Here is a 57,671-nt window from a genome sequence, read left to right on the forward strand (position 1 = left end):
ATCTCGATCTGGCTTTTGAGATATGCCGTGCCGAAGGTCTTGTCGATACCCATGACCTCGCCGGTCGATCTCATCTCCGGCCCCAGGATCGCGTCGACTCCCGGAAACCGGTTAAAGGGAAAGACCGCTTCTTTGACAGAAAAATGTTTGACCTCAACTTCGCTCGCTTTCTGTGCTTTGAGCGATTTGCCAAGCATAACCTTGGTCGCGACTTTGGCCCAGGGGACACCGGTCGCTTTGCTGACAAAGGGGACAGTCCGGGAGGCGCGGGGGTTAACTTCTAAAACGTAAACCTTCCCCCCCTTGATCGCGAACTGGGTGTTCATCAGGCCAATAACTTTAAGTTCTTTGGCCATGGCATAGGTGTTTTTCCTGATCGTTTCAACCACGCTCTTGCTCAAGGAATACGGCGGAATGGAGCAGGCCGAATCCCCCGAATGGATCCCCGCTTCTTCAATATGCTCCATAATGCCGCAGATCATCGTCTGCTTGCCGTCGGACACGCAGTCAACATCAACTTCAATGGCATCATCCAGGAACTTGTCGACCAGGATTGGATGTTCAGGCGAAACCTTCACCGCGTTCTGCATAAAGTCTTCCAGTTCGTCTTCGCCGTAGACCAGCCGCATCGCCCGTCCGCCCAGAACATAGCTTGGCCGGACCAGAACCGGGTAGCCGATCCGGTTGGCGATCTTTTTTGCTTCTACTTTTGACGTGGCAGTCCCGTTCGGCGGTTGATTGAGCTTGAGCTTGCGGAGCATCGCCGCGAAACGTTTGCGGTCTTCCGCCCTGTCGATCGAAGCTGGCGATGTCCCGATGATCGGCACCCCCGCCTTCTCCAGCGCCAGAGCGATATTGAGCGGGGTCTGTCCGCCAAACTGGACTATCACCCCGTCCGGATGCTCTTTGTCAACAATATTCAGCACGTCTTCGACCGTCACCGGCTCAAAATAGAGGCGGTCGGAGGTGTCATAATCGGTCGAGACCGTTTCCGGGTTGGAATTGACCATGATCGATTCAAGACCTTCTTCGCGGATCGCGAAGGAGGCGTGGACACAGCAGTAATCGAACTCGATCCCCTGCCCGATCCGGTTCGGCCCGCCCCCCAGGATCATGATCTTTTTCTTTTGGGAACTTCTGACCTCGCACTCGGTCTCGTAAGTCGAATAATAATACGGGGTATAGGCCTCAAATTCCGCGGCGCAGGTGTCGACCAGCTTATAGACCGCCGCCACTCCAAGCTCTTTTCGCTTTTTTCTGACCTCTTCGGGCGTCTCCCCGGTCAAATAAGCGAGTTGTTTATCGGAAAAACCGTATTGTTTGGCACGAAACAGCGCCTCTTTGTCTTTTAATATTTTCTGACTTGATGCCTTGATCCCTTTCTCCTCATCAATGATCTCCTTCATATTCCGCAGGAACCAGCGGTCGATCCTGGAAAGTTCAAAGACCTCATCCATGGTCATCCCGGACTGAAGGGCATGCTTCACGTAAAATATCCGGTCGGGGTTCGGGATAGTCAGTTTGTTGTTCAATAACTCTGGGTTGACCTCATCTTTACCATCAGCACCAAGACCGGCCCGGCCGATCTCAAGGGAACGGAGCCCTTTTTGCAGCGCTTCTTTAAAGGTCCGGCCAATCGCCATCGTCTCGCCGACCGACTTCATCGAAGTCCCAATGATCGGCTCGGCATCGGGGAATTTTTCAAACGTAAAGCGCGGGATCTTAATAACACAGTAATCGATCGACGGTTCAAAGGAGGCCGGGGTCTCTTTGGTAATGTCGTTGGGGATCTCGTCCAATGTATAACCAACCGCCAACTTGGCGGCAAACTTGGCGATCGGGAAGCCGGTCGCCTTGGAGGCCAGGGCAGAGGAGCGAGAAACACGCGGGTTCATTTCAATGATCACCACCCGTCCGGTATCAGGATGGACCGCGAATTGAATATTGGAGCCCCCCGTTTCGACCCCGATCGCCCGAATGACCGCGATCGACTGGTCCCGCAGGTTTTGATATTCCCGGTCGGTCAGGGTCTGCGCCGGCGCGACGGTGATCGAATCGCCGGTGTGGACCCCCATTGGGTCAAAGTTCTCGATCGAACAGATAATGACGACGTTATCTTTCTTGTCGCGCATTACTTCCAGCTCGTACTCTTTCCAGCCGGTCAAATTCTCTTCGATCAGGATCTCGCTGGTCGGCGAAAGCTCCAGGCCCAGCTTGGCGATCTTCTCAAATTCGTCAATGTTGTAGGCGATCCCGGAACCGGTCCCCCCCAGGGTAAAGCTCGGCCGGATAATGACCGGCAAGCCGACCTTTTCCATCGTCACCCTTGCCTCTTCCATGTTGTGGGCAAAGCCAGATTTAGGGACATCAAGCCCCGCTTTTTCCATCGCCTGCTTAAAGAGGTCCCTTTCTTCCGCCATTTTGATCGACGCGATATTCGCCCCGATCACTTCAACTTTGAATTTATCCAGTACTCCCATTTCCGCCAGTTTTACCGCGGTGTTGAGGGCGGTCTGCCCGCCAAGCGTCGGCAGCAGCGCGTCGGGACGTTCTTTTTCAATTATCTTGGCGCACATTTCCGGCGTTATCGGCTCAACATAGGTCCGGTGAGCGAGCTCCGGGTCGGTCATAATTGTCGCCGGGTTGGAGTTGATCAGAATTACTTCGTACCCCTCTTCTTTCAGCGCTTTGCACGCCTGCGAACCGGAGTAATCAAACTCGCACGCCTGGCCGATAACGATCGGCCCGGCCCCGATGATCATGATCTTTTTAATGTCAGTGCGTTTAGGCATTCAGTCTATCCTTTTCGGGAAGCCAGTCCCGATCGGATCGGGACGGTTTCCATCCATTCATTTGTCATTTGTTGTACCCTTCAATTCGCATCAACTCATCCTGTTCTCCCAACCCCAAATAATTTTCTTTGGACACAACCTTTTTACCGCTTCGCTTCTCCAGGTCTTCCCTTGCTCTTCCCGCCACCGCGCCGCCTGCCCGTGCTGTTTTTTTGTTTTCATTAAAACCCTTGGGGTTTTTATTGCGAGTAATTTCGGTAGTGGCCGCCTCACCAAGTATAGAGAAAATCAGCTCCAAATCGGTCATATGGTCGCGCAAATTCTCTCTGTTCAGGCCTTTGTGTTTTTTGTATTCACTCAGCGTCATGCCAAAAGCCGCATTAGCTATCTCTGCGGTCAAAATCGCGTATTCCTTTTGCTCCTTTATTCCCCTTTTTTGCCATTCATCGGTCAGTTCTTCCCTGATCGCGATACCGCGCATCCGTTTCTCTACCCAAGCCTCCGGGTATCCTTTTGCTTTATATAAAGCGCGAGTTCTTTTAGTCGCCAGTTCAGGATCTTCGATCTCCTGGATCCGTTCGTATCCAACCTTTGCCAACCAGCGCTTAAATGGCTCGGCTTTGATTGAAGGAATTGACTGTATTATACGAAAAACACCTTCAGTATTAGCGCAATTAGTTTCTCTAATTTTCCCATCAGGGGCGCTTAATTCAAGTGGGGTACAAATTGTACCCCACTTGCCATCCAGCTCATTATCTCTCTGCCTCATTTTTTTAATGTATTGGCGCGGGTCGGAACTATCTGTCAATACCTCCACCACATCAGCGACAGAAAACCACCATTCGTCGTTATGGATGGTTTTTCTGATCTCTTTCCCACGGAAAATCGCTATTTGCTTTTCCGGCTTATTTGTCATTTCTTACTCTCCTCAATCATCCCAATAAACTTATCAAATAAATAGTGCGCGTCGCGCGGTCCCGGTCCCGCTTCCGGGTGGTACTGGACCGAAAAGACCGGCAGTTTGGTATGCCGGAACCCTTCGACCGTTTCGTCATTTAAATTGATATGGGTCACTTCCATCTCTTTGGTAAAAGTTTTGGGATCAACGGCAAACCCGTGGTTTTGCGAGGTAATGTCAACTTTCCTGGTATTAAGATCCATCGTTGGCTGGTTCCCGCCATGATGGCCAAATTTTAGCTTGTAGGTCTTGGCCCCCATCGCCAACCCGATGAGCTGGTGGCCAAGGCAAATGCCAAAGATCGGCTTTTTACCGATCAATTGTTTGATGTTTTCAATCGCGTAAGTAACCGCCGCCGGATCGGCCGGACCGTTTGAGAGAAAAATACCGTCAGGATTCATGGCCAAAACTTCGGCTGCCGGAGTAGTCGCCGGAACAACCGTTATCCTACAGCCAAGCCGCTGAAAATTGCGCAAAATATTGAACTTAATCCCAAAATCATAAGCGACAATATGATATTTACATTCATTTGTCATTTGACATTGGTCATTTGACATTTTAGCGTAGCTAGTTTCATTCCAAACGTAAGGCTTCTTACAGGTAACGACCTTAACCAGGTCGACCCCTTCAACCCCAGACGATTCTTTTGCCTTTTTTACCAATGCTTGAGTATCGTTTTCTGTGGTAGAAATGATCCCTTTTAGTGATCCTTGCAGACGAAGCCGCCTGGTCAGCATCCGGGTATCGATCCCCTCGATCCCGATGATCCCGTGCTTTTTTAGATAGTCGTCAAGTTTGCCGGTGGAGCGGAAATTGGAGGCGATTTGAGAGTTTTCTCGGACCACAAACCCTTCGCAGTGGGGAATAGCCGATTCCAGGTCTTCTTCGTTGATCCCGTAGTTGCCGATCAGCGGATAAGTCATGCAGACGATCTGTCCCTTATATGAAGGATCGGTCAGTATTTCCTGGTAGCCGGTCAGCGAGGTATTGAAAACAACTTCACCGCATCTTTCCCCTACCGCGCCGAAAGATCTTCCTGCAAATATTGTTCCATCTTCTAGTGCGAGTATTGCTTTCATTTGGTCAAAAAAAAGCCCCGAGTCGTGGATCGGGGCGTTCCCTTTATTGCTTTTATTCTAACACTTGCCCCAAAACTGTGTCAAATGTTTTATATAAAAAAACGGTCCGGGTTTTACCCCGGACCGTTTGACTTTTTCAGGAAAGATCCCGGTTAGAACCGGTTGAAATCCCTGCGTCCGCCGCGATCTCCGCCGCGACCGCCCTCGGTCTTCGGCCGGGCTTCGTTAACGGTGATTTCCCGATCGCCCCACTTATAACCGGTCATCCCGGCAATAGCTTTTTCGGCATCGGCATCTTCCATGTCAACAAAACCAAATCCCCGGGACTTGCCCGAGAACTTATCGCTGACTACCCGGGCCGAAATTACGTTGCCGAATTCAGCGAATTTCGCTTGAAGATCAGCATCGGCAACGGACCATGGCAGGTTACCAACAAATATACTTTTCATAGTATTTTCTCCTAAATGTGAATTCTTCTGCGATTAATGGCGTGAGGTCGCTGGGACCACTGAAGACCGGGGCAGAAACTTTGGTATTCATTTGTAACTTCATACATCTGCTCATTAACTTCGACTCTTACGTGTTTAATAGTAACACGGCTCTTATTTCTTGTCAATCCTTTTTTTTATCGACTCATGGGGACCGGCCTTGTTGCCGTCCCATCTAAATAGTTATCGGTCACCAAGGCAATTAATTTCACTCTATTATGGATACTCCGGCGGCTCAATGATCCCCTCTGCCGTCAGGCCAAGCTGTTCATAGATCTGACCGCTGGCTCCGGCCGTTTCCACATTTAAAGCCAAATATCCCGACTGGTCACCCGGTCTCAAAAAGAAAGGGGGTTCGGCTAAACGCTTGCAAAACAAAGCGGTACCGGTATTAAGGATCTGCCAGCCTTCGAGCCTCCCTTGATCTTCCTTGCTCCCCAGTAAAAAGGAAAGTTCCGGGGATTGCCGGCTCATCTCCGCCAGCCGATAACCGGTCCAACCGAGCTCCCAACGGGCATCTTTGAAGTGAAGAAACATTTTAACATGCGCTAATTGATAAGCCGCGCCAAAAGAGGCAAAAGCGGTCTCCTGCCCCCTGAACGTCTCTTTCTTTGGCGGAAAAAGTACTCTGCCCGGCCAGATCGCGTCAAAAGAGCGGATGATCCCGGCCGCTACCTTGATCGCTGCAGCATCCGGAGAAGAAACATTCAGCTTCGCGCCTCGCCCGGCAGGGAGGACCGGGGATCCCAACGCCTCTTCGAGCAGAGCGATCGGTATTTCACGGCGAAAATAGCCATTGCTTGACTGATAAGGACCGAATTTGACGATCCGGCTTCCATCGGCTAAAACTTCTCCAACGCAATATTTCCCTTTTAACGGTTCTTCCCGCTCCAGGACCCCGGGCCCAATCCTGGCCATTAGTTTGATCCCGGCAATGCGCCGATCAATGTCATCTGCCTTCATTTTCAAACGAAACCTGGCGATGGTCCTGTTGCTCGGCAATTGAGCCATTATTTTTGACAGCATTACGGAAGCGCCCCATTCACCTGAGCGTGAAAATCAATATGGGCATGAAAGATCTCCGCTTCCTTGACCGTTGGAAAAATAAAGAGATCTCCGCTCCTGGTGTAACCGGCCGCGGAGTGGAACCTTTCATCGGCCCTTAGCTCCGCCAGATTGTAGAATTGAGCGCTCAATCCTGGCAAAAGATGTCCGCCAACGGCAATGTAGCCGCAAAGAAACAGATAATCGACCGGTTTTCCTTCATTGTTATATTTGGCCCAAAATTCCAGGGTCGGGGAAAAAGCCTCAGCGACCAGGGTCCTGGTCGGGAAATCAGCCAATGCCTTTAACGGCTGCAGCATCTCAATGCTCCTGAATTGCTTTTGTAAAAGCGAGCTGTCAAACGGCAGCAAGGTAAAGTCCAACAGCCCCCGCCCGATCGTTCGAGCGGCAGTGATCAAAGGAAGCGGCGCGTTATGGGACTCCGTTTCAAGCGATTCTCCGGTCGTGGCCAGGACCGATATCCGCCCTTTTAGGTTCGAGAGGTCAAGATCGATCGACCCATCGGGGAACGCCTGGCAGTCTGCCCGCATAACCCGGACCGCTTTATGGCGGATCCGCTGGTATGCGGCGACAGCTTTGTTGGAACGAAATAATATCCCGTTATTAGCGACTAATAGCATCAATATTATCTCGGATATTAACCAAAATAATTTCAACCTGTGCTTCCGCCTTTATTTATGGTATATTGCGCGGACATGACCATTGAGTTGCTGCGATTCCTTATTTTAGCTTTCGGCTGGCCTTCATTAATTTCGGGGAGCTTGTATTTCCTCTTTTCTTCATACCGGTTTAACCGAAATGTCCATGGCGCGATCTTCGGCAAATTGGTTTTAATCATGACCTTTGGCTGGCTACTGACTATGTATTGTCTCGGGATAGTCGCTACCCTGGCGATGTTCCTCGATGTCCGGATCGGGGTCCAATACGTTTTCCCGGTCTTTGTGGTCTGGGCCGCTTCCATGCTGATGATCTACGCCAGCATCAGGCGATGGACCAAAGAAGCGGCGACGATCAACGAGTTTTACCAGGATATCGAACGAAAATACCAGTCGATCTTTGAGATCTCTCCGGAAGCGATATTGTTGACCGATACCAACGGGATAGTCCTTTCCGCCAACGACCGCCTGCAAGAGTGGCTGGGCTACAAGACGGAAGAGATCATCGGCAAGAACCTGATCATTCTCCCTTTCCTGACCGAAGAGAGCAAGGCGATCATTATGAAGAACTTTTCACGGCGCTTGCAGGGAAAGGCCGCGCCTGCGTATGAAATCACCTTTTTTAACAGCAAGAACCAAGTGATGTGCGGCCGGGTGGTTGACACTATAATGAAAGACGAAAAAGGAGCTCCGGTCAGGAGCCTGACCATGATCAGCGACGTAACGGAGCGGATGCAGCTGGAAAAGCTCCGCGAAGACCTGACCCACATGATCATCCATGATCTCAAGAACCCGCTGACCGGGATCCAGGGGGCAGTCGACCTCCTTCTCAAGGAGCGGGTCGGCCCGATCAATGAAGAGCAAAAAAAGCTGGCCGGTATCGCCGCCTCCAGCACCAAGAAGCTTTTTAATTTGATCATGGACCTGCTCGATATCAAAAAGATAGAAGAAAACCAGCTTGTCCTCTCCAGAACAACCTTTTCCGCCCGGGAACTGGCGAACAACCTGGCCTGGGTCGTCAGTTACGGCCAGCAGCAGGGGAAAGTGGTCATTCTCAATAAATTGATCGACATCAATATTACCGCCGACCTGAACCTGCTGACCAGGGTGTTGGAAAACCTGCTTTCGAACGCGCTCAAACATACTCCTGACGGCGGCACAATAGAGCTGCGGATCAGGGAAGAAAAAGATCATCTGGTTTTTGAGGTCGCTGACAACGGCGAAGGGATCCCCCGGGAATGTTTAGCCCGGGTCTTTGATAAATTCTTCAAGGTCGAGGACCAGAAGATGAAGACCAAGATCGACACCGGCCTGGGACTTACCTTTTGCAAGCTGGCGGTCGAAGCTCACGGCGGCAAGATCGGAGTTGAAAGCACCGTTGGCCAGGGTTCCCGATTCTACTTTACCCTACCAGCCACCTCCACCACCTCCCCCGCCTCCACCGCCTCCTCCTCCGCTCCCGCCGCCGCTTGACGAGGGGCTGCTGCTTAGAGATGAGGACATCTCCGTTACCATCCCATGAAAACTCCCTGACATCTCCCCCACCGAAAAGCTCCGGCCCGCACCGCCACCACCGCTTTTTCCGCCACCAAAACCTCCGATTGAACTGGCGTGGAAAGTCTGACCGCTGCCGTCAGTAAAAGTTGAATGATACCAAGGCGGAGCCGCCAGCGACTGGTCGGCCAGATTATTTATCCAGGCCGTCTCTACGCCAAAAGCGACCGCGTAAGGAAGATATTGCTCAAAGCTCTTGGGATCACCTTTCACTTTTTTTAAATAATTGCGAAAAGCGAGCCATTCTTCTTTCGCTTTAGAGCCGGCCAGCGTTTTCCTGGGCATTAGCGGGGCAAACAGCGCGACAATGATCCCGGAAAACAAAAGTCCCTGCCCAAGAGGCACCAGCAAGATCGAGGTGGAATTATTAAACAGCTGAGTGAACGGGCCGAGCAGCACTAAAGCCGCGATAAAAAACGGCAGCAATAATACAAGCTGAGCCAGCTGTCTCCCTTTAACCGCCTGAACAAAGAAAAGCCCTGGCAGAAAAAAGAAAGCCGCTACCATCACGTTTATGAACGCCACTTCAATATCCCCCAAAGCGGAGATGACCATCCCAAGGATAAAGACCCCAAGCGCGATAAAGTAGTACCTGGTCTTTACGGCGCGCGGATCCATCTCAAAGTAACCGCGACGGACCGTTTGTTTGAAGATCAGGTCAATGATCCCCTCAACGTTCGTATAGAACTTTTCGCGCAGTGAGGAAAGTTTTACTTTATCCCCGACCCTGGGAAGGCCAAATACTCCCTGGATGATCTTATCTTCATAATCGCTTAATCCAACCGGCGCCGCCTTAAGCTGGTATTCAAAATCACGGATGGTGAAGATCCAGGCCTTGTTGACAATTTCGGTGATCTCGATAAAACCGCGCCTGGATAGGTCAAGGATCGTGGCAATGATCTCTTTCATCCCCGCCTCTTCGTCAATAATTGTTCCCGCCAGAGCGGGCGACAGGTCGCTTGGCGGTTTGGACAGGACTTTTTCCGCTCCTTTAACTTCGTAATCGCGGCCGAGCCTGATATAAAGCGCCATCATCCAGAAAAAGGCCAAACCGGCAACCGCCCACGGAAGATATGGGGAAACCCGGGTCTTGAACATTTTTTTCAGGGAAAAAACCTTGGCGACGATCCCTGGCGGAAAATCAACTTTGATCTCGAACTTTTCGCCGGGCGGAAGGTTCTCTCCGCGAAAAACTATCGTTCGCGGGTCGATGATCTGCCAGGTCCCCCCGGAAACACCGGTATAAAGCATTCCCTTCAGGTTGGTCGGTCCCACTGGAGCGGGAAAACGAACAAAAACCCTGGCTTTTCTAACCTCGCCATCCCGTTCTTCAAAGATCGCCTTCCAATAGAGCTCGTCAAAGTTCTTCTGATGGTCGATCAACCCTTTAACCTTATATTTAATGGTAAAGGTTTTCGGGGTTTGGTCATATTCCGGCTCGGTAATATCTCGCGAACGCCACTTGATCCGACGGGCACCATTCTCATTGCTGACTGTGTAATGGTATTTATCAAGGCTTCCTTCTTGGTACTTTATATCATCCTCATAAAGTTCAATATCAGAAAGCGCATCAAACCCCTTGAGCTTGATGTCCCGATAGCCGCCATTATAAGCTCCGGTAAAAACATAAGTCTGGGTTTCAACAATATCAACGGTTGAGTCGCGGTTTATGGTGAGGTCAACGGCAATTTGGTCCCAATAAAGCGACCTGGCGCCGGCCGCTGACAAAGAAACCAGCAAAAACGCGGCTATCAGAACGTATCGGTTAAAAAGGTTTTTTTTCGCCACTTGCTTTTTTCTTGGCTTTTTTCCCCGTCTCATTCAGGCTCTTTCTCTTCAGCGCGTTAACGTCCGCTTTGGCTTTGCGCTCTTTTTTCCTTGCCTCCATTTTTTGGGCCCCTTCGGAAACCCTGGCTTCATTGTCAGCTTTTTTCTTTTTAAGAGCCTCCCTCTTCGCCTTTCGCTCCTGCTTGATCTTTTGCTTTTCTGCCTTTGTCAGTTTGACCTTGAGCTTGCTTGCCAAAGGCCCCCAGGCTTTAATTCTCGCTTTTTCGTCCGATGGCCCAGGCTTGGCAACGGCAAACCCGGCGCTTGCGACCATCACCAACATAATAAAAACAACAAAATATTTCTTCATAATAATCCCCTCCAGAGCCAGATTATAAACCAGAATATGTTTTTTAGCTACCTGTCACTATTAATTATGATAAAACACCAAAATGAAGCTGCCCGGAAAAATGGAAATATTTGACCCCAATTTGAGCAAGATCGTCAAGACTGCTGCTGAATGGAAAAGATCTTGTCCAGGCCGGCACAAAATATGAGTCTGGAACCGGCTGGCCCAGCTGTTACCCGGATCGTGCCGGCCATTAAAGTTTGGCATGGGGTTCGTTCTCTACCCCGGCCTCGACCGTTTCGACGAAAAAAGTTCGGGGGTAGGCGTGTCGTATTTTAGTGGCGGTCAGCCGGCCAAGGTTGGGCTCGCGGACCAGGCCAAAAACGCTCGGCCCGCTCCCGGACATTTGGGCCCATTCACAGCCGGATTCGATCAATTTGCTGATAACTTCCTGAATGACCGGATACTGCCTGACCACCACAGGCTGAAGATCGTTGCGATGTCCATCAATCAGCAGTGGTTCGCTAGCCGCTATCCGGTCAAATTCCTGGTAAGCCCAGGGAGTTGAAACTTCAACTTGAGGAACAACCAATATATAACTATTCTTTTCGATCGGCCTGGCAGACAACCTGTCTCCGCGGCCTGTCGCCAAACAGCAGCCCCCTTTCAGGCAAAAAGGAACATCAGAACCCAATCGAGCCCCAAGCTCGCTGAGCTCAATTTCAGTAAATGGTTTATTAGCCAGTTTATTTAAACCATAAAGAACCGCCGCCGCATCCGCGGATCCGCCTGCCAGCCCGGCCGCTAAAGGGATATTCTTCTCTAATTTAACGGCAACCCCTTCCCCTTCAAAGCCCTTTTTCGCCGATTCAGAAAAAAACAGCTCCGCCGCTTTATAAGCCAAATTAGTCTTGTCAGCTGAAAGTTGCTGGTTGTTGGTAGTAAGTCTGATCCCGGAAGAAAGAGGTGCTAATGAGATGTAGTCACATAAAGAAACCGACTGCATTATTGATTCAAGGTCGTGGTAACCATCGGGCCGCCTGGCCAGGATCTTGAGGGTTAAATTAACCTTGGCAAAGGCTTTGAGCCGCACTATTTTGCTTTGTTTAGAGCAAGCATCAAACGGGACTTCATCCGGGCCGCTTTCGTCCGGTAGATAAGCTTCCGTTCGGCCGCTTTATCAATTATCGAAACCGCTGTCTGAACTAAATTACCCATTTCAGCTGTTTTTTTAACGATCGCGGTTCGCGCGCTTTTTATGGCCAGTTTCAGTTTTTTCTTCTCGATCAAATTGCGGGCTGTCCTGATCTTCGCCTTGCGAATGTTCTTGACCCCGCGTCGTAAAATATTTTTCTTTTTCTTAACTGCTTCTGCCATTATACCCTCCGTGTGATTTGGTCATCCCTCTGGTCCCTGGTTGACAATATACCATAAAATACGCTAACATGGCAAGCACTTTGAGCATCCACGACTGGTTTAACCGAAAACAACAACAAAAAGAGATCGCCCGCGAAAGATTAGATATCCCAGGAAATGTTTGGGTAAAATGCTTTAAATGCGGCCAGGCGATCTACACCAAGGACTTGGAAGAGAACTTAAAAGTTTGCCCCAAGTGCCGGTATCATTTCAAATTAACCTCAACCGAGCGCGTTCGCCAGTTGACCGATTCTTTTGATGAGATCAACCCTTCCCTGACCTCTAAAAACTTTTTGAATTTTACCGATTCAAAGTCTTATACCTCAAGGATCGAAGATTCTATCCTTAAATCAGGGCTCAAGGACGCGATCGTTACCGGCCACGCCAAGATCAGCGGCTACAACGTTGCTCTCGGAATAATGGATTTTTCTTTCATGGGTGGAAGCATGGGCTCCGTGGTCGGCGAAAAGATCGCCCGGCTGGTCGAAGAAGCGATCGAAAAAAAATCTCCGGTGATCATTTTTTCAACTTCGGGCGGAGCCAGGATGCAGGAAAGCATCATGTCGCTCATGCAAATGGCCAAAACTTCCGCGGTCCTGGGCCGCCTCCGCGAAACCGGGCTCCCCTATATTTCTGTTTTGACCGACCCCACAACCGGCGGGGTCTCCGCCAGTTTCGCGATGCTGGGAGATGTCAACATTGCCGAGCCAAACGCCCTGATCTGTTTTGCCGGCCCACGGGTCATTGAGCAAACCATCAGGCAGAAATTGCCGCCAGGCTTCCAGCGGTCCGAATACCTGCTCGCCCACGGCATGCTTGATATTGTTGCCGACCGAAGAGCGCTTAAGGAGACCTTGACTAAACTGTTAAAGTTTTTCAAGAATTAAATATGGCAGAAAAAAAAGTTAACCGTCAGATCCTGGAATTTGAAAAACCGCTGATCGAGCTCTACGATAAACTGGAAAAGCTCAAAGCAATGAGCGAATCTGGTAAATTTGACATGACTGAAGAGGTCAAACTGATGGAAAAACGGATCGACACGGTCCGCCAGCAGATCTTTGCCAACCTAAACCCCAGCCAGATCGTCCAGGTTGCCCGCTTTATCCAGCGGCCAACCGCGCTTGACTACTTTGGAAGCATCTTTGATGATTTTATCGAACTGCACGGCGACCGTAATTTTGGCGACGACCCGGCGATCGTAGGCGGGATAGCGACCCTGGACGGCCGCTCCGTAGTCGTTATGGGCCACCAAAAAGGGCACTCGACCAAAGAAAACATTGCCCGTAATTTTGGCACCGCTCATCCTGAAGGGTATCGAAAAGCCTTGCGTCTCATGAGACTGGCTGAGCGTTACAATAAACCGGTCATTTCTCTTATCGACACTCCAGGCGCTTATCCCGGCGTAGGCGCCGAAGAGCGGGGCCAGGCGGAAGCGATCGCAAAAAACCTGCGGGAAATGACCGAGCTGAACGTCCCGTTTGTCGCGGTCATTACCGGTGAAGGGGGTTCGGGTGGAGCTCTGGGGATCGCCATGGGGAACCGGGTCCTGATGCTGGAGTTCGCCATCTACTCGGTCATCAGCCCGGAAGGGTGCGCCTCGATCCTTTTCCGCGATGCCAAACGGGCCAACGAAGCGGCGATCGCCATGAAAATCACTTCCAAGGATATGATCGAGCTTGGTATAATTGACGAGATCATCAAGGAACCCCCCGGCGGCGCCCACCAGGACCCAAAGCTTGCCGCAAAAAATCTGAAATCTGCTATAATAAAGAACCTGAATCCACTGCTTTCCCTCTCCGCGAGGGAACTGATCGCGGATCGTTACAATAAATACCGTAAAATGGGGATCTTTAACGACTGATTTGTGCCGCTGTGGTGGAACTGGCAGACGCGCCTGACTCAAAATCAGGTGGGGTTAACCCCCGTGTCGGTTCGATTCCGACCAGCGGCATTTTATAAATAAAAATTGGTTATGACCAGGTGGCGGAACTGGCAGACGCACCAGCTTCAGGTGCTGGCGAGGTCACACTCGTGGAGGTTCAAATCCTCTCCTGGGCATTCCAATTTTTTATTGACAAAACAAAAGGAGTATTGTATAATAAGTTTTGTTGAGAGGCCTCTTCTTTTTTGAGTCCTAACAATTTTTCTATGTATTTCCAATTTCTCAATAAACAAACCAGCACCACAATATATCTCAAGGAGGATAATAATGGATATTGTTGAATTAGAAGGTAAGACCCTGCCCCAGCTTTACGAAATTGCCAAAGGACTTGATCTCCCAAATTACCGCCAATTAAAAAAACACGATCTGGTTTTCAAAATTCTAGAAGCGCAAACCCAAAAGAACGGGTTTATGTTCGCTAAGGGAGTCCTGGAGATCCTGCCGGAGAACTATGGCTTCCTGCGAACCGGAGGCTACCTCCCCAGCCGAGAAGATGTCTACGTTTCCCAGACCCAGATTCGCCGTTTTGACATGATGAACGGCGATTACGTCACCGGTCAGGTCCGGCCTCCCAAGGAAGGGGAAAAATATTACAGCCTGCTGAAGATCGAAGCGATCAACGGGGTTAACCCGGAAACGGCCCGCGACCGGGTCCCGTTCGAACACCTCACCCCGATCTTCCCGAACGAGCGTTTCACCCTGGAGCATCCCGACGCTTCGATCACTTCCCGCCTGATCGACATGATCGCCCCAATTGGCATGGGACAACGCGCGCTAATCGTTTCTCCCCCCAAGGCTGGTAAAACAACCGTGCTGAAAAACATCGCCAACAGTATTACCGCGAATTTTCCGGAAGCCTTGATCAAGGTCTTGCTGGTCGACGAGCGGCCGGAAGAAGTAACCGACATGCAGCGCTCGGTCAAAGGAGAAGTTGTCGCTTCAACCTTTGACGAACCGCCGGAGGATCACATCCGGATCGCCGAGCTTCTGCTGGAATCATGCAAACGTCAGGTTGAAGAAGGGAAAAATGTGGTGATCCTGCTGGATTCGATCACCCGTTTAGCCCGCGCCTATAACCTGGTCACCCCGCCATCGGGCCGCACCCTTTCCGGCGGCCTTGATCCGACCTGCCTCCACAGGCCAAAGCGATTTTTCGGCGCCGCCCGCAATATTGAAGAAGGAGGCTCTCTGACGATCATCGCCACTGCCCTGGTTGATACCGGCTCCAGAATGGACGATATCATTTACGAAGAATTTAAGGGGACCGGCAACATGGAGCTCCACCTCAACAGAAAGCTCGCTGAACGAAGAATTTTCCCGGCAATTGACGTCCGGCTCTCGGGAACCCGCCGCGAAGAGCTCTTGATGGAAGAAAAAGACCTTAAGAAAATGTGGCTCCTGCGCAAGGTTATGGACAGCTACGAGACCGTTGAAGCTACCGAGCAGCTGATCGAAAGGCTGAAGGAATTTAAGACCAACAAACAGTTCTACGATTCTGCCGACGTCAAGAAGTAGCTTGACCCTGTTTGGGGCGTGGGCTACTATTGACCTATGTTCACGATCGAAGAGATCATTAAGCTCGTTCCCGACTCGCGGATCGAAGGTCCGGTCGCGCGCGGCTTCACCTCCATATCCACTGATTCTCGAAAGACAGGTCCGGGCCAGCTTTTTATCCCCATCAAAGGGGTAAAATATGACGGCTATAAATTTATTCCGGAAGCCCTAAAACGCGGAGCGTCCGCCCTCTTTGTCAACAACGGCTTAAAGGCGCTGCAAATCCTGGCCACCTATCACCGCGACAAATTCAAGATCCCGTTCGTCGGCGTAACCGGTTCATCCGGTAAAACAACGACTAAAGACATGCTCGCCTCGATCCTGGCCCAGGAAAAGCAGGTCCTCAAGAACGAAGGGAATTTCAACAATGAGATCGGGGTCCCCCTCACCCTTTTGAACCTGACCAATAAACACCAGGTCGCGGTCATTGAAATGGGGATGCGGGGTTTTGGCGAGATCCGGGAACTGGCAGAGATGGTCAGGCCAAAGATCGCGATCGTCACCAACATTGGCGAATCGCACCTGGCCCATCTCAAGACCAAAAAGAACATCGCCAGAGCAAAAGCGGAGATCTTTGACTTTCTGCGGCGGACCGATTACGCCGTCATCAACCAGGACGACGAATACTTTGAGCATTTAAAAGAACGAGCGCGAACGAGCGGAGCAAAGGTCATCACATTCGGCGTCCTGGAAAGATCAGATGTCGGGACAAAAGAGCTCCTGGGGATCGATCTCCCCGTACCGGGCGAGCACAACATTTACAATGCCCTGGCGGCGATCGCCGCCGCCAGGATCCTGAAGATCAAACGCTCGTCGATCGTCAAAGGACTTTCTACCGTTCCTCTTTCGAGCCGCCGGATGCACGTTTTCAATTACCCGGACCGGACCAAAATAATTGACGACACCTATAACGCCAATCCTCAGTCAATGGCGGCGGCGCTCAAGACGATCGGCGGCATGTCCGGCCGCAAGATCGCCGTGCTGGGAAGCATGCTCGAACTTGGGCGCCGGACAAACACGGCGCATCGTCAGGCGCTTGCTCTGGCACGAAAACAAAAAGTTGACCACATTTTTACGTTTGGCGACTATTGGCCCAAATCTGCCAATCATTATAATGATAAGACTAAGCTAATAAAAATGCTAAAGAAATTAATCAAGCCGCGTGATATAATTTTAATCAAGGGTTCGCGCGGCATGAAGATGGAAGATGTCGTGGAAGCCCTGAACTGATGGTGCCTGGGTGGTGGAATTGGCATACACGTACGCTTGAGGTGCGTATGTCGAAAGACTTAAGGGTTCGACTCCCTTCCCAGGCATTTTCTTATGTTGACTTACGCAAGCTTTTTGCTTATGATTACGACAAATGTTTGGGGAGGAGCGATGACTATCCAATTATCTCAAATAGACGGCGCAGAAACCGCGACGCTAAATACCCCCTCAACTAACCAGCCAAGCAGCGATAATACTTTTGAAGAAAAACTCAAGAAAGAAAAAGACCGGCTCGGGCTTCTCTATTCCCCATTTGCCCAGATCCCCAATATGTTCGGCTATCTGCCGGCCGGTGAAACAAATTTCATGGGAAACGAACATCTTTTAGATCGTTCTTCCAGGACCGAGGAAACAGCTTCTTCTTATCGCTCAACTAACGGATCCTTTCAATCATCGCCAGCAAATCAACCTCTGAGGGGGGAATTTATCGACCCGACCCAAACTCCCCGCCAGCAAACAATCAATTCCCTGCAGGAGTTGCTGACAAAAACAGACTGGCTGGTCCCCAATCTTGAAGCCAGCCAGCAATTTTACCAGGCTTTTCTGGCGGGAAAGCTTCAGCCGAACTTTGACCTTCAATCGCTGGTCGACCAGATCGCCGACCAGCTTGCCGTTGTTAAAACCAAAGGGAAAACCGAACTGTCACTGACCCTCAAACCGCCTGAGCTGGGGAACATTCTTCTTACCCTCTCCTATCATCAAGGGGTGCTTTCGGTCCAGATCATGGCCCAGGCGGAAACCAAACGACTGATCGATGAAAGCCGGGACGACCTTGAAGCCGCCTTAAAAAAGGCGCACATCGAATTTGACCGGATTGAAATCAAGGAGGTAGAACAACATGGGCGGAATGTTTGATATTATCACTTCTGCTAAGGGAGCGATCGGCTCCTATAATGAAGCGCTTAGGATCCACTCTCTCAACATCGCCAACATGCAGGTCCCGGGCTATAAAAATCTTACTACTTCATTCCAGTCTGTTTTTGAACAGGTGTTAAATCGCGGAACGGCGGCTGATGGGGATACCGGCGGGACCAATCCAAAACAGCTTGGCCAGGGGGTCACGCTTAGCGGGATCACCGTTGATTTTTCCAAGGGAGAAATGACTGAAGGGACCAATATATCGCTCGGCATAGGAAGCAGCAACGGGATGTTCATTGTTTCTCCGGACGGCGGGAATCGAATGCTCTACACCCGGTCCGGCGACTTTAAGTTCGACGACAATCGAAACCTTACCTCTAACGGTATGCAGGTTTACGGGCTTGATGCCAGCGGAAAAGTTGTCCCGATCTCCGGCCTCCCAAGCGGCAATGTTGATGATTACGAGTGGAAAGAAGACGGCGTTCTATATTATCAGGGGGTTAGCACCGGCTACCAGATCGCCCTGACCTATTTCGCCAATCCCGGCGGATTGGCCCAGGCACAGGGGACCTCTTTTGAGCAGACCCTGGCCTCCGGTGATCCGGCCACCGCAACCGGTCCTGGCGGCGCGGTTGGCTCCGTTCTGCCAAAGCAAGTCGAGCAGTCAAACGTTTTTTATCTGGCTGAAACCATCGATACCCTGGAGATCCAGCGGGCAATGAGCGGCAACCTGAACATGGTCAAAATGGCCTCTGACGTAATTAACAGTTTTATCCAGAAGTTAGGATAAGGAGTAAATGGCTGACAGAGCTAAGACCGAAATAAGTTCGCAAAAGATCTCGATCAAACTGCCGCCGGCGATCGGCGATTGGACGACGTACCGTCCGGCTAAAACCCTGGGTAAAAAAGTAAAATCCGGTCTGTTTGGCTTTGACCGGCTTGCCAAGCATGAATTAAATCTTTTTCTTAAGATCCATTACCATTTTATGGAAGCCATGTTCCTCAAGCTCCGCCGTGAATTGGGGATCGGGATCGAATTCTACTCCTGCTGGGCGGAGCAGACCACTTATTTGAACTTTTTACGCACCCTATCCGGCCATGTCGCCCAGCTGACGCTGAACATTCCGGGGATCCATGAAAATATCCAGGCAATTATCGATCTGGGAGTGGCCAACTCGATCGTTAACCACTCAATGGGAAGCCGCGACCTTGAACCATTGGGGCGCGGATTGACCGAAGCGGAAGGCGAGGTCCTGAAGATCGCTCTGGCCAATTATCTGCCACTATTTGCCAGAGAGTTCGGCCAGGTGTTCAACACTCCCGAACTTTCCTTGTTAAGCTCACCGGACATTATCCTTGATCCGGCGGTAAATCCGACTTCAACATTCATCTCCTTCTCGGCCGATGTTTCTTTTAATGATAATCCGACCGGCCGGATAGTTTTTGGCTACCAGGCCGCGACCGCCAAGACCCTGATCAAGCTTTTTGAAAGCCGTGAATTCCAAAAAGAGCTGAATATCGACCGGCTTCCAAACGCGATTTTGCGAAAGATCAGTATCCCGATCTCGGCAACACTGGGAGAAACAACTCTCTCCCCCACCGATCTTGATTCACTGGAACCTGGAGATGTTATTGCTCTAGACACCAGCATCAAATCAGCGATCATCGTAAAACTGGGCCAGCATCTACGCCTGCTTGCCCAGGCCGGCAATTTGAAGGCTAAAAAAGCGATCCGCCTGGTCGGTTTTGAAGAAGACGAGGTTGTGATCATGCCTCCATTGGCTATAGACAGCGAGGAAGAGCAAGAACCGGCCAATGAAGTTGAAACTATGGAGCGGCCGGAAGAAACAGCGCAAACCGAAGAAACAACCCCGGTCGAACATTATGCGGAAGAGCCGGTCCAGGAAACGATTGGCACAGAAGATGAATTCAGTCTGACCGATGAAGACCTGAAAGACTCGTTTGCCGAAGATGAACTTGAAGAAACCGGTAGTCAAGGCAGCGAATTTGATGATAATATAAACAGGGGGGAATGAAATGGACTTAAAGAACGTTAAATTCCAGGAACTGGCCGAGAACAAGGGGGAACGCTTTGAATCACGGGTCATGGGCGATATCCCGATCGGCGTTACTGTTGAACTTGGCAACGCGGAACTTTCCCTTAAAGAGATCTTAGAACTTTCGGAAGGGTCGATCATTGAGCTCAACCGCCTGGCAGGCGAGCCCCTCGACCTCAAGGTTGGCGGCCAGCTGGTCGCCCAGGGAGAAGTGGTCGCCGTTGACGATTGCTACGGCTTGAGGATCACCAACGTGGTGATGAAATGACCGCGGAACCGCTGGTCATGCATAGTTCGCCGATCATCACTATTGGCTACGTCATCCAGGTATTTTTATCGCTGGGAATTGTTCTTGCCATAATTTTTGTCGCCGCCCGGTTTGTCCTTCCCCGCTTTAAAATAAGCGCCCCCGGAAAGATGATCCAGGTCCTGGATCGGATCGTTTTGGAGCCGCAAGTCTCCGCCTATGTTCTGAAAGCCGGAAAAAGATCGTGGCTGGTGGTCATTAGCAATAAACAGATCGCCAAGATCGACGAGGTTGAAGGAGCACCAGCGACTTAAATGAAACTATCCTGGCGTTTTGGTTCCTTGCTGCCGCTGGTCTTTATTCTGGCCCTACCCGCCCTCGCGCAGGCCAGGCCAGCCGTTAACCTTGATCTCCGGCAGATCATGGCGGCGCCTCAGTTCAGCAACAGCATTCAAATGATCATTGCCCTATCGCTCATCTCGCTGGTCCCTTTTTTCCTGATCTCGGTCACCGCTTTCCTGCGGATAATCATTGTCTTCTCCCTGCTTCGGACCGCGATAGGCACCCAGCAGGTCCCTCCCAATACGGTCGTTATTTCCCTGGCCCTTTTTATGACCGTTTTTGTAATGTCCCCAGTCTGGCAGGAGGTCAATACCAAAGCCTTTACCCCTTATAATGAGGGAAAGATCTCTATGGAAAAAGCGGTCGATCTTGGCATGAAGCCGATCAATCAATTTATGCTCCGTCAAACCAGGGAAAAAGACCTGGCCCTATTTGTACAATTCGCCAAGATCCCGATCCCCAAGACCCCGGACCAGATCCCCAGTTATGTTCTAATACCCGCTTTTATGATCTCGGAACTAAAGACCGCTTTTCAGATCGGTTTTCTGCTCTTTATCCCTTTTATTATCATTGATCTGGTTGTCTCCAACATCCTGCTTTCGCTTGGTATGTTCATGCTCTCTCCGGTCATGATCTCCCTCCCTTTCAAGATCTTATTGTTCGTCCTGGTCGACGGGTGGGGCTTGATCGTCCGCGGGTTGTTGCTGAGCTTTAGGTAGCCATGAATCAAGATCTGGTCACTCAAATCTTATATCAGGGGGTCATTGTTTGCCTGCTGGTCTCGCTGCCGGCGATCGGAGTAGGTCTGCTGGTCGGCTTTACGATCAGTCTTTTCCAGGCGGTGACCCAGATCCAGGAACAAACCTTGACCTTTGTCCCAAAAGTCATCGCGGTCCTTTTAATGATCGTCTTTACCTCCCCCTGGATAGTCTCAATGTTGACCGATTTTACGATCACCCTTTGGAGCTCTATCCCTAACATGGTCCAATGATCATTCCTCTCGACGTAATCATGGTCTTTTTTCTGGTCATGGCCAGGATCACCGGTATCTTTATCCAGGCCCCGGTCTTAAGCGCCAGGAGCTTTCCAGCCTTTGGCAAGACCGCGCTGGTCATCTGGGCCTCGTTTGTATTGCTTTACGTTATCCCGCTTAACCAGTCGCTCCCGACTTCGCTCCTGGGTTTTATTTTGGCCCTGATCCTGGAGATCGGCATTGGTTACACCATTGGATTTATTTGTAATATTCTTTTCCTGGCGATCCAGGCGGCCGGCGAGTTAATGGACACCCAAATGGGACTTTCGGTCGCGTCGGCTCTTGACCCTGTTTTTGGCGCCCAGATCTCGGTTATCGGCCGCACGACCTTTATGCTCGCTTTGACCGTTTTTTTGATCTTTGACGGCCACCATATGATCTTGTCGGCCTTAAATCAAAGTTTTACGGTCATTCCAGCCGGTAAAGTCCCTAATTTTGCCAGTCCTGACCTGATGATGCAAATGATCTCTCTGGGGAGCGCCTTGTGGCTCTCGGCGGTCAAGCTGGCCTCGCCGATCATCCTAATGATCTTTCTGACCGATTTTGCTTTTGGGATCGTTTCCCGGGTCGCCCCGCAAGTCAACGTTTTCCAGCTTGGTTTCCAGCTCAAACCGGTCGTTGGCCTTTTTGGCATTTCCCTCGTCGCCCCCTTCCTGGTAAGATATATCTCAAAGCTTATCGAAGTCATTGGCTTTGAACTGATCAAATTCCTGCAATTTATAAAGTGAGGCAATTATGGGTGAAGGCGGAGATAAAACAGAAGAACCAACTCCTCATCGCCTTAGAGAGGCGAGGGAAAAGGGGCAGGTCGCGAAAAGCCGGGAAGTAACTACCGCCGTTCTGTTGCTTCTTTCATACTATGTCCTGCGCTGGCTGGGAGAATTCATGTTTAAGAACCTGGCCGAAGTCACCCAGGCAATCCTGCAACTGATCCCCGAAGCCAAAGAATTCAATATGGGTTTTGCCGGATATGTGCTGCTGCTCGGTTTACGAGCGGTCCTTTTTGTACTTGGCCCCATCTTTGGTATAACTTTTATCGGTTCTTTCCTGGCGGAGGCGGCCCAGACCGGCTTTGTCTTTTCCGGTGAAGCGTTGACCCCAAAACTGGAAAAATTAAACCCGCTTGAAGGGTTCAAGAAAATGTTCGGCATGCAGGGGATCGTCGAACTGATAAAATCGATCTTAAAGATCGTCGTCGTTTTTTATATCGCCTGGTCAGCCATGAAGGACGATTTCCCTTATATTATAGTCCTGATGGAAACCCATCCCTGGCAGGCGCTGACCCTTGGAGGGACCATCGCTTACCGGATAGCGATCCGCGTCGGGATGTTCTACATTATCATCGCTTTATTTGATTATTTTTACCGCCGCTGGGAATATATGCGCAATTTAAAGATGACCAAGCAGGAGATCAAAGAAGAATATAAGCGCCTGGAGGGAGATCCCCAGGTCAAGCAGAGGATCCGCGATCTCCAGCGGCAGGCGGCCCACCAGCGGATGATGGGCTCGGTCCCTCAGGCCGATGTGGTAGTCACCAACCCGACCCATATCGCGGTCGCGCTCAAATATGATACCGCCAGGATGAAAGCACCGGTCGTCCTGGCCAAAGGAGAAAGAAAGAACGCCGAAGCGATCCGTAATCTGGCCGAAGCGCACGAGATCACGATAGTTGAGAACGTCGAATTAGCCAGGTCTCTGTATAAAACGGTCAAGGTCAACCAAGAGGTCCCGGCCGACCTATACCAGGCGGTCGCCGAGGTCTTAGCATACGTCTACAAGATCAGAAAAGAGAGGAAAGAACGACGGAAGGCTTCTCTTGCCCTCTCTCCCCGATAGGTATATAATCAAGCAGAATTATGGCAGCGCCAGGCATTGGAATAAAAGATCTTCGAAGCCTCTTTTCAATAAACGATTTCCTCTTGGCGGGATCAATTGTCATAACCCTGGCTTTGATGCTCCTCCCCCTGCCGACCTTTGTGGTCGATATGTTGTTCACTTTTAGCATTGCCATGGCCCTAACCTTGCTGCTTGTCGCCATGTACCTGAAAGAACCGCTTGAATTGGCCTCGTTCCCTTCGCTTCTGCTGATCATTACCGTTTTTCGCCTGGGGTTAAACATTGCCGCGACCAGGCTGATCCTGACCCAGGCTTACGCCGGCCAGGTGGTACAAGCCTTCGGCAATTTTGTCGTCGGCGGCAATTATATCGTCGGGGTAATCATCTTTGGGATCATTACCATTGTTCAGTTCGTGGTCATTACCAAAGGGTCTGAAAGAGTCGCTGAAGTCGCCGCCCGTTTTACCCTTGATGCCATGCCCGGCAAACAAATGTCGATCGACGCCGACCTTAACGCCGGCCTGATCGACGCGACCGAGGCACGCAACCGCCGCCGTAAGATCGAACGCGAAGCGACCTTCTTTGGCAGCATGGATGGTTCCAACAAATTTGTTCGCGGCGATTCGATCGCCGGCATTATTATTGTTCTGGTCAATATTTTAGGGGGGGTACTGGTTGGCTGGCTTACGCTGGGTATGGCCCCTATGGACGCTTTGTCGACTTACGCACTGCTTACTATCGGCGCCGGTCTGGTCATCCAGGTCAGCGCCTTGCTGATCTCAATCGCCACCGGCCTGATCATCACAAAATCGGCCTCTGAAACAAGCCTGGGGAATGACGTTTCAGCACAATTATTTGGCCAACCCCGCGCCCTGGCCTTTGTCACGATCATCCTCGGTTTATTTGCCATTATCCCGGGCATGCCGACCATTCCTTTCATGACCATGGCGCTCGCTTCCGGTGTTTTTGCCCTGATCCTGATGCAAAAACAGAGCGCCAAAGACGAAGCTAAAGTCGTCACCGAAGAGGTCTCGGCCAAAGATGTCCTAAAGAAGCCGGAAAGCATTCTGGGAACGCTCGGCCTTGATCCTCTGTCGCTCAAGACCGGCCGCAACCTGATCCCGCTGATCGATCCGACCCAACGCGGACCCCTGCTGGAAAGGATCACCCTGATCCGCTACAACATTGGCCAGGAACTTGGGTTTGTTATTCCCGGAGTCAGGGTCATGGACGATCTTAGCCTTCCACCCAACCAATATGTCGTAGAGATCCGGGGGACCAAGGTTTCGATGGGCGAAGCCTTTTTAGGCAATCATCGGGTCGATATGCCTCTCGCCCAGATCAAAGCCAACAAACTGACCGGAACAGAGTCCCGCGATCCGCTCAACAACGACCTGGTAACCTGGGTGCCGGACGAAAATCTGCCAGAGATCCAAAAGATCGGGCTGGTCGCCAAACCGCCGGTTGATGTGATCTCCGATCACTTTTCCGAGGTCATCAAGCGATATGCCGACGAGATCATGACCCGCCAGAACGTCCAGTCACTGATCGAACTTGTAAAAAACACCAATGCCGCCATCGTTCGCGAACTTATCCCTGATCTGCTTTCCTTAGGTCAGGTCCACAAGGTCTTGCAGCTCCTGGTCAGGGAACGGGTCTCGATCCGCGACCTGTCAACGATCCTGGAACGGCTGGCCGACTACGCCCACCTTTCCCGGGACATCAACATCCTGACCGAATATGTCCGGCAATCGCTCGCGCGGCAGATCTGTGAAGCTTATACCGATAAAGACAATATCATTACCGTAGTCACGATCGATCCAGGTCTGGAAGAAACGCTGGTTGGGGCCATCCACCAGTCGGAATACGGCTCCTTCCTGGCGGTCGATCCAAACGTCGGCGAAAAGATCCTGGTCCAGATCTCCGGGCATATCAACAACTTCAAGCGACTCAAACTAAAACCGGTCATTCTTTGTTCGCCCCGGTTGCGCCCTCACTTCAAACGCTTTATCGAAAGAAGCTTTCCGGACATCGCGGTCCTCTCTTATAACGAGATCGTCCCGCAGGTCAAGGTCCAGTCGATCGGAATGATCTCGGTCGAATGACCCGATAGTTTACTTTTCCCCATTCATTTGCTAAAATAGACGACATGTCGATCAAAAGAGTCGAAGCCGGCAAAACAGGCAAAGCTGGCAGAGCTGCTCCCAGTACCCCGCCAGCTGGTTTGCCGCCAATTTTGCGAGCCTCCTGGGAATTCCTAAAAAACACCGCCAAGCGTTTTGCCAGGGAAGGACGGGAGGAAAAGTCGGCCGCCCGCGAAGAACAATATATCAAGGAAGTTGTCAAAAAATTCAGATGATCAGCAGAAATGAGATCGAAGATAGAATAATTGCCGTCCTTCGCGAACAATTCTTAAAACATAGCGATGAAACGCTGGAAAAGTACAGCGAAAAGATCAAGGTGCTGGTCCGCTGGTACGTCTCTACCCTCCCCAGGCATATCGCCAAAACAGAAGCCGACGACCTGGAACAGGAGGCAAAGATCGCTTTTCTGGATTGCATCAAAACCTGGGACCCGCGCAAAGGGGAGCTCTGGACCTACGTTTCGGTCCGGCTGAAGGGGTCAATGCAGGACTATCTGCGCAAACGGGGGAATGACCCTGTTGTCGGGATGTACGAATTCATTACCTCGGCCGCCAATGTTTATCTGGCGTTCAACAGCAAGCATATTGCCCAGGATGATGTTGATAAAGGGCTTCATTTTGATAATGCCATCAAAGACCTTTCTAACAAGGAAAAAGCGGTCATTGACAATTATTATCGCAAAGATATGACCTTCAAGGAGATCGGTAAAGAAATTGGCCTTTCCGAGTCGCAGGTCTCGCGGATCTGCAAGGATGCCACCATGAAATTGAAGGAAAACATGACCGACCCAGGCGAAGAACCCGCTTAATTCCCTAACACGCTCTTTATCAGATCGATCAGCTTTTGCGGCTCAAATGGTTTGGTCAAATACGCGTCAACCCTGTCCTTGAAATCATCCTTGTTAATAAGATCCGCTTTAATTGAAACAACGATCACCGGAATGGTTTTGGTCGTCTCATTTTCCTTTAACCGCTTGCTCACTTCAAATCCGTCCATGATTGGCAGCATAATGTCGAGCAGGATCAGGTCAGGCCGGTCCTTTTCCGCCTTGCTTAGGCCGGTCACCCCATCCCTCGCGACCTCGACAGAGTAACCATATATTTCCAGCAATGTCGTGACCATTTCTACCGTTGGCTGATAATCCTCGATCAACAATATTTTTTTCATGCTTAATTCCCCACCGGCAAATTGACCACAATGGCCGTCCCCCAACCCAGGCCATCAGATTCCGCCCTGATCGATCCGCCATGCGCCTCGACTATTGTCTTTGAGATCGCCAGCCCCAACCCAACTCCTCCGGATGTTCTCGCATACGAATTATTAATTTGAAAGAACTTATCAAAGATTTTCTCCAAATATTGCTTTTCTATGCCGATCCCATTATCGATCACCCGCAGTTCAATCCCATCCTTGGTATTTCTCGCAATAACCATGATCTTTCCTCCCCTGGGTGAATATTTAATAGCGTTCCCGATAATATTTGAGCATAACCGGTACAGCCTTGACCTATCAGCCACCAGAGTATTGAGGTCGGCCTGAAGATCAACCTCGACCGACAGCTCCTCCGCCATGAACTGCGGCTCCATATTGGCGACCAGATCCTTAATAAGGGAGCTAAAAGCTACCGGCTCCTTTTTTATTTCCATCTTATGACCGCGTTCGATCCAGCTGACATCAAGGATGCTATCGATCAATTGCTGTAAATGCTCCCCTTCCCTTTTGATCGATTCGATCGCTTTTACCTGTTTTTCCGTCAATTGGCCAAGCTGTCCGGCCATGAGCATTGAAGAAAAACCCTTGATCGGGGTGAGCGGGGTCCGAAGCTCATGGGAAATGACCGATAAAAACTGGGTTTTGAGCCGGTCAACAACTTTTAGATCATCGACCGCCTTGGCCAATTCTTCTGATTTTCGCTTCGCTTCGTCCCTGGCCTGAGTCGTGTCCTCTAAAAGGCTAAGCATTCGTCCCTTGATCCGGGTCAATTCGTCGATCGTCTTTTTTTGCGACTGCAGCAGCTCCTCTTCTTTTTTAAGGTCAAGAAATATATAGATCTCGCCGATCTTTTCTCCCGCCCTATCCTTAACGACCGCCCCATCCATCCGGACCGGGAGCAGACTGCCATCTTTTCTATTTAGCACAATTTTCTTCTTACTGACAGACCCCTTTTCTTCCAATTCCTTATGGAAGGCGCCATGCTCAATCTTATCTAGGCAAACAAGGCCGCAGTCCTGTCCGATTATTTCTTTTTTCACATACTGAAATTCTTCTAAAAAGCTTTTATTAACCAGTTTTATTTTTTTAAACTGATCAACAAACAGCAGAAAACCCGGCATTGTATCTAAAATATCATTTGCTAATAAGGCGGGTGTGGGGGTTAACGCGCCATACCGGATTATTGCGACAGAAAAATACATCATATATGTAATCGTCGCTAAAGAAGTAAAACTTGGGAGTCCACTGTTGAACAATGGAGCAATAACGTCGACCAAGCCTATTAAAGTGCTTACCCCTATTCCCCAAATTAAAAGGCCCGCCTGTTTTTTTATTCTAAGTGAAGCAGATTGTTTTGCTGATAAGATCAACAATCCAAGCCCCCAAATGATCATTAACAATGAATATACGATCAATACCCAAAAATAAGGCCCAGGCATGCTAATATAACCCCATTGAGTTAAATATGGTGCCTGGTAAATCAGGTCATACAAATAATCCAGATATACAACAGCCATAAGCAAATACAAATACACAAAAAAACCCAAGCTGATCAGCTTGGTCTTACGACTTGCGAACTCCAGGCAAAAAGGAACAATCACGGTGATCAGAGCGAGCCAAAAGAAAAGGGATAGCTCGCTAAATATTTTCGCTATATGATCGTTATTTGAAAGAAGGGTCAACATATCAAACAAACAATATGATCCAACGGAAAGGGCAAAAACAAAGAAAATCCTATTGATCCTTGCCCCGTTATCCCGAGACATAATGACCGCGCCGCTTACTAAACCAACGATCATTCCCAGAAAAGAGATCAGGACAAAAATATGATTCATTTTTCTCCCAAACGACCCTTCAATTCCTTGATCTGGCTTTTCAGCTCGATAATACGGTCTTCTCGCCCCATCAATATTTTCTGGAACTTCTCCATTTCCTGGATCTTATTACGCAGTTCGTTTTCGCTCATGCGCTGTTCGGTCACGTCCATGCCGACCGACAGGACCATTTTGAATTTTCCCTTATCAAGCAAAACGGTATTGTTCCAGGCGATCAGGCGCGGCGTTCCATCCTTCATGATTATCGGGTTTTCATAATGATGTTCAATGATATTTTTATCTACGATCTCATTAAAAAGCGCGGTAATGGCGGGCCGCGTTTCCGGGGCCAAAAATATATCCAGCCACTTTTTACCGATGACCTCTTCCGCCAGGTAGCCGGTCAGCTTTTCCGCGTATTTATTAAAAATGATTATCTTTGACTCTTCACCCAGCCCGACAATTATATTAGGGGCAATCTCAATAAGAATATCAGAAAACGTCTTTTCTTTCCCAGGGGGAGTTATTTGAAAGCCGGCAACTTCAAATATTTCGGCCGGCTTCATGGGGCTATTTCAACCTTGTTGATGAATCGAGCATTAATGATCATTGCTTATGTCTCTGGGGATAATTTTAGACTCAAATATCATATAGTCAAGCAATTTAATGGTGCGCGCTACTGGGATCTCCCGATGTCGGCTTCGCCGAATCGGGATCCCGACGATTCCATCACTTCCATATCAATAATGACCGTCGGGAGAACCAGTGATCACCAATCCATTATCGAAACTCTTTTATTAGAATGGTGCGCGCTACTGGGATCGAACCAGTGACCCCTTGCCTGTCAAGCAAGTACTCTAACCAGCTGAGCTAAGCGCGCCCATTAACTAGCAACCTATTTATTATACAATAAGAGTTGTTTGTTGTCAGTTGTTAGTCGTCAGTTATTAAAAGGCGGCATCCAGATTTGAACTGGAGTAAACGGTTTTGCAGACCGCTGCCTAACCACTCGGCCATGCCGCCAGGAAAACTACCAACCAACAACACGGTCCGACAAACGTCGGACCTACGACTAACAACTGATCATTTTATTTTAATAAGTTGTTCGTTGTAGCGAGCCCATGGGGCGAGCGTGTTGTTAGTTGTCAGTTAAATAAGCGGGAGACGGGGTTCGAACCCGCGACCTTCTGCTTGGGAAGCAGAAGCTCTACCAGCTGAGCTACTCCCGCTCGATTTATTATTTCCCTTTAAATATACCGTAAAAAAAATCTGCCGCCATATCTTTGCAGCCAAGTCCAAAGGCGATCGCCGCCGCCAGACCGACCGCACCAATGATCACCCCAAGCTGGGGCATGAACGCTTCGCGTCTGATGCCAAATTGCTCTAAAACGACTAAAAAAGCAATTAAGACGATCAGGTAAAAAACAACTTTTGAGATAGTTCTGGCGCTTTCGATCCCAAAATTAGCCGCCAGGACCCTAACAATGCCGGAAATCAAGGTCGCGACCAAAACTCCGATCCCTAAAATAATAGAGGCAAGAAAGACCAGCCCGACAAAAGAGATGAACCTGGTCAACACCGGGCCGATCGCCAGCTGAAAATATTCGGCGACAGCAACAGTCCCGATAAAAACTACCGACCAATAAAGCCCATCGGCCAGCAATTCAGAGGTCGTCTGCCTGATCCCGCCTTTTTGCAGGACTTGCTTAAAACCGACTTTAACGGCCAGTTCGTCAAGCGCGATCGCTTTGCACAGGGCAATTAATCCGATAGAAAAGACCCGGCCAACGATAAAAACCAGCAAAAAAAGGCAAAGAGCGGTCAACAAATTCATAATTACCGGTATTGCCATTTGCCAGGCTGATCCCATCGCGCTCACCAAATCATTCATGTTACCAGCTCCTTTACCCCTTTAACATCGCTAAAAAAATCGAAAAAAGCATAAACGCCCCGGCCAATCCCCAGGTCAATCTGTCAAGCCCCTCTTCCATCCCTTTTGGCGTGCCAAAAATGTGGGCGGTGCCGCCGATTCCACCCAACCCTTCACCTTTGGCCGTGTGCAACAAGACCGCAATAACCAGTAGAATCCCGGACGCAATTTGCAAAAAAACCAATAATCCCGTCATGTTAACCTCTCTTTTTTAAATGGAGCAGAGGGGGATCGAACCCCTGGCCTCAGCGTTGCGAACGCTGCGCTCTCCCAGCTGAGCTACTGCCCCTCACTTATTTATCTTGAAGACAAGCGATACCAGGGAGGACTTTCCCCTCAACAAATTCGAGTGACGCGCCGCCGCCGGTAGAAATATGGGTCATTTTATCGGCCAGGCCGGCTTTTTCAACTGCCGCGACCGAGTCACCGCCCCCAATAACCGAAACCGCGCCGTTCTTTTCGGTCGCGTCAGCGACCATTTTCGCGATCGAGATCGTCCCGTTGGCGAATTTATCGAACTCAAAAACGCCAAGCGGACCGTTCCAGAAGATCGTCTTCGCTTTTTTTACCGCGTGCCCGAATTTGGTAATGGTTTCCGGACCTATATCCATCCCCTGCCAGTTGTCGGGTATCCCCGCCCGCGTCACCAGCTGTGAATTGGCATTGGCGTCGTACTTATCGGCTACGATATGATCAATGGGGAGCATGATCGGCACTCCCAGATCGATCGCTTTTTTTAGAATGTCGCGGGCCATGCTGACTTTATCCTCTTCTACCAACGAATTCCCTACGCTTATCCCACGCGCTTTAAAAAAGGTGTAGGCCATCCCCCCACCAATGATCAAGGTATCAACCTTGGATAATAAATTGGAGATAACATCGATCTTGCCGGATATTTTAGCTCCACCAAGAATTGCCACAAAAGGCTTGGCTGGAGAAGTGATCAGCTGGCCCAGGAACCTGATCTCCTTCTCCATCAAATAACCGGCATATCCTTTAAGGTATTTGGTCACCCCTTCGGTCGAGGCATGGGCCCGGTGGGCTGTCCCAAAAGCGTCGTTGACATAAACATCGGCCAGGGAAGCAAGCTTTTTCGCGAATGCCTGGTCGTTCTTCTCTTCTTCTTTGTAAAAACGGACATTTTCAAGAAGTAAAATATCCCCATCTTTTAAGGCGCTGACCGCCGCTTCAACTTCGGGCCCGATACAATCTTTAACGTAGACGATAGGCTTGCCAATAAGCTTGGCCAGCTTTTGGGCAACTGGCGCTAACCGAAATTTATCTTCCGGCCCATTTTTGGGCCGACCCAGGTGGGAGACCAGGATCACCTTCCCACCTTTGTCGGCAAGATATTTAATGGTCGGAAGAGCGCCCCGGATCCGGGTATCGTCAGTTATCGACTGCTTCTCGTCAAGCGGGACATTAAAATCAACCCGGACCAGGACCTTTTTCCCTTTTAATTCCTTAATATCTTCGATCGTCTTCTTGGCCATGATCGCTCCTTACTTTTTACCCGCGATCATTTTGACCAGGTCAACAACGCGGCAGGAATAGCCCCATTCGTTGTCGTACCAGGAAACAACCTTGAAGAAACGTTTTTCACCTTTCAGGTTGTTCTGCAGGGTCGCCAGAGAATCATAGATCGAGGAGCGATCGTCATGGATAAAATCGGTAGAAACGATCTCTTCGTCAGCGACGCCAAGAATTCCCTTCAGATAGGTCTTGGAAGCTTTTTTTAACAGGGCGTCGATCTCTTCGATCGAAGTATCTTTTGTCGCCCGGAAGGTCAGGTCAACCACGGACACGTCGGCCGTCGGCACGCGAAAGGACATCCCGGTCATTCTACCTTTGGTCGCCGGGAGAACTTCGCCAACCGCTTTGGCCGCGCCGGTAGTGGAAGGAATGATATTGATCGCCGCCGCCCGGCCGCCACGCCAATCTTTTTTGGAAGGACCGTCAACGGTCTTCTGGGTCGCGGTATAAGAGTGGATCGTAGTCATCAGGCCGGTCTCAACTCCAATCCCCTCTTTCAGCAGGACATGAACCACCGGAGCAAGGCAATTAGTAGTACAGGAGGCGTTAGAAATAATATTATGCTTGGTCGCGTCATATTCGTTGTCGTTAACCCCCATTACAATGGTCTTGACATCCCCTTTTCCGGGAGCGGAGATGATCACTTTTTTGGCTCCGGCGGCCAAATGTCCCTGGGCCTTCTCCGAACTGGTAAAAAGACCGGTCGATTCGATCACGTACTCAACCCCAAGCTCTTTCCAGGGGAGCTGGCCCGGCTCTTTGGTCGCCATAACACATTTGATCTTGCTTCCATTGATGACCAGAACATCATCTTCAGCCACGCCTGGAGCACTCTTTTCAGTGGAGATGGTCCCCTTGAACCTGCCGTGAACCGAATCATACTTCATCTGATAAGCGAAATACTTCGCGTCAGTTACAATATCAACAACCGCGACAACTTCTATCTCCTTCCCCAAAGCCCCCTTTTCAACCATCGCGTGAACTACCTGCCGACCGATCCTGCCGAACCCGTTGATCCCTACTTTTACTGCCATTTGATTGCCCCTTTCATACTAAATTTAAATTCCCAAAATTATTCATTATTCTAGCACCGTTTCTAAAATAATGTCAATCGTGCTATAATCGCGGCCGTGGAAAATAACGCCTGGAAAATCGTCTACCTCGCTACCATTTTTTCGCTTTTGATCCTCGCTTTAGCTTATTATTTGATGGCCCCAAAGGACCCGGCTGTCCTTTTGGGCGAAAAGACCGAAAAAATGGCTGAATTTTACGGGACCAGGGTTGAGGGACGCAAGGATGGCCGCAGATTGTGGGAATTCTACGCCCAAAAAGGCTGGACTATTAAAAACCAGGACGCGTCACACCTGATCAACGTCACCCGCGGCCGGATCTATAACAAAAAAGGGGAACTGACTCTTACCAGCCTGATCGCCCCCTGGGCGATCGTTAACCCCCGGACAGAGATTATTGAAGCCTTTGGCCAGCCCGAAGGGATCATCAATAAGCCAAGCAAATTGAAAGCGTCAATCGACCTTGGCAAATTCTCTTCAAAAAATAAGCATGATTGGACGACCATTGTCGCCGATCACATTCTCTACAACTCCCGGCACAATTTCTCAGAGATCTCCGGCAAGGCTCAACTGATCAAACGCGATTCAAAGCTGACCGCCGATGCCATCTCGGTCGACCATAACAGTAAAAGCGCCAAGCTCTCCGGACATCTTTTCCTGAAGCGCCGGGATGGGGTTATCAGGTCAGATTTTGGCGATTACTTTGGAGAAAGCGAACGCCTGGAGCTTTTTGGCGGGGTGACTTTTGAGGCGAAAGAAAAAGGGATAAAAACCACGACCATCCGCTGCGCCAGAGCAGTTTTATACGGCGATATTGACCGGGAGATCGAGCTTGCCGGGGGGGTCGAAGCCATCCAGGGGAAAAAGCTCTCTTTGGCCAATAATGGGGTTTATTCTCGGCTCAGCAAGAAGCTGTTCCTTTCCGGCCAAACCAGGACAGTGATTGAGAAAGCCCAGGCACTGATCAGGCTGGGGACCGCCAATAAACTGCGCAACGCGGACGTCCGGCAGATACTTCAGGCCAAAACCTTGCTGACCTCTGATAACATCGAATTTTCCACGACCAGCGGCAACGCCAGGGCGTCCGGCAACGTGGTTGTGACCCAAAAAGGGAAAGAAGCCAGGGCGGAGAGCGCCTATTACGACGATCAAAGAGAACTGCTAACAATGCGCGGGTCGGTCCAAATGAAAAAAGGGGAAGATTGGCTCAATTGCAGGAAAGTGACCATTTACGTCAGTCGTGAAGTCTTTGAAGCCGAAGGGTTGGTCGAAGCAAAATTCAAGCTCTAAAAGATCAGTTTTTGCCTTCTCATCGCGATGCTTTGTAATATCCCCACGCAGATCAGGTTAACGATCAAAGAAGAGCCGCCAAAACTGACAAAGGGTAAAGGGATGCCGACCACCGGCAGGAGCCCGATCACCATACCAATATTGGCAAAGAAATGAAACGCGAACATGATCGCGATCCCCATGGCGGTCATCCGTCCAAACAGGTCACGAGCTTCAAGCGCTATAACGACCGCCCGCCAGACCAGCAGAGCGTATGCAATGAGGAGAAAAAACGCCCCGATAAAACCGAACTCCTCGCCGATCGAGGAAAATATAAAATCGGAGTGCTGTTCCGGAATGAATTGCAATTGGGTCTGCGACCCATGCAAAAATCCTTTTCCCAGCAGGCCTCCCCCGCCAATGGCAATACAACTCTGCAAAGTATGGTAGCCGGCCCCCAGCGGATCGGCCGCCGGATTAAGAAAAGAGATTATTCTCGACTGCTGATACGGTTTTAGCACCCCCCACATGAACGGCAGCATCACACCGACCAGCACATTGGAACCAAAGATCACCAGCCACTGCCAGAAGTTGGCCCGGGAGAGAAAAAGCCCTAAATAAACCAATAGCAAATAAACGATCCAAAAGGGAAAAACGGGTCGCGTTAATAGTGAAAGCAAAGGAGTCAGCAGAAAAGCCAGGGTCCAAGGGGAGACCTCCCCTTCCACCAGCATGCCCAACAGGATCGCGAAAAAAACTATTGCCGTCCCCAGGTCAGGTTGTTTAAAGATCAGCATGATGGGGACCAGCACGATCAGCGCCACAGAAGTCAGCCCCTGCCAGGTATTAAGATCCCGGTGGATCGACAGGTAATAAGCCAGGATCAAAATGATCGCCAGTTTGGAAAACTCCGAGGGCTGGAAGGAAAAGAAACCGATCTGCAGCCAGCGCTGGGCCCCCATGGCGCTTGAGCCGGTAAAAAGGATCAGAAAAAGGAGGAGAATCGAGCCAAGATAGACAAAAGGAGACCATTTTTTTAAATGTTCGTAGTCAACATAAGCAAAAACCCACATCATGATAAACCCAATGATCAGCGAAAAGAACTGCCTTTTGACAAAAATAAAGGGGTCGCCGTCGATCCTGATCTGCAAGCGGTATGTGGTGCTGAAAATAGCCAATAGACCGATAACAATTAAAAAAGTGACCGCGCCCCAGATCAAGAGATCGGAAAGCCTGAGCATCCGGAAATTGATCATTCGAAATAACCGACCGCCGACAGGAGAGCTTTGGCTTTATTGATAGTCTCCTGATATTCCCGGCCAGGGTCGGAATCGGCCACGATCCCCGCCCCTGCCTGCAAGTAGGCGCGCCCTTCTTTGACCAGGATCGTCCTGATAGTTATCGCGGTATCAAGGTCGCCGGAAAAGCTCAGATAACCGACACACCCGGCATAAAGCCCGCGGCGCAGGTTCTCAAGCTCGTCAATTATCTCCATCGCCCGGACCTTTGGCGCGCCGGAAACGGTCCCGGCCGGGAAACAGGCTTTCAACAGGTCAAGGGCGCTTTTTTTGCTCTGAAGCTTGCCGGTCACGTTGCTGACAATATGCATAACGTGGGAATAGCGCTCGATCGTCATTTTTTCGGTCACGGCAACGCTCCCATATTCGCAGACCCGCCCCAGGTCGTTTCGTCCAAGGTCGACCAGCATCACATGCTCGGCCAGCTCCTTTTTGTTGGACAATAGTTCGGCTTCCAGTTTTTTGTCTTCCGCTTCCCCGCTCCCCCGCCGGATAGTCCCGGCGATCGGCCTGACCGTCGCTGTCCGCCCGGTCAACCGGACCATGACTTCCGGCGATGAGCCAATAACCTTCAGCCCACCCAGTTTGAAAAAATACATATATGGGGACGGGTTGATCATTCGCAGTACCCGGTAAACATTAAATGGATCGGCCTGGCATTTGGCCTCTAACCGTTGGGAAAGGACAACCTGGATAACATCTCCAGCCTTGATATACTCCTTAGCCCGCCGGACCATATTCTCATATTCGTTTTTGCTAAGATTCGAATTAAAGGCAACCTCTTTCGCCGTTTTGATCGGCAGGGATATCTCCTTTGGCAAGGCGGCCAGCGGTTTACGGAGTTTTTTCTCCAACACTTGGATCTTGGCGCAGGCCTCCAGGTAAGCGCTTTTAGGGTTCTTCTTGTCCAGATGGGCGTTAGCGATAATTTGGATCTTGTGTTTAACGTGATCAAAAGCAAGCAGAGTGTCGGCCAGCAAAAATGTTGCCTTGGGTAGTTTCAGCGGGTCGGGATTCTTATCCGGGATCTTTTCAATTTCCCTGACCGCGTCGTAACTGACATACCCGACCAGCCCGCCGCAAAATGGAGGAAGGTTGGGAACTTCTACCGGACGGTAGCGCTTCATTAACTGGCCGATCTCATCCAGGCTTCGGGGTTGGATCACGTTCTTAACGGGAACCGAACCAAGAAAAGAATAACGGGCGACCTGCTCCCCCCCCTCCACCGACTCCAGCAGAAAAGAGTATTCGCTTTCGATCTTTTTGTAGGCGGAAACCGGGGTTTCCAGGTCGGCGACTATCTCCTTATAGACCGGGACCAGATTCCCTTTTTTGGCCAAATTGATGAATTCTTTTTCACTTGGATAGTACATGATCCCTCTTGGTTGTAATGTTACTGCGATTAATTGGTCCGCGCAACTACGTATTCAGCCAGGCTTTTTAGTCCCTCGGCTCTATTGCCAAAACCGGCCAGAGCCTTTTGGGCGGAATCCCTTTCCGCCAAAGCCATTTTTTTTGATCTTTCCAGCCCGATTAAATACGGATACCCCTTTTTTATGTCCGCCTGGACCGGCTTGCCAAGCTTTTTCCTGGTGGAAGTCGCGTCAAGAATATCGTCGGCGATCTGAAAGGCCAGGCCAAGATGCTCGGCGTATCCGGCCAGAGCGTCCAACTTTTTTGGGGAGGCGCCACAAATTATACCGGAGCCGCGGACGCAAGCCCGCAGCAGTGCGGCTGTTTTCCATTTGTGGATCAAACGGAGCTGGTTTAGTGTTATACGTTTGTTTGGCGCGTCAATATCGGCCACCTGGCCTTCAACTACTTCTAATAGAGCGCTAGAGAGTTCAACCAGGGAGCGCGGCTGATCGGCAATGATCTCAAAGGCAAGCGTGTTGAGCGCGTCGCCGGCCAGGATCGCCAGCGCTTCGCCAAAGACCTTGTGACTTGAGGGCTTCCCCCTGCGGAAATCGGCATTATCCATCGCCGGAAGGTCATCATGGATCAGGGTAAAAGTATGGATCATTTCAACCGCGCAGGCAAAAGGGATCACCTTCTTTTCGGGCTTCCCCAGGGTAGCGGCTGTGGCAAGACAGAGAAGAGGGCGAAACCTTTTACCTCCGGCAAAAATAGAATACCGCATCGCCCTGGCCAACTTCCCCCGTTTTGGCAAATATTTGTCCAGCGCCTGATCGATCATTTTCATCGCCGCACCATGATCCCCTTTGCCCCAAGATGGTCTTTGATCTCTTTGATCGTCAACTCGCGATAGTGAAGAAGAGAAGCAAGCAGGGCGGCATCGGCCTGAGCCTCAACAAAAGCGGCGTAAATGTGGTCCAGGGTCCCGGCTCCGCCGGAAGCGATGACCGGGATCGAAACCGCGTCAGCTATCGCCCTGGTCAATTGAACATCATAACCGATCCTGGTCCCGTCACGGTCCATGCTGGTCAAAAGAATCTCACCAGCCCCTAATTGTTCCGCTTTTTTCGCCCATTCAACCGCGTCGATCCCGGTCGCCGTCCTCCCGCCATGAGTATATACTTCCCACTCAATCCCTCGATCCCTTGATGCCTTATCTTCCTGTGTCCTTTTCGCATCAACCGCCACAACAATGCACTGGCTCCCAAATTTCTCCGCCGCCCTGGTAATTAATGACGGGTCGCGGACCGCCGCGGTATTTATGGAAACCTTGTCTGCCCCATTGGCAATAATTTCACGGATCGTTTCAAGGTCGTTGATCCCACCGCCAACGGTGAAAGGGATATAGATAGTTTCCGCCACTTTCTTGACGACTTCCAGCATGATGTAGCGCTTGTCAGATGACGCGGTGATATCCAGAAAAACCAGCTCATCGGCCCCTTCTTTATCATAAAAGGCGGCCAAGGCAACCGGGTCGCCGGCGTCTTTAAGGTCGATAAAGTTAACCCCTTTGACCACTCGGCCTTCTTTGACATCAAGACAAGGAATAATTCTCTTGGCTAGCATTGGTATCCTTCACTCCTTAATAAGGCGATCTTTTTGCGTAATCCCCCGGCAAAACCACCAAGCCCATTGGCCGCCACCACCCGGTGGCAGGGAACGATTGGGGCGTATCGATTCTTGTTTAAGGCGTTGCCAACCGCCCGGGCCGCTTTTGGCCGACCAATCCTACGGGCAACCCAACTGTAACTCCTAACCTCACCTCTGGGGATCAGTTTAACGGCGGCGTAAACATCTTTTTCAAACTGAGTCGGTTGTTTCATATTTTTCCCCGCGGCTAAACGCCGCGGTTAAATCCTGGAAACCGCGAAGTTTATTCGCTGGTTTCCAGTGATCTCATCGTTCCAACAAATACTTCTCGATCTTCTCGAAAGAAGTGTTGACGATATGCTTATCGCTTAAACCGGCCGCTTTGATCAATTCTTCCGATTTGCGAAAGTCCCCCAGCATCCAGGAAGCGTGAGAATCGGTCCCCAGCGCCACCAGCCAATCCAGTTTTTTTATCTCCCGGGCCGCCTGCAAACATTTGTCCCAGGAACCGGGCCGGCTGATAAAAGAACTGTTATTTAATTCAACCAGTACTTTACCCTCTTTAGCGGCGGCTACAACAGCCGGGATATTAACGGGGAACTTGGGATTACCGATATGGCCGAGTATATTGACCTTAGGATTGCGCTTGATGGTTTTGATCAGAACTTCGGTGTTTTTTTCTTCCCCTTGATTGTCACAGCCAACCCTGGGGTGAAGGCTGGCGATCACTATTTCCAATTCATTGAGCTCATAATCAGACAGGTCAATTTCTCCATCGGCGCTGATAATGTTGACTTCACAGCCCCGGTAGAGCCTGACCCCGTCGATCTTTTCGGGGACCATCTTCATGTTGGCAAAATAATAGAGGTGCGGGCCGCCGGGCATCGCCGGTCCGTGGTCGGTCAGAGCAAATGCTTTTAACCCGATTTTCTTCGCCTGGGAGGCGTACTCTTCCATAGTTGAATAAGCGTGACCGGAAGAGATCGTGTGAACATGGAGATCGGCGACGTACTTCATGAGCTTATTTTAGCATGAAATACTAGGAATTATGACTAAAAAAGCAACGCTTTGTATATTCCATCGACATAATTATCCCATTTTTCCGGAACAATCCGGGCTCTAACACCTGGAATCGAATGTATATCGGCGCTGGCGATCAGCAAATGGAAATAGAACATCTCCGCCGAAGAGAAAGCAGAGGCGGATAATTGGGCTTTGGCCCGATCAACAGCTTCCGGTAAAGGGAGGTTCTCTTTATTGATATCACCAAATAAGTGATGTGTCCGGATCAGGGTTAATATGAACTCTGTTTCTTGAGCGGTAAGCTTACCAACACCAGAAACAAGCGGATCCGCCAGAATCCCGGCGGCAATCAGCGCTGATTGATCGGCATGTCGAGGGTTAACGGGGTCACTTAACTTGCCAACATCATGATACAAGAGGGCGATCCTTAACAATTCTTTAAGCGGACGCTTAAAACCTGTAGGCATAACAATCCCCCGACTGGCTAAATCGTCTGTTTCCAGCAGATGCAAAGCGTTAAATGTGTGCTGCAATGGGTCAAGGCCGCTGTGAGACGGGTTTTGCTGTAATCCGATCAACCGACGCAAGGGATTGCCCGACGGGATTAGAGCGAGAAAATCAGGATATTGAAGTTGGGCCCTGAACGCAGTGTCCGGCTGGATCGCGATGCAACCGGCAAGAGGGGGATTGACCGCCAGCCTTGAAGTTTGGGTCGTTTCGGCCAGGCGGTAGGCCGCCAGCATTTCCCGATAATAAGCCTGCTCAAATAAAAAGAACGAATCGTAGCCGAAAACCGGTTCAAATGAACCGTGATGCCTGCTCGATCGTCTGGTTAAATTCTCTCTACCGGCCTGAAACTCATCTTTGGTCTGGCCGGTCCCTTTGACCCGGCAAAGGAGCTTGAGCATCTCCGGCCTTCTTGCCTCAACCAATTTAACCGTCTGGTCCCATAAATGATCCGGGACCATAATCCTTTGGACCTGATCAAGAGGGACATCGTGAGGGACCTCAAGTTGCGGATAAGTGCTCATCAATTTATCCGCGTCTCCCATAAGAACAGTATGTCCTACACATTGAGGCTTGGCCTGTGCTTGCCCTAACCGCCTGTTATATTCCACCCTTTGAGCCAGGTCCTTGAACAGCTTCTCTTTGCCAATTTTATCGTCCATTTGTTTGACCGCATGAACTCTGCCGCTGTATAGAAGCATTATCATTTGATCCATTCTCTGCTGGCTAATTTGTATATTACCCAGCAACTCAAAGATATTCCCCTTGGGACAAAGAAATTGTTCTTCCGGGTCAACAAATAAGATCTTCCAGCTTTCATCGCTCCCCCAAATAGCGACAAGATCTTCTCGTTTCGGATATTTTTCAAATATGTGCACTTTATTGACTACCCGTTGTCCCTTAAACTCCTCCAAAAACAGACTGACCACCCTGCTCCGGTCTTTCTCTGTTTCCCAAAAACCCGGTTTCATGACCACAACTATTTCTCCGTATTCATGGCTTAAGCCATAACGGAAATATTTTACTTGTCGGCCATTGGTCCTTAAAAAGCCGTGCCCAACGATGTCTTGAAGCTCTTGCTCGCCAATATTCCTGGAAAATGGGAGCATTTGACCCGATGATTTAACATTATCAATTAATTGAATAATTACCGGAGTAAGGCCGATCTCGCCCGTAAATTCACGGTAAGCCGGCCGGGGAGCGGGAGGCAAGAGCATACCGTCTGTTTTAAGCTCGATCATCACCGGCTTCGTATCACATTCGAGGCGATATTGCCGGGCAGATATCTCCAGCAAAATAACAGCCGAAAGACGTTCCAGGCCTAGCCAGCCTTTGACTTTCTCTTGGATCCCGACTATTTTCTGTTCGATTTGGAATAATTCATCCCTAGTTAATGGGTCATTGGAGAAAAATAGCTTGGTCTGGACTTCTAACATTTTGTCGACTTCTTTATCGTGATCTCGCTCTGCATGGCCGATCCGGTCGATCCTGGCCCCGATCTCCAGTAAAACAACCCCGATCATATTTTTTATACAGCGCTCTCCCCTGGCGCCATTGATCAGCGAACAAGCCTCATTGTTCAGCTCGATCAATTCGGCGGCTGACAACGATTTTTGCCCCAGAAACAACCTGGCCTGGATACGCTGGAGAGAGAAAACAACCATTTCCCTCTTTAACTTAGTCGCGTTACGGGCAGAGGAAAGATCGGGAAGAAGAGGTTTACGTAAGTCCATTTCTAGAAAAAGAGCCTGGGCTTCAGCCTTAACGCTTGCCGGAAGGTGAGGACTGCCCATGATTCTGGCTAAAACCCGTTCTTGAATAGCCGCCAATGTCCGTTTGGAGGTCGCTTTTTCCAGGACTTTCCTGAAGGAGTTGACCGATAATCCTTTTAAATTTATTACAACCCTGTTTGCCATAGTCATTACAGATAATTATCGTTAAAAAGTGGAGAAAATTTCAATTATGAGGGCTAATTATCCGGCTTTTTCCAGCTCTTCTTCGGAGATATCAAAGTTGGTAAAGACTTCCTGAACATCGTCGTGCTCTTCAAGCAAACTCACCAGCTTGAGAGCCTTTTGCGCCGTTTCGCCGGTCAGCTTGACCGTGGTCGTCGGGATCATGGCGATATCCGCCTGGACCGGATTAAACCCGGCAGACTGCAGGGCATTCTTGACCTTTTCAAAGTTCTCCGGGGTGGTCAGGACCTCGATCGTTTTGTCTTCGGAAATGATGTCTTCGGCCCCGGCATCGATCGCGGCCAGGGTTAATTTATCCTCATCGATGCCCGCTTTTTCCAGGACAATGCTCCCCCGGCGATTAAAAAGATAGGAAACACTGCCGGAAGAACCAAGGTTGCCGCCATGTTTATCAAAAGTATTGCGGATCTCTCCAGCCGCCCGGTTCCGGTTATCCGTCATTACATTGACCAGGATCGCAAATCCCCCCGGACCAAACCCTTCGTATGTTAGCTCCTCCATCACCGCGTCGCCGCCGCCAAGCCCCTTTTCGATCGCCCTTTTAATATTATCGTTCGGCATATTGGCCGCTTTTGCCTTATCGATCGATAAACGAAGCCTGGGATTGGCCGCCGGGTCTCCCCCGCCAACTTTTGCCGCGGTCGATATTTCCCTGATTATCTTAGTAAAGATCCGACCCCGAGCGGCATCGGTCTTGGCCTTTGCTCTTTTAATTGTCGCCCATTTAGAATGACCTGACATATTAGAGTTATTTTAGCATAGTATAACTAATTCTGTAAAACAATGATGGCCGCTTGAAATTATTAGCCGTATTTATCGATAATAAAATAGAATATGAGAGCGACAATGCCAAATATCATTCATGGGCGCTTTTTTAGGGCCATCCGGCTCTTGGCTCTTCCCCTGGCAATTAATGCCGGAAGCGCCTGTTCCGGCAAGATCATTAAGCCGGAAGAGTGCCTAAGCCTGAATCAGATGGAGTGCCAACGCCAACAGGTAAAAATTACCGTAGACGACCCTCAGTTTCAACCGGAACAAGCCTATTTAACCAAGAGAACCAACCAATTGCTCCTGGCCCTTCCATCCTGCTCATACCAGGGTATCAAAGAGATCATTTTCACGCCAAACCTACTCACTCCCGGGGCGGCAGGTGAACGGGTTTGCATATCAGTTGATTCGTCAAATGGAAATTCTTCCAGGTCTTGTTATGTCAATATCAGCACCAATTGGCTAATGAAGGAACCGGTCCCCACCACTCCAGGTCTGCCCCATTATTGGGAATATTCCCTGGTCCACGAGATCGGCCACAACTCTTTGGATATCGCTTGCTATAACGGCAAATTTGGAACAATTTCTTTTAACCCGGATGGAAATCCTAAAACCCTGAATGAAGCAGACTATCTGCTGAGATATAGTTTTTATCCCAACGAAGAACATATTTCAGCGGTAGAAAGCCCCAAAGAGGATTTCGCTTACTCTTACGCGAGTTTCGTGCTGGATAGCGGATATTTCAAACAAAAAGCCCAGGCCTCAAATGCCGCTTCCCAAAAATATTACATTATGCAAAATTATGTGTTTCCCCATGAATATCCGGCCCAGCCTTAAATAACTCTTAAAGTGGAGCAATGCCGATCTTTTTCAAAGCCTTCAGGTATAGCGCGATATATTTTTTAGCCGACGCGTCCCAGGAATAATCAAGGTTCATCACCCGTTTCTGCAATGTCTCCCAGAGCTCTTTTTGTTTATAAACGGCAACCGCCCTTTTTACCGCGTCGATCAACGCGGCAGAGCTGTACTTCTCAAAAACAAAACCCTCACCTTTGCCAACCCGCTGGTCAAAATCACCGACTGTGTCGGCTAAACCGCCGGTCCGGCGGACGATCGGGATCGTCCCGTACTTGAAACCGATCAACTGTCCCAATCCGCACGGCTCATACCGGCTCGGCATCATGAACAAATCGGCCCCCGCGTAGATCAGCTCCGCGAGCATCGCGTCAAATTCCAGGTTGACCGCCAACTTTTTGGGGAATTTCTCATGTTCTTCGGTAAGCAAGGCATGATATTTGGGATCCCCTGTTCCCAATATAACCATCTGGCAATCCATTGCCAGGATCTCTTCCAGCGCTTCAGATAAAATATCCAGCCCTTTTTGGTCGGCCAGCCTGGTGACCAGGCCGAGAACCGGGATATCTTTGTTCTCCGGCAGTTTATTGCGCCGCTGGAGCTCGATCTTATTATCGGCCTTTAAAAATATCGTCGCCGGACTGTAGCGTTTGACAATGTTCGGATCGGTCGCCGGGTTCCAGATCTCATAATCCAGCCCGTTGATAATGCCAAAAACATCCTGGGTTCGCGCCCTGAGCAATCCGTCTAACCCGGCCCCATATTCGGTTGTTTGGATCTCCTTGGCATAATTTTCTGAAACCGTACTTATTACATCGGCAAAAATAATACCGGCCTTGGACAGGGAGATCTCTCCCCAAAACTCCAATCCATCCGGCTTGAACAGATCCCAACCCAAACCGGTAAAAAGGAGCTTCTCTTTAGGGAAGAGTCCAAGATAAGCCATGTTATGGATGGAATATACGGTAGCGGTCCTGACAAAAAACGGATCATCCTTATAGGCTTTCTTTAACAAAGCAATGATCAGCGCCGACTGCCAGTCATTGCCATGAATGATATCCGGCCGCCAATTGAGCTCTTTTAACAGGGGAAAAGCGGCCCGGCAAAACGCGGAAAACCGCTCAAGGTTGTCCGGATAATCGACCCCGTTTTGCTGGTAAAGCCCTTCCCTGTCGCCAAAAAAAGCGGGATCGTCAAATAAATAAACAATGACCTCGGTCCCGGGAATTTTGCCTTCATATATATTGGGGAATATTTTCGTTAGGTTGTATTTTTCCGGATCGACCATCTTGTAACGGGGCATAAAGACCCTGACATCATGGCCGATCCGCTTTAACGCTTTTGGGAGAGCCCCGGCGACATCGGCCAGGCCGCCGGTCTTGGCAAAGGGGACGACCTCCGACGAAACGTATAATATTCTCATATAATAGAGTCGATCCTTTCGACATACTGATCGACCAGTTTCCTGGCTTTATCGTCCCGATCGGACTCCGCGTAAATATGAATGACCGGCCGGATCGGGTCGGGAAGGATCAGGACCCAGTCTTCGCCGTGAAAAACCTTGACCCCATCGGTCAAATCAACTTCCGCGTTCCCGATCGAATCGATGATCGAGCGGAGGACCTTCCCTTTGTTTTCCGCGGCGCAGGAGATCTCTTTAGAATGCATACAAATATTCGGCACTTCTTCCGCGATCGCCGAAAGCCTGGTCTTGTTCCTGGCCAGCAATTCGATCAGCCTGACCGACGAGAACATGGCGTCGAACGCGCACTGGAATTCCGGAAAAATAAAACCACCCTGGGTCTCGCCGAAGAAATAGGTGCTCCCTTTATGGCAACGCTCCATCATCGACCGGACACTAACCCTTGTCCTGACGACTTTGGCCTCATACTTGGCCGCCAATTGGTCAATCACCCGGCTTGCTTTGACCGGAACAGCGATCTGCCCGCCTCTGCGCCCCCGGCAGACCAGGACCGTCATGATCGCCAACTCCAGGTCCCCGTCCAGGATCCTGCCACTCTCGTCGCATAAAAAGACCTTTTCCGCTCCGGTATCGAGCATTATCCCCAGATCGGCCTTCAGCGATTTGACGATCTGCGAAAGCTCCGCTAATCCCTTTTCAAACATGGTCTTGCTCTTGGTGATCTTGGTCTCATCAATATAGGCATTGATCGCGATAACTTCAATTCCCAGATCCCCCAGGATCGACGGAAAAATCTGCGAAGCCGAACTGTACGCGTAGTCGACAACGACCTTCATTTTTGCCTGGCGGATCAGGTCGCGGTCGATCAAACTGACCAGGCCGCCTTTATAGTATTCGGTCACCCGATGAAAAGGAAAAGAGAGTTCGCCGACCTCGCTGATATCGGCCCGGCTGAACTCTTCGCTAAAAAAGAGCCGTTCGATCTTCTTTTCGCTGGTCGATGACAGGTCCATTCCGTTCTCATCGAAGAATTTAATATCGATAACGTTGTTGTCATAGGGCGACTTCCGGACGTGGAACCCTCCCCTGCTTTTTAGCGCTTTCAGTTCATAGCGGTTGACCGGGATCGGGATCATTTCCAGGTCTGAAACATTAACCCCGGCCGATAAAACTCCGGATAACAGGGCCCGGTAGATCATTCGGGAAGCGGGATGCGAATCCCGGGAAGTGCTGATCTGCGCCCCTTTCCCCAACAAAGTCGCGTAAGCTGTCCCCAGAGTAGCGGCAAATTCCGGAGTGATTTCCACGTTGCATAGACCGTTGACCCCGAACGGGCCAAAAAGCCCTTTGGTCCAGCGCTCCCGCCAAACCATCGAGCGGGAAACTATCACCCCTTCTTCAACAACTTTTTTCGGCCAGATCTTAACGTAAGGCTTGACCACAACCTCTTTGCCAAGATTGCATTCGTCACCGATCACGACCCCTTCCTCGATCAGGCTCCTCTCTCCGACAATGGTCCCCTGCCCGATTATCGATCGATTGGCGTTGACCTCATTCCCTATGGTTACGTTGTCCCAGAGGATCACGTCCCGCAGCACGGTATCCCGCCCGATCTGATTGCCTCTCCCCAGAGTAACATTTTCCAGAACAACGTTATCGGCCACAAACGACCCGGCCCCAACTACGATCTTGCCGGCAAGCTTTACCGTGGCGGCAAGCTTCGCCTCTTTGTCGATCCGTTTTTCCCCAACTTTGAGGACAGCGCTCGACGCCCGGCTGTACTCGTCGACGCTCCCGATATCGCGCCAGTTCCCGGCCGCGATATAACCAAAGATCGGGACTTTTTTAGACAGGAGGAGCGGGAACAAATCAAGGCTAAAATCAAATGAACGGCCGGCGGGGATCAGGGAAACTATTTCCGGCTCGATTATATACATCCCGCAGTTGACCGTGTCGGAAAAGATCTCGCTCCAGGACGGTTTTTCCAGAAAATACTTGACGCTGCCGTCGCTGTTAAGGATCACAATGCCGTATTGCAGAGGATTGGGGACCCGGGTCAAAACAATGGTCACCTGGGCGTGCTTTTCTTTGTGGTAAGCGACCGCCGCTTTAAGATCGAAATCGGACAGGACATCCGAGCTCATCACCAGAAAGGTCTCTTTGACGTCGACCGCCGCCAGACGGACCGCCCCCGCGGTGCCGTAATCGTCTTTTGCCTCGATATAGCTGATCTTTTGGCCAAATTTTGAGCCGTTGCCGAAATATTTTTTGATAACCTCCGGCTGATGATAAAGAAGGGCGGTCACATCATCAAAGTCGTTTTGCTTAAGCAGTTCCATGGTAAATTGCATGAGCGGCCGGTTAGCAACCGGGACCATAGGCTTGGGGATATTAACCGTTAAGGGATGGAGCCTGGTCCCCAGCCCGCCCGCCAATACTATCGCCTTCATGCGTAAACCCGGTAATCGATCTGCTGGAAAATATTGTCTTTATATTCGATATCGGCCAGCCATGGTTCGTCCAGAGAATTATTATTGATCTGTTCATACAGCCGGGTGAAACGCTCCAAATGATCGTTGGTCCTCTTGACCGCGTAAGAAACGCAGGTCCCGGTCTTCATAATGAAAGCCCAATCGGACGATTGGGCCAAAAGCAGTTCTCTCGCCGCCTGGTTCAATCCCCGGCGCAAAAGGCCGCCGGAATCGGGAAAACGCTTGGCCAGCTCGACCATCCGGTCGGCCGCTTTGTGCAGATGCCGATAGATCCAGTCGTTTGAACCCTCCAGCCAATACTCGCTGTATCCCTTCCATCCCCAGGAAGAAAACGACGGAGTAACCACCTGATTCTTCGGGTTATGGTCCAGGTATTCCATAAGCGTGATCGGCTTAACAACCTCCTGGTCATAGTGCATCTTGCGAAAAAGGAAATTAAGCCAATCCGGACCTTCGTACCACCAGTGGCCGTAAAGCTCGGCGTCATAAGGGGAGACAACGATCGGGCGCCGGCCGAGAAAATCGTGCAGGTGCTCAACCTGCTTGGCCCGGTTGAAAAGAAAATTGCCGGCATGGTCTGCCGCCCGGTCGAGGGCCCGTTGCCTTACGTAAGGCTGTTTTTGCGAAAGATCGACCCGGCCGGTTATCCGGTAATATTTGATCCCGGTGTTGATCCTGGTTCCGTCGGTATGAATGTACGGACGGATATAGTCGTAATCCAGATCGAACCCGATATCGCGGTAAAACTCGCGGTAGTTGTAATCACCCGGATACCCCTCGTTGGCGCTCCAGACCGCTTTGGACGACTCCATATCCCGGCCAAACGCGGCGACACCGGAGCGGCAATAGACCGGGGCAAATACCCCGTATTTTGGGCGGGGCGTGCCGTGCAGTATCCCGTGGGTGTCGACCAGAAAAAACCTTATCCCTTCTTCTTTCAAGATCTCGTCCAAACCGGGATAATAACCGCATTCCGGAAGCCAGATCCCGCGCGGCCGGCGGTCAAACATCGTCTGGTAATGTGCCGCCGCTACTTTGATCTGCGCTCTGACCGCGTTGGGATTGCTTTCCATTAACGGCAGAAAGCCGTGGGTCGCGCCGCAGGTAATGATCTCCAGTTTCCCCAGATCCTGGAATTTTTTGAAAGCGTAAATCAAATTACGATTGTATTTATTTAGAAAGCGATCGCGGCAATCAATGAAAAGATCGTGGTACATTTGCGCCAATGCCTGGTATTCCGGCTGCCAGCGGGTCCGTTCCATTTCCCGGCCGGAAAGCTCGATCAAACCGTCAATATGTTTGACGTACCGGTCCTGGAGAAGCGGGTCCATCAGCATTGAACCAAGACTTGGCGTAAGGGACATGGTCAAACGGAAATCGACCCCGTCGTTGACCAACCCTTCAAAGACTTTGAGCAGCGGGATGTAGGTTTCGGTGATCGCTTCAAAAAGCCAGTCTTCCTCAAGAAAGTCGTCATGCTCAGGGTGCCTGACAAAAGGGAGGTGGGCGTGCAGGACCAGCGCTAAATATCCTTTTTCCATTGGATTATTCGGTTCTTCTTTCGACCTTGGGGGTTATTTGCCGGCGTTCTGCTCCGTCGTCCCTGATCGCTTCGATCGGGATCACCTGATCGCCGTCCGGCAGGGAAAAGCGGAGGCTAAAAGTACCGTCATCGCGCAGGTCGATCTTTCTCCCCTGCACGGTTAATGTGGCGCTTGGTTCGGTCGCCCCGTAAACGATCAATTCACAATTAGCTGTCAACCAGAACGGCCGTTCCGGCAACGATGCCCTGGCCGACCCGGAAGAGACCCAGCCAGAGCCCGACTCTTCTAAAAAGCGCTTCTTCACCAACTCTCTTATTTCTTGGGAACCTTTCCCTATGCCAAACCCGCCGGAAAGTGAATAGATCTTTTCCCAATCGGGGATCATCCATTCCTCATCGATAAGATCCGACATCCGGTCAAGCGGCATGGTGATCCAGTTGGAGCGGGCGGCAGCAATAAACCGGCCGTCTGGCAGAAGAAACCCTATATCGACGCAATAGGTCCGATTGGGCGCCGGAACCTTTATATACCAGCTGGCGGAGCCGGCAGTCAATTGAATGTCAAAGTAATTCCAGTTCTCGGTATCATAGACTCTCAAGACCTCTTTTGACCGCGAGAAAAGATCGCCTCCAACCATCTGGCCGATCTCATCGCGCCGCCGGCTGCTCACTTCCCAATAGGCAAAGAACCAGTAAGGATCGCGGACCATCGCCACGATCCGGTTGTCTCCGTAGCTTGCCGGGAGCTCAAATTCGCGCTCTGTTTCAAACTTCCGCATTACCGGGCCGGTGTAATATTTGGCCTCCTCAACCTTTGGTCCAGAGGGAATGATCGGCGGCTTGATCTTTTTGGTTCGCGGTTTTTTCTTCGGCCTGGCGGCCGCCAGAGCGTTCAGCTTTTTGGCCGGCGATTTTTTCCTGGCGGTTTTCTTCCTGGTAATGATCGTCGTCGCCGTAATTACTTTCTTTTTTCTGGGCATTATGTCACCTCACCGAACGGATTGAATTCTCCCCCCCCAGCCCATTGTTTACCCTCGCGGTCTGCGGATCAAGGAACCATTGGCCATCGGCCCAATATTTGTATTGATACTCGCCAGGCTCCAAATTAACCGTCGCTTTCCACTCTCCCGCCTTCCCTTCGCTCATAAAGATCGCCCCTTTTTCCCAGTTGGAAAACTCTCCACATATCCTTACATCGTTAGCGGAAACCGGGGCTTTAAATGAAAAAACAACTTTCTTTTTGGCCATGATCAGATCTTAACCTCCCGCAAATATTTGGCCGCTTCTTCTGGCGCGGTCGGATTAATATACAACCCTGACCCCCATTCAAAACCGGCCTGCTTGGTCAGGCGGGGAATGATCTCAATATGCCAGTGGAAGTCGTAACCGATCGTCCCCCAATAATCCGGTTTCCCCGGCCTGGGGACCGAGTTTGGCGCCGTATGAATTACGTAATTGTAGGGTGGATCATTAAGGGTCTTTTTTAGCCGCATCATGATATCTTTTAAACAACGGGCCAACTGCATCCGCTCTTCGTCCGGCAGTTCCTGGAATCCGGATTCGTGGCGGCGGGGAAGAAGCCACAGCTCAAATGGAAAGCGGGAAGCAAAAGGAGTAAAAGCGACAAAATATTCGTTCTCATAGACCATCCGCTCACCGGTCCCCAGCTCCTGCCTGATCATGTCGCAAAAAATACAGCGTTCCTTTTCTAAAAAGTAAGAGCGGGCCTTGGCCAGCTCCAGTTTGACGTACCGCGGAGTGATCGGCGTGGCGATCAACTGCGAATGCGGATGGGAAAGCGAAGCGCCGGCCGCCGTTCCGTAATTTTTAAAGACCAAAATATAGCGGAAGCGCTTATCTTTTTCCAGGTCGACGATCCTTTGCTTGTATGCCCAAAGGATCTTATCAATGTGGGCCTCATCCATATCGGCAATGGTCAAATTATGGTTGGGTGTTTCAATAATAACTTCGTGGGCGCCGATCCCGCTCATCATGTCAAATATTCCCATCCCGGTACGGTTAACTTCCCCTTCAATCACCAACGCTGGGAATTTGTTGGGGGTGACCCGGACATCCCATCCGGGAGTGTCGGGCGCGGTGTTCGGCTTACGCCAGGCAATTATTTCTTTCGGGGTTTTTCCTTCATTCCCTTCGTCAAACGGGCAAAATTTTGATTCGCCCGCTCCTTCAGCCATCGGGGCCGAGCCGAAGTCAGAAGGACGCCTCCCCCTCTCAGTTGAAACTACCACCCAACGATCAGAAATAGGGTCTTTACGAAGCTCTGGCATTTTAAGTCCTCCTAGGTTTATTCCTCAATACGCAAGGCTATCTTTATCTTCCATTTTTGGCCCGGATGCAAGCTAATCTTCCAATTTGGAAAAAGAACCGAACCTTGAAAGGTCCTCTCAAAACCGGCTTCAGAAATGGAAACCGTTTCGATCGGGAATCGCCACAAAGCAGCCGGCCGATCCAGGGCCAATACTACACCAAATCCTTTCCGTTCGTCAACAATGCCCAGGGAAGAAATATTTTCCGACTTGCCGGAAGCAGTAATAAGGCTCTTTTCCTCGCCCTCGACCAAGCAATAATTATCGTTAATATTTCCCTTCATAAAAGAAAAATTAAACTCTGTGCCAAACCAAAGGTGGACCACTTCCTGGCTTATATTGCTTAGGTCATAAACCACGTTTATTATTGATTGTTTTGCCATGATCGAGATCTCTTTTTCAACCCTGACCTCTTTCCCGTTTACCAGCCCATCTTTTTTCATCCTGAGCAAAACTTCGCTCCCTCGTCTTTGCGGCATAAAAGTATAGCTTCCCTCAAAATCCCCTTCTTCCTTAAACTTGTTCCGGCTAAATGATTCCAAAGTAGTCCCCTCGCTTAAAAAATGATCGACCAGGCAAAACCTGGGATGCCGGTCATAAATAAGAAGCTCATCCAAACCGGCTTTTTTCGCCCGATCAACAGTTTTGCGGGCCGCGTCTGACATTTCCGCTCCCCCCTGCCAGGCAGGCGGTTTAATCTTTTCGTGATAGGCCTCTTCCCGCCTGGCCAGGGTATTTATTAAATTGTAATTCTTAGGTTTATAATCGATCTCAAACAATGTCCCCCCCTGTGCGGGTGAAAAATAAAGATTGAGCATACTGCTGGTCAGCAGGACTTCTTCCCGGCCGTCGCGGTCAAGGTCGGTGATCGTTATGTCGGCATAATCATCGTTACCCCGGGCATGGCTATCCATGACCGCTTCCGCTTTCAGAATATTCTCATAGACCGCGTGGCGCAGGTAATTGAGATAGATCCCGCTAAACACTCCATGCCAATAAGCGCAGCCGCACTGGCTTTTATAGACCGCCAGCTCCGCTTCTTTTAGCCGGCTTTCCAATTCCTTCTCGCCAAGGAGCGACTTCCCTTTCTTCATCCGGGAGAGCCGGTCGCTGGCTTGCAGCATCCTCTTGTGCATCAGGTTTGATTCCGGATATTTAACCAGGAAGTTCCTAAAATATCCTCCGCTTAAAAACGGCAGGAATTCTTCCAGATAATCGTTCTTTTTCAAGTCGTCAATGATCCGTTTATATTTTTTCTCGGCCGCCGCCGGCAGCGACCAGTCCATCATTTCAAAATATGAGCTTGATGGCAGATATATTCTGCCGGCTGGAAGCTCTTCTTCCAAGTAATCGGAAAAGCTCCGGCTCTTGAGCCACTCGGCTTCTTCGATCAGGTCAAACAATTTATCGAGATAGCCGCTGCTAAATACTTTCTGGGTCCCTGGCCAAAGGCCGAATTTTTCGCCGTCGTCGGCGATCACCGCCAAACCCTGGTTTATTGAAAGCTGCCGCAGATGGTCCATGACTTCGTCGGGTTTTTTGAAAGGGATGGCGTGCCGTAAATACCGGCTGATCGGAAAGATCCGAAGCATCTCCCCCGCTTCTTCGGTCAGGTAATAACCGCTAAGCTGTTCTTTCTCCAGGCCGGCGGCAATAAAGTGGGAATCATCGAGCAAGGTGTACTCAACGCCGGATTGGGCCATGATCCTGGCCAGGTGCGGCTCCCAAACCCGCTCGGCCAGCCACATGCCGCGCGGCGCCGAACCAAACTTCCCCTTGAGATAATCGTTTTGCATCCTGATCTGGCCGTACTTGTCTTCGTCCGGAATCAGGGAAAGGATCGGCTCGTAATGCCCGCCGGTGAGGAGTTCAAGCTGCCCTTTTTTCACCAGATCTTTTAGCAAGCCGAGGAATTCAGGATGGCGGGACTCAAACCACTCCAGCAGGACCCCGCTGTAATGAGCGGCAAATTTTATTCGGGGATGACGGCGCAAGGTTTCGATAAATGGAAGATAGGAACGCTGGTAAGCTTCTTCTATGACCTGGTCAAGGTTCCCTACCGGCTGATGGCAATGGACCGCCAACAGCAGGTCGACCGGCCGATTTTTAAACCGACCACTGTTCTTGTTCGTATGTATCGCTTGGGACGGTGACATTTATTCCTCCGCCTTTTGGCCAGCGTTCAACTTCCTGGCCATCTTTGCTGATGACAACGACAAATTCAAGCCTGTCGTTTGGTTTCACTCCCAAAGCCGCGAAAGGAACGCCGAGCTCAATGATCTTGGCGATCCCGCAACGCATCTCCCGGTCAAGGACCCAGGCATGGTTCTCCATTCTATACAAGTGAGCGGCAAAATACCCCTTTGTCCGGTCAAAGCCGATCTCATATTTTCGGTCAACCTGGTGGGTAAAGACCACCGCGAAAGAAAAGGTCTTCGCCTCTTCCGAATACATGGAAATATTCAAACCGAGCCGGATGTATAGATCGGTCAGGCTATAACCAAAATGGATATCCCTCAGGAGGGTTTCGATCTGGTGCATCGCGCCACGCGCTTTGGATATATCATAAACCCCGGCCGAGAGCCATTCGTAATAGCTGGTCACTTCACCGTCTAAGACCGGGTTGATCAGATAAGACGGTTCCTTTAAAGGACGGACAAAAGCGTTCATTTGCTTGATCGGGTTATCTAAATACTTGGGAGGGACACGACCGATCAAAGTGTAAATATTTTTCAAATGCTTGCGAAAGAGCGCGTCAAAAAGATGATCGTTCTCGGACGAATGGTCATCGCCGTACCACCAGCACCAATCCGACCCTTCGGCAATAAATAATTCCTGCCAGGCGACCGGTTGATCCTCTTTTTTGAAAGGCTCGAGAGCCAGCCGGGCCTTGTTCAAATAATCCCAGGCCAAATTATCTTCGTCGTGACCGATCCAGATCTTAAAATTGCTGTTAATCCAGGAACCGGCAAACAGCCGGGTCAGTTTGCGCTGGGGCGGGTTTTCCTTTAAATAATCGGAGACCCTAACGGTGCGAATATATTTGCTGTCGGACAGGCTCTGGTAAAAACTCTCCAGGAAATTTTTTCCCCCGTCCGGATAATATTCCCAGGCATTTTCACCGTCAAGAATGACCGGGACCAGGTAGTTTTTGCCATCATCCGGCAAACTGATCTTGATATTACGCAAATGAGAGGCAAAATCACGGAGCGAATCGTTAATTGCCCAGCGTTGATACACAAAGCCGATCTGGTCGGATAAAAAATGGTTACGGAAGATCATCGCGACCTCTGCCCCATCATGCTCAACTAAATATGGCTGATAAAGGTCGGCCGCCGCCATGGCCCGCCCTCTCATTTCAATTTTATGGAGTGAGCGCTCCAAAATACCCTCGTCGGTTGCCAGCCACTTAATCCCCGCCCGAGCTACTAACGGAATGACCGCTTCAGAAACCGAGCCTTCGGAAGGCCACATTCCGGCCGGCTTTGAACCAAAACGCTCCGCAAAATAATCGACCGCCTGGCTAATCTGTGCGGCGGCATCTTCAGGGTGCTGAAAAGCTGAAGGAGGGAGCTTGGCCAGCGGCATCGCCTCTTTCGCCGAGTTAGTATCGCAAAGAAGCGGAAGGATCGGATGATAGAACGGGGTTGTGGTCAATTCGATCTGGCCCCGATCGCTTAGTTCCTTATACTTTGGAATAATCTTCCCCATTACTTCCCACTGCTTCTGAATAACCGCTTTTTTATCGTCACTGGAAAAATATTTCCCTTTGACTAAAAGTTCTTTAACCACCGGGTCTTCATGGCGATAGATAAAGCCAAACCAGGCCAGGTTGAACCAGACCTGAAGGTCAAGCAGTTCTTGTGGGGAAAATCGTTTGGCAACCTTGGCCAGTTCGGCCTGGGAGACAAACCGTCCCCTTTTCAAAAGAAGGTCCCGGTAGCGCGGATATGGATTAACCATCGTCTCCCAGTTGGCCATGAAAAAGTACTGCAGGAGCGAGACTTTTTCCGCCTGGGTCAGGTCAGAAGGGTTTTTTCTGGTCAGATCGAGCAGGACGTCGGTCGCGTTATTATGGACGTAATCCTCGATCTGCAAAAGGAGAGAAGGGACCAGGTTGAAGGTGACGTGAACATCGGGAAAGCGGTCCAGGACCGCGACCATGTCGTAATAATCTTTTACGGCATGCATCCTGACCCAGGGCATAAAGTATTCCCCTCTTACCAGGTCTTTATAAAACGGCTGGTGCATGTGCCAGACCAGCGCCAGGGAGACCGGCCGATTGGTCATCTTTTCTCTCTCTCGGACATCGAAACCCCTTTGTTGATCACCCACATCGCAAAAATTAGAGCGACGACCGTGATCAAAAATATCGTCCCGCAAATTATCAAAGTTATTACTATCGGAGTATTCACTCTCCACCTCCTCCATACACAGACTGGTAACGCTGAACAAAGGAATCCTTGCCGCCGACCATCAGCATCGTCAGCGGCATCACTTCTTTGGCCATTTTGGTCATCGCCCCGGATAGCTCGTTGATATCCCACTGGGCATGGGCATCTTCCCTCAAGCGAGAGAGATGATAAAGTTCGCGCGCGTTGATGGTCAGCAAGGCTCTCCGGCGGTGTGCCCCGGTCAAAACATAAGGAGCGGCAGCCGGGAAATGAGTAACTATTTTAGAAAACAAATCATTGGTTTTTTTAATAAGCGCCTCAACCTCATTATCACCAACCAGCCTGGCTGGCAAGGTCACGCCAAGTAGCGGCTCGTAAGGCTGAGTCGTCAAGGTCAAAGGACGATGGCGCTTCAACTGGGCAAAACACCCGGCGGACATGACCAGGTCAAAGGTTAGGGTGACATGCTCAAACTCCCGCAAAACCGCGTTGAAAAAGTTCAGGTGCCGACAAGCCTGTTTGACCGCTTTTTCCCTTTCCAGCCGGGACATGCCCTTCACCTGGCGCCGGCAATTAAGGTATGAGATTGTTGACGAAGAATGAAGCAAGGCCGAGACCAGCTTAATATCAGCATCTTTTGTATAGTCGACTAAAACGCAAGGCTGAGACCGGAAGCGCTTGCGCTCCCATTTACCTTTGAAGAATTTTTGCAGATCGGCAGAAGTCCGCGATTCATAGTTGGTCGCTTCGGTATAGCGGATCAGTGATGGCGCAACTTTCGCGGCAAGAGCCAAGAGCTCTTTGCCCAATCCCCTGACCTCGGCCAATTGGCTGGAGGCAAACCGCCTGATCATCAACTCCAAAGTCCGGGCATTAACCGTCATCCCCAACTGCCCCATAGTCGATAAAGGTGTAACATAACGGGCGTCTTCCGGTTCGACCCCGCGCCCAAGCAGGGCCTGATACAGCCGGTTCTGTTTTTCCGTCAAGTCAGCAATTGGCCCGGCAAATTCGCTTGAAGCCAGCTCTGCTGGAATATAACAATTATCTTCAAGTTTTTGGTAGCGCTGTGATTTTTCGGTGTAGGAAGCAAGCCGAAATTTTTCCAGCTCTTCGATCGCCAGGCGGGAGAGATCGATAATGTCAAAATTAAAAACCGCGTGCTCGGCAACTGAGGAATGTCCCATGTCAAAAATAATCTTAGCGTTTGACTGGCGGGCTTTCCCTACTTCTTTCCGGGCGATCAGTCGGAGTTCATCGACCGGCCGGGGATCGCGCGATATCCTGGCGTAGGCGGCCGACAGGGTCTCGGGAGTAAGATCGTCCCGGGAAGAACCACGGGAGATTTCGGCCAGAACATCAGTATCAACATTATAACCGGCGAGGAGTACTTTCACGGGATTATTTTAGCATAGACCGGCCCAGGCAAGCTAGTTTAATTCGATCTCGACCATCTCTCCTTTTTTAAGCGGCCGGGGATCGTCCAGAAAAAGAAGCTGGCCGGCTATCTCGCCCAGATCGGGCTCGTGGCCAACGCAAAGGATCCGCTCAAATTGGCGGTTTCGATCCAGGATATCCATCAAGTCGCTCATCTCGCAACCGGGTGCCAGGAGGTCCTCAACAAAGACCTTGTCCCGCTCTTTTAAGGCATCGGCCACGATCTCGGCGGTCTGGTAGGCCCTGACAAACGGGGAAGTAACGATCACATCAAAAACCTGGTTTTCTTCCGCCAGTTCATCTGCCAATCGACCGATCTGTTCCCGCCCAGCATCAGTCAACGGCCTCTCCCTGTCTTCATTATAATCGGCTGACGGAGCCGCCGCGC

General features: G+C 50.4%; 54 protein-coding genes and 7 tRNA genes (1 of these 61 running past the window's edge). 22 read left to right on the plus strand and 39 right to left on the minus strand.

The window, feature by feature from the left end:
• The 6 genes from carB to KKF06_04250 form a co-directional block, all read right to left on the minus strand.
• Positions 1-2,792: carbamoyl-phosphate synthase large subunit (gene carB / locus KKF06_04225; protein ID MBU1616975.1), on the minus strand; the 2,792-nt coding region annotated here is incomplete at its 3' end.
• A gap of 64 nt (positions 2,793-2,856) precedes the next feature.
• Positions 2,857-3,708, minus strand: coding sequence for a Bro-N domain-containing protein (locus KKF06_04230; GenBank protein MBU1616976.1), 852 nt, complete (start codon positions 3,706-3,708; stop codon positions 2,857-2,859).
• Positions 3,705-4,829: a glutamine-hydrolyzing carbamoyl-phosphate synthase small subunit gene (gene carA / locus KKF06_04235; protein MBU1616977.1), complete on the minus strand. Its 1,125-nt coding sequence runs from the start codon at positions 4,827-4,829 to the stop codon at positions 3,705-3,707. The genes KKF06_04230 and carA overlap by 4 nt, the downstream gene beginning before the upstream one ends.
• A 152-nt stretch (positions 4,830-4,981) precedes the next feature.
• Positions 4,982-5,278 carry an RNA-binding protein gene (locus tag KKF06_04240; GenBank protein ID MBU1616978.1) on the minus strand — a complete coding sequence of 99 codons (297 nt, stop codon included), beginning with the start codon at positions 5,276-5,278 and terminating at the stop codon, positions 4,982-4,984.
• A gap of 255 nt (positions 5,279-5,533) precedes the next feature.
• A complete protein-coding gene (locus KKF06_04245) occupies positions 5,534-6,343 on the minus strand; it encodes a hypothetical protein (protein ID MBU1616979.1) in 810 nt (269 codons plus the stop codon).
• Positions 6,343-7,002 (minus strand): hypothetical protein, encoded by a 660-nt coding sequence (locus KKF06_04250; protein ID MBU1616980.1) that lies wholly within the window; start codon positions 7,000-7,002, stop codon positions 6,343-6,345. Before KKF06_04250 ends, KKF06_04245 begins: the two co-directional genes overlap by 1 nt.
• Before the next feature lie 75 nt (positions 7,003-7,077).
• Between KKF06_04250 and KKF06_04255 the strand changes: the two genes are divergently transcribed.
• Positions 7,078-8,511, plus strand: a complete 1,434-nt coding sequence (locus tag KKF06_04255) for a PAS domain S-box protein (GenBank protein ID MBU1616981.1) — start codon at positions 7,078-7,080, stop codon at positions 8,509-8,511.
• Here KKF06_04255 and KKF06_04260 read toward each other — a convergent pair.
• The 4 genes from KKF06_04260 to rpsT form a co-directional block, all read right to left on the minus strand.
• Positions 8,446-10,413: a DUF2207 domain-containing protein gene (locus tag KKF06_04260; GenBank protein ID MBU1616982.1), complete on the minus strand. Its 1,968-nt coding sequence runs from the start codon at positions 10,411-10,413 to the stop codon at positions 8,446-8,448. The genes KKF06_04255 and KKF06_04260 overlap by 66 nt on opposite strands.
• On the minus strand, positions 10,358-10,729 hold the full coding sequence (locus KKF06_04265) for a hypothetical protein (protein MBU1616983.1): 372 nt from the start codon (positions 10,727-10,729) through the stop codon (positions 10,358-10,360). The genes KKF06_04260 and KKF06_04265 overlap by 56 nt, the downstream gene beginning before the upstream one ends.
• A gap of 232 nt (positions 10,730-10,961) precedes the next feature.
• Positions 10,962-11,801: a 4-(cytidine 5'-diphospho)-2-C-methyl-D-erythritol kinase gene (gene ispE, locus KKF06_04270; protein ID MBU1616984.1), complete on the minus strand. Its 840-nt coding sequence runs from the start codon at positions 11,799-11,801 to the stop codon at positions 10,962-10,964.
• Positions 11,801-12,085, minus strand: a complete 285-nt coding sequence (gene rpsT / locus KKF06_04275; protein ID MBU1616985.1) for a 30S ribosomal protein S20 — start codon at positions 12,083-12,085, stop codon at positions 11,801-11,803. The genes ispE and rpsT overlap by 1 nt, the downstream gene beginning before the upstream one ends.
• Positions 12,086-12,153: 68 nt before the next feature.
• Here rpsT and accD point away from each other — a divergent pair, with 68 nt between their 5' ends.
• The 19 genes from accD (at position 12,154) to KKF06_04370 (ending at position 26,214) form a co-directional block, all read left to right on the plus strand.
• Positions 12,154-13,011 (plus strand): acetyl-CoA carboxylase, carboxyltransferase subunit beta, encoded by an 858-nt coding sequence (gene accD / locus KKF06_04280; protein MBU1616986.1) that lies wholly within the window; start codon positions 12,154-12,156, stop codon positions 13,009-13,011.
• 2 nt (positions 13,012-13,013) lie between these two features.
• On the plus strand, positions 13,014-13,985 hold the full coding sequence (locus tag KKF06_04285) for an acetyl-CoA carboxylase carboxyltransferase subunit alpha (GenBank protein MBU1616987.1): 972 nt from the start codon (positions 13,014-13,016) through the stop codon (positions 13,983-13,985).
• A gap of 5 nt (positions 13,986-13,990) precedes the next feature.
• Positions 13,991-14,075 (plus strand) — tRNA-Leu (locus KKF06_04290).
• 25 nt (positions 14,076-14,100) lie between these two features.
• Positions 14,101-14,182 (plus strand) — tRNA-Leu (locus KKF06_04295).
• A 151-nt stretch (positions 14,183-14,333) separates the two neighbouring features.
• Positions 14,334-15,581, plus strand: a complete 1,248-nt coding sequence (rho, locus tag KKF06_04300; GenBank protein MBU1616988.1) for a transcription termination factor Rho — start codon at positions 14,334-14,336, stop codon at positions 15,579-15,581.
• Between the two features lie 36 nt (positions 15,582-15,617).
• A complete protein-coding gene (locus tag KKF06_04305; GenBank protein ID MBU1616989.1) occupies positions 15,618-16,850 on the plus strand; it encodes a UDP-N-acetylmuramoyl-tripeptide--D-alanyl-D-alanine ligase in 1,233 nt (410 codons plus the stop codon).
• A 4-nt stretch (positions 16,851-16,854) separates the two neighbouring features.
• Positions 16,855-16,936: transfer RNA gene (locus KKF06_04310), tRNA-Leu, on the plus strand.
• Between the two features lie 64 nt (positions 16,937-17,000).
• Positions 17,001-17,744 (plus strand): flagellar hook-length control protein FliK, encoded by a 744-nt coding sequence (locus KKF06_04315; protein ID MBU1616990.1) that lies wholly within the window; start codon positions 17,001-17,003, stop codon positions 17,742-17,744.
• Entirely contained in the window at positions 17,728-18,537 is an 810-nt protein-coding gene (locus KKF06_04320) for a hypothetical protein (GenBank protein MBU1616991.1), read from the plus strand. The genes KKF06_04315 and KKF06_04320 overlap by 17 nt, the downstream gene beginning before the upstream one ends.
• A 7-nt stretch (positions 18,538-18,544) precedes the next feature.
• Entirely contained in the window at positions 18,545-19,783 is a 1,239-nt protein-coding gene (locus KKF06_04325) for a FliM/FliN family flagellar motor switch protein (GenBank protein MBU1616992.1), read from the plus strand.
• A gap of 70 nt (positions 19,784-19,853) precedes the next feature.
• Positions 19,854-20,072: a flagellar motor switch protein FliN gene (gene fliN, locus KKF06_04330; protein MBU1616993.1), complete on the plus strand. Its 219-nt coding sequence runs from the start codon at positions 19,854-19,856 to the stop codon at positions 20,070-20,072.
• Entirely contained in the window at positions 20,069-20,365 is a 297-nt protein-coding gene (locus tag KKF06_04335) for a hypothetical protein (protein MBU1616994.1), read from the plus strand. The genes fliN and KKF06_04335 overlap by 4 nt, the downstream gene beginning before the upstream one ends.
• Positions 20,366-21,112 (plus strand): flagellar type III secretion system pore protein FliP, encoded by a 747-nt coding sequence (gene fliP / locus KKF06_04340; protein MBU1616995.1) that lies wholly within the window; start codon positions 20,366-20,368, stop codon positions 21,110-21,112. It begins immediately after the preceding gene.
• A gap of 2 nt (positions 21,113-21,114) precedes the next feature.
• Positions 21,115-21,384, plus strand: coding sequence for a flagellar biosynthesis protein FliQ (gene fliQ, locus KKF06_04345; GenBank protein MBU1616996.1), 270 nt, complete (start codon positions 21,115-21,117; stop codon positions 21,382-21,384).
• The gene (locus KKF06_04350; protein ID MBU1616997.1) at positions 21,381-22,154 is read left to right on the plus strand and encodes a flagellar biosynthetic protein FliR; all 774 of its coding nucleotides are present in this window, start codon (positions 21,381-21,383) and stop codon (positions 22,152-22,154) included. Before fliQ ends, KKF06_04350 begins: the two co-directional genes overlap by 4 nt.
• Positions 22,155-22,161: 7 nt before the next feature.
• Positions 22,162-23,262 carry a flagellar biosynthesis protein FlhB gene (gene flhB / locus KKF06_04355; protein MBU1616998.1) on the plus strand — a complete coding sequence of 367 codons (1,101 nt, stop codon included), beginning with the start codon at positions 22,162-22,164 and terminating at the stop codon, positions 23,260-23,262.
• Positions 23,263-23,282: 20 nt separating this feature from the next.
• Complete coding sequence (locus tag KKF06_04360; GenBank protein MBU1616999.1) at positions 23,283-25,367, plus strand: flagellar biosynthesis protein FlhA; 2,085 nt, start codon at positions 23,283-23,285, stop codon at positions 25,365-25,367.
• Positions 25,368-25,411: 44 nt separating this feature from the next.
• Positions 25,412-25,621 carry a hypothetical protein gene (locus KKF06_04365; GenBank protein MBU1617000.1) on the plus strand — a complete coding sequence of 70 codons (210 nt, stop codon included), beginning with the start codon at positions 25,412-25,414 and terminating at the stop codon, positions 25,619-25,621.
• Positions 25,618-26,214 carry a sigma-70 family RNA polymerase sigma factor gene (locus tag KKF06_04370; GenBank protein MBU1617001.1) on the plus strand — a complete coding sequence of 199 codons (597 nt, stop codon included), beginning with the start codon at positions 25,618-25,620 and terminating at the stop codon, positions 26,212-26,214. Before KKF06_04365 ends, KKF06_04370 begins: the two co-directional genes overlap by 4 nt.
• Here KKF06_04370 and KKF06_04375 read toward each other — a convergent pair.
• The 11 genes from KKF06_04375 to gap form a co-directional block, all read right to left on the minus strand.
• A complete protein-coding gene (locus KKF06_04375; protein ID MBU1617002.1) occupies positions 26,211-26,573 on the minus strand; it encodes a response regulator in 363 nt (120 codons plus the stop codon). The two genes, KKF06_04370 and KKF06_04375, sit on opposite strands and share 4 nt — an antisense overlap.
• 2 nt (positions 26,574-26,575) lie before the next feature.
• Entirely contained in the window at positions 26,576-28,453 is a 1,878-nt protein-coding gene (locus KKF06_04380; protein MBU1617003.1) for a PAS domain-containing protein, read from the minus strand.
• The gene (locus tag KKF06_04385) at positions 28,450-28,998 is read right to left on the minus strand and encodes a PAS domain S-box protein (protein ID MBU1617004.1); all 549 of its coding nucleotides are present in this window, start codon (positions 28,996-28,998) and stop codon (positions 28,450-28,452) included. The genes KKF06_04380 and KKF06_04385 overlap by 4 nt, the downstream gene beginning before the upstream one ends.
• A 237-nt stretch (positions 28,999-29,235) precedes the next feature.
• A tRNA-Val gene (locus tag KKF06_04390) sits at positions 29,236-29,312 on the minus strand.
• Positions 29,313-29,384: 72 nt separating this feature from the next.
• A tRNA-Cys gene (locus KKF06_04395) sits at positions 29,385-29,455 on the minus strand.
• 133 nt (positions 29,456-29,588) lie between these two features.
• Positions 29,589-29,661: transfer RNA gene (locus KKF06_04400), tRNA-Gly, on the minus strand.
• Positions 29,662-29,669: 8 nt separating this feature from the next.
• Positions 29,670-30,323: a hypothetical protein gene (locus tag KKF06_04405; protein MBU1617005.1), complete on the minus strand. Its 654-nt coding sequence runs from the start codon at positions 30,321-30,323 to the stop codon at positions 29,670-29,672.
• A 13-nt stretch (positions 30,324-30,336) separates the two neighbouring features.
• Positions 30,337-30,558, minus strand: a complete 222-nt coding sequence (gene secG, locus KKF06_04410) for a preprotein translocase subunit SecG (protein ID MBU1617006.1) — start codon at positions 30,556-30,558, stop codon at positions 30,337-30,339.
• Positions 30,559-30,578: 20 nt separating this feature from the next.
• Positions 30,579-30,651, minus strand: a tRNA-Ala gene (locus tag KKF06_04415).
• A 4-nt stretch (positions 30,652-30,655) separates the two neighbouring features.
• Complete coding sequence (locus tag KKF06_04420; GenBank protein ID MBU1617007.1) at positions 30,656-31,855, minus strand: phosphoglycerate kinase; 1,200 nt, start codon at positions 31,853-31,855, stop codon at positions 30,656-30,658.
• Positions 31,856-31,864: 9 nt separating this feature from the next.
• Complete coding sequence (gap, locus tag KKF06_04425) at positions 31,865-32,929, minus strand: type I glyceraldehyde-3-phosphate dehydrogenase (GenBank protein MBU1617008.1); 1,065 nt, start codon at positions 32,927-32,929, stop codon at positions 31,865-31,867.
• Positions 32,930-33,025: 96 nt separating this feature from the next.
• On the opposite strand from gap, the gene KKF06_04430 reads away from it, so the two are divergent.
• Positions 33,026-34,255, plus strand: a complete 1,230-nt coding sequence (locus KKF06_04430) for a hypothetical protein (GenBank protein MBU1617009.1) — start codon at positions 33,026-33,028, stop codon at positions 34,253-34,255.
• Here KKF06_04430 and rodA read toward each other — a convergent pair.
• The 8 genes from rodA to KKF06_04470 form a co-directional block, all read right to left on the minus strand.
• Entirely contained in the window at positions 34,252-35,490 is a 1,239-nt protein-coding gene (gene rodA, locus KKF06_04435; protein ID MBU1617010.1) for a rod shape-determining protein RodA, read from the minus strand. The genes KKF06_04430 and rodA overlap by 4 nt on opposite strands.
• The gene (trpE, locus tag KKF06_04440) at positions 35,487-36,905 is read right to left on the minus strand and encodes an anthranilate synthase component I (GenBank protein ID MBU1617011.1); all 1,419 of its coding nucleotides are present in this window, start codon (positions 36,903-36,905) and stop codon (positions 35,487-35,489) included. The genes rodA and trpE overlap by 4 nt, the downstream gene beginning before the upstream one ends.
• 29 nt (positions 36,906-36,934) lie before the next feature.
• A complete protein-coding gene (locus tag KKF06_04445; protein MBU1617012.1) occupies positions 36,935-37,735 on the minus strand; it encodes a polyprenyl synthetase family protein in 801 nt (266 codons plus the stop codon).
• Entirely contained in the window at positions 37,732-38,514 is a 783-nt protein-coding gene (gene hisF / locus KKF06_04450) for an imidazole glycerol phosphate synthase subunit HisF (GenBank protein MBU1617013.1), read from the minus strand. The genes KKF06_04445 and hisF overlap by 4 nt, the downstream gene beginning before the upstream one ends.
• On the minus strand, positions 38,508-38,771 hold the full coding sequence (locus KKF06_04455; protein MBU1617014.1) for an MGMT family protein: 264 nt from the start codon (positions 38,769-38,771) through the stop codon (positions 38,508-38,510). The genes hisF and KKF06_04455 overlap by 7 nt, the downstream gene beginning before the upstream one ends.
• A gap of 73 nt (positions 38,772-38,844) precedes the next feature.
• Positions 38,845-39,555: a phosphatase gene (locus KKF06_04460; GenBank protein ID MBU1617015.1), complete on the minus strand. Its 711-nt coding sequence runs from the start codon at positions 39,553-39,555 to the stop codon at positions 38,845-38,847.
• 35 nt (positions 39,556-39,590) lie between these two features.
• The gene (locus KKF06_04465; GenBank protein ID MBU1617016.1) at positions 39,591-41,984 is read right to left on the minus strand and encodes an HD domain-containing protein; all 2,394 of its coding nucleotides are present in this window, start codon (positions 41,982-41,984) and stop codon (positions 39,591-39,593) included.
• 57 nt (positions 41,985-42,041) lie between these two features.
• A complete protein-coding gene (locus KKF06_04470; protein MBU1617017.1) occupies positions 42,042-42,785 on the minus strand; it encodes a YebC/PmpR family DNA-binding transcriptional regulator in 744 nt (247 codons plus the stop codon).
• 105 nt (positions 42,786-42,890) lie between these two features.
• On the opposite strand from KKF06_04470, the gene KKF06_04475 reads away from it, so the two are divergent.
• Entirely contained in the window at positions 42,891-43,649 is a 759-nt protein-coding gene (locus KKF06_04475; protein ID MBU1617018.1) for a hypothetical protein, read from the plus strand.
• Between the two features lie 7 nt (positions 43,650-43,656).
• Here KKF06_04475 and glgA read toward each other — a convergent pair whose 3' ends face one another.
• From glgA to sixA, 10 genes are all read right to left on the minus strand, one after another.
• Positions 43,657-45,090, minus strand: a complete 1,434-nt coding sequence (gene glgA / locus KKF06_04480; GenBank protein MBU1617019.1) for a glycogen synthase GlgA — start codon at positions 45,088-45,090, stop codon at positions 43,657-43,659.
• A complete protein-coding gene (locus KKF06_04485) occupies positions 45,087-47,540 on the minus strand; it encodes a mannose-1-phosphate guanyltransferase (protein ID MBU1617020.1) in 2,454 nt (817 codons plus the stop codon). The genes glgA and KKF06_04485 overlap by 4 nt, the downstream gene beginning before the upstream one ends.
• The gene (locus tag KKF06_04490; protein MBU1617021.1) at positions 47,537-49,123 is read right to left on the minus strand and encodes a DUF1957 domain-containing protein; all 1,587 of its coding nucleotides are present in this window, start codon (positions 49,121-49,123) and stop codon (positions 47,537-47,539) included. Before KKF06_04490 ends, KKF06_04485 begins: the two co-directional genes overlap by 4 nt.
• Before the next feature lie 4 nt (positions 49,124-49,127).
• Positions 49,128-50,105, minus strand: coding sequence for a DUF4912 domain-containing protein (locus KKF06_04495; protein ID MBU1617022.1), 978 nt, complete (start codon positions 50,103-50,105; stop codon positions 49,128-49,130).
• Positions 50,106-50,109: 4 nt separating this feature from the next.
• Positions 50,110-50,373, minus strand: coding sequence for a glycogen-binding domain-containing protein (locus KKF06_04500; protein ID MBU1617023.1), 264 nt, complete (start codon positions 50,371-50,373; stop codon positions 50,110-50,112).
• 2 nt (positions 50,374-50,375) lie between these two features.
• Entirely contained in the window at positions 50,376-51,413 is a 1,038-nt protein-coding gene (gene galT, locus KKF06_04505; GenBank protein MBU1617024.1) for a galactose-1-phosphate uridylyltransferase, read from the minus strand.
• A 17-nt stretch (positions 51,414-51,430) separates the two neighbouring features.
• Positions 51,431-53,608 (minus strand): DUF1926 domain-containing protein, encoded by a 2,178-nt coding sequence (locus tag KKF06_04510; GenBank protein ID MBU1617025.1) that lies wholly within the window; start codon positions 53,606-53,608, stop codon positions 51,431-51,433.
• Positions 53,559-55,742, minus strand: a complete 2,184-nt coding sequence (locus tag KKF06_04515; protein ID MBU1617026.1) for a hypothetical protein — start codon at positions 55,740-55,742, stop codon at positions 53,559-53,561. The genes KKF06_04510 and KKF06_04515 overlap by 50 nt, the downstream gene beginning before the upstream one ends.
• A 121-nt stretch (positions 55,743-55,863) precedes the next feature.
• Positions 55,864-57,243: an FAD-dependent thymidylate synthase gene (locus KKF06_04520; GenBank protein ID MBU1617027.1), complete on the minus strand. Its 1,380-nt coding sequence runs from the start codon at positions 57,241-57,243 to the stop codon at positions 55,864-55,866.
• Between the two features lie 33 nt (positions 57,244-57,276).
• Positions 57,277-57,671 carry the 3' portion of a phosphohistidine phosphatase SixA gene (gene sixA, locus KKF06_04525; protein ID MBU1617028.1) on the minus strand. Its footprint extends 25 nt past the window's final position, so only the last 395 of its 420 coding nucleotides appear in the window; its start codon lies off the right edge, out of view — the gene reads right to left on this strand; it ends in the stop codon at positions 57,277-57,279.

The sequence above is a fragment of the Candidatus Margulisiibacteriota bacterium genome (genome assembly GCA_018822365.1).
GTDB lineage: Bacteria > Margulisbacteria > WOR-1 > O2-12-FULL-45-9 > XYB2-FULL-48-7 > XYB2-FULL-45-9.

Excerpts from the sequence above, each read along its gene's own strand:
- KKF06_04385 (MBU1617004.1), bottom strand. The coding sequence starts at position 28,998 with ATGAAGCCGGCCGAAATATTTGAAGTTGCCGGCTTTCAAATAACTCCC.
- KKF06_04255 (MBU1616981.1), top strand. The coding sequence starts at position 7,078 with ATGACCATTGAGTTGCTGCGATTCCTTATTTTAGCTTTCGGCTGGCCT.
- KKF06_04325 (MBU1616992.1), top strand. The coding sequence starts at position 18,545 with ATGGCTGACAGAGCTAAGACCGAAATAAGTTCGCAAAAGATCTCGATC.
- KKF06_04475 (MBU1617018.1), top strand. The coding sequence starts at position 42,891 with ATGCCAAATATCATTCATGGGCGCTTTTTTAGGGCCATCCGGCTCTTG.
- KKF06_04265 (MBU1616983.1), bottom strand. The coding sequence starts at position 10,729 with ATGAAGAAATATTTTGTTGTTTTTATTATGTTGGTGATGGTCGCAAGC.
- secG (MBU1617006.1), bottom strand. The coding sequence starts at position 30,558 with ATGACGGGATTATTGGTTTTTTTGCAAATTGCGTCCGGGATTCTACTG.
- KKF06_04250 (MBU1616980.1), bottom strand. The coding sequence starts at position 7,002 with ATGCTATTAGTCGCTAATAACGGGATATTATTTCGTTCCAACAAAGCT.
- KKF06_04285 (MBU1616987.1), top strand. The coding sequence starts at position 13,014 with ATGGCAGAAAAAAAAGTTAACCGTCAGATCCTGGAATTTGAAAAACCG.
- KKF06_04515 (MBU1617026.1), bottom strand. The coding sequence starts at position 55,742 with ATGACCAATCGGCCGGTCTCCCTGGCGCTGGTCTGGCACATGCACCAG.
- KKF06_04370 (MBU1617001.1), top strand. The coding sequence starts at position 25,618 with ATGATCAGCAGAAATGAGATCGAAGATAGAATAATTGCCGTCCTTCGC.
- KKF06_04305 (MBU1616989.1), top strand. The coding sequence starts at position 15,618 with ATGTTCACGATCGAAGAGATCATTAAGCTCGTTCCCGACTCGCGGATC.
- KKF06_04460 (MBU1617015.1), bottom strand. The coding sequence starts at position 39,555 with ATGAAGTACGTCGCCGATCTCCATGTTCACACGATCTCTTCCGGTCAC.
- KKF06_04470 (MBU1617017.1), bottom strand. The coding sequence starts at position 42,785 with ATGTCAGGTCATTCTAAATGGGCGACAATTAAAAGAGCAAAGGCCAAG.
- KKF06_04320 (MBU1616991.1), top strand. The coding sequence starts at position 17,728 with ATGGGCGGAATGTTTGATATTATCACTTCTGCTAAGGGAGCGATCGGC.
- KKF06_04375 (MBU1617002.1), bottom strand. The coding sequence starts at position 26,573 with ATGAAAAAAATATTGTTGATCGAGGATTATCAGCCAACGGTAGAAATG.
- gap (MBU1617008.1), bottom strand. The coding sequence starts at position 32,929 with ATGGCAGTAAAAGTAGGGATCAACGGGTTCGGCAGGATCGGTCGGCAG.
- KKF06_04455 (MBU1617014.1), bottom strand. The coding sequence starts at position 38,771 with ATGAAACAACCGACTCAGTTTGAAAAAGATGTTTACGCCGCCGTTAAA.
- fliQ (MBU1616996.1), top strand. The coding sequence starts at position 21,115 with ATGAATCAAGATCTGGTCACTCAAATCTTATATCAGGGGGTCATTGTT.
- KKF06_04260 (MBU1616982.1), bottom strand. The coding sequence starts at position 10,413 with ATGAGACGGGGAAAAAAGCCAAGAAAAAAGCAAGTGGCGAAAAAAAAC.
- KKF06_04495 (MBU1617022.1), bottom strand. The coding sequence starts at position 50,105 with ATGCCCAGAAAAAAGAAAGTAATTACGGCGACGACGATCATTACCAGG.
- KKF06_04315 (MBU1616990.1), top strand. The coding sequence starts at position 17,001 with ATGACTATCCAATTATCTCAAATAGACGGCGCAGAAACCGCGACGCTA.
- carA (MBU1616977.1), bottom strand. The coding sequence starts at position 4,829 with ATGAAAGCAATACTCGCACTAGAAGATGGAACAATATTTGCAGGAAGA.
- KKF06_04365 (MBU1617000.1), top strand. The coding sequence starts at position 25,412 with ATGTCGATCAAAAGAGTCGAAGCCGGCAAAACAGGCAAAGCTGGCAGA.
- KKF06_04445 (MBU1617012.1), bottom strand. The coding sequence starts at position 37,735 with ATGAAAATGATCGATCAGGCGCTGGACAAATATTTGCCAAAACGGGGG.
- KKF06_04380 (MBU1617003.1), bottom strand. The coding sequence starts at position 28,453 with ATGAATCATATTTTTGTCCTGATCTCTTTTCTGGGAATGATCGTTGGT.
- KKF06_04240 (MBU1616978.1), bottom strand. The coding sequence starts at position 5,278 with ATGAAAAGTATATTTGTTGGTAACCTGCCATGGTCCGTTGCCGATGCT.
- fliP (MBU1616995.1), top strand. The coding sequence starts at position 20,366 with ATGAAACTATCCTGGCGTTTTGGTTCCTTGCTGCCGCTGGTCTTTATT.
- KKF06_04360 (MBU1616999.1), top strand. The coding sequence starts at position 23,283 with ATGGCAGCGCCAGGCATTGGAATAAAAGATCTTCGAAGCCTCTTTTCA.
- galT (MBU1617024.1), bottom strand. The coding sequence starts at position 51,413 with ATGCCAGAGCTTCGTAAAGACCCTATTTCTGATCGTTGGGTGGTAGTT.
- KKF06_04485 (MBU1617020.1), bottom strand. The coding sequence starts at position 47,540 with ATGAAGGCGATAGTATTGGCGGGCGGGCTGGGGACCAGGCTCCATCCC.
- glgA (MBU1617019.1), bottom strand. The coding sequence starts at position 45,090 with ATGAGAATATTATACGTTTCGTCGGAGGTCGTCCCCTTTGCCAAGACC.
- hisF (MBU1617013.1), bottom strand. The coding sequence starts at position 38,514 with ATGCTAGCCAAGAGAATTATTCCTTGTCTTGATGTCAAAGAAGGCCGA.
- KKF06_04510 (MBU1617025.1), bottom strand. The coding sequence starts at position 53,608 with ATGTCACCGTCCCAAGCGATACATACGAACAAGAACAGTGGTCGGTTT.
- KKF06_04500 (MBU1617023.1), bottom strand. The coding sequence starts at position 50,373 with ATGGCCAAAAAGAAAGTTGTTTTTTCATTTAAAGCCCCGGTTTCCGCT.
- KKF06_04405 (MBU1617005.1), bottom strand. The coding sequence starts at position 30,323 with ATGAATGATTTGGTGAGCGCGATGGGATCAGCCTGGCAAATGGCAATA.
- fliN (MBU1616993.1), top strand. The coding sequence starts at position 19,854 with ATGGGCGATATCCCGATCGGCGTTACTGTTGAACTTGGCAACGCGGAA.
- KKF06_04465 (MBU1617016.1), bottom strand. The coding sequence starts at position 41,984 with ATGGCAAACAGGGTTGTAATAAATTTAAAAGGATTATCGGTCAACTCC.
- rpsT (MBU1616985.1), bottom strand. The coding sequence starts at position 12,085 with ATGGCAGAAGCAGTTAAGAAAAAGAAAAATATTTTACGACGCGGGGTC.
- KKF06_04230 (MBU1616976.1), bottom strand. The coding sequence starts at position 3,708 with ATGACAAATAAGCCGGAAAAGCAAATAGCGATTTTCCGTGGGAAAGAG.
- trpE (MBU1617011.1), bottom strand. The coding sequence starts at position 36,905 with ATGTACTATCCAAGTGAAAAAGAATTCATCAATTTGGCCAAAAAAGGG.
- rho (MBU1616988.1), top strand. The coding sequence starts at position 14,334 with ATGGATATTGTTGAATTAGAAGGTAAGACCCTGCCCCAGCTTTACGAA.
- KKF06_04245 (MBU1616979.1), bottom strand. The coding sequence starts at position 6,343 with ATGCTGTCAAAAATAATGGCTCAATTGCCGAGCAACAGGACCATCGCC.
- accD (MBU1616986.1), top strand. The coding sequence starts at position 12,154 with ATGGCAAGCACTTTGAGCATCCACGACTGGTTTAACCGAAAACAACAA.
- rodA (MBU1617010.1), bottom strand. The coding sequence starts at position 35,490 with ATGATCAATTTCCGGATGCTCAGGCTTTCCGATCTCTTGATCTGGGGC.
- KKF06_04350 (MBU1616997.1), top strand. The coding sequence starts at position 21,381 with ATGATCATTCCTCTCGACGTAATCATGGTCTTTTTTCTGGTCATGGCC.
- KKF06_04420 (MBU1617007.1), bottom strand. The coding sequence starts at position 31,855 with ATGGCCAAGAAGACGATCGAAGATATTAAGGAATTAAAAGGGAAAAAG.
- KKF06_04490 (MBU1617021.1), bottom strand. The coding sequence starts at position 49,123 with ATGGAAAAAGGATATTTAGCGCTGGTCCTGCACGCCCACCTCCCTTTT.
- flhB (MBU1616998.1), top strand. The coding sequence starts at position 22,162 with ATGGGTGAAGGCGGAGATAAAACAGAAGAACCAACTCCTCATCGCCTT.
- KKF06_04335 (MBU1616994.1), top strand. The coding sequence starts at position 20,069 with ATGACCGCGGAACCGCTGGTCATGCATAGTTCGCCGATCATCACTATT.